The 55,788-nt window shown below is 66.6% G+C and carries 53 protein-coding genes and 1 pseudogene (2 of these 54 cut by a window edge); 28 read left to right on the top strand and 26 right to left on the bottom strand.

Annotated features, from left to right (window positions below; translation table 11 throughout):
• Both mdoH and AC1DYS_RS19410 read right to left on the bottom strand, forming a co-directional pair.
• Positions 1 to 804, bottom strand: the start of a protein-coding gene (gene mdoH, locus AC1DYS_RS19415; protein ID WP_477902130.1) for a glucans biosynthesis glucosyltransferase MdoH. The gene continues 1,380 nt to the left of window position 1, outside the view; 804 of the gene's 2,184 nt are visible here — the first part of the coding sequence; its start codon is at positions 802 to 804; its stop codon lies off the left edge, out of view.
• Between the two features lie 20 nt (positions 805 to 824).
• Positions 825 to 2,381, bottom strand: coding sequence for a glucan biosynthesis protein G (locus AC1DYS_RS19410; protein WP_477902129.1), 1,557 nt, complete (start codon positions 2,379 to 2,381; stop codon positions 825 to 827).
• 5 nt (positions 2,382 to 2,386) lie between these two features.
• Here AC1DYS_RS19410 and AC1DYS_RS19405 point away from each other — a divergent pair, with 5 nt between their 5' ends.
• The 5 genes from AC1DYS_RS19405 to AC1DYS_RS19385 all read left to right on the top strand — a co-directional run bounded on the left by AC1DYS_RS19405 (position 2,387) and on the right by AC1DYS_RS19385 (position 5,794).
• Complete coding sequence (locus AC1DYS_RS19405; RefSeq protein WP_477902127.1) at positions 2,387 to 2,707, top strand: hypothetical protein; 321 nt, start codon at positions 2,387 to 2,389, stop codon at positions 2,705 to 2,707.
• A 79-nt stretch (positions 2,708 to 2,786) separates the two neighbouring features.
• Positions 2,787 to 3,470, top strand: a complete 684-nt coding sequence (locus AC1DYS_RS19400; RefSeq protein ID WP_477902692.1) for a heavy metal response regulator transcription factor — start codon at positions 2,787 to 2,789, stop codon at positions 3,468 to 3,470.
• Positions 3,471 to 3,482: 12 nt separating this feature from the next.
• Positions 3,483 to 4,850, top strand: a complete 1,368-nt coding sequence (locus tag AC1DYS_RS19395; RefSeq protein WP_477902125.1) for a heavy metal sensor histidine kinase — start codon at positions 3,483 to 3,485, stop codon at positions 4,848 to 4,850.
• 151 nt (positions 4,851 to 5,001) lie between these two features.
• On the top strand, positions 5,002 to 5,337 hold the full coding sequence (locus AC1DYS_RS19390; RefSeq protein WP_477902123.1) for a DUF4148 domain-containing protein: 336 nt from the start codon (positions 5,002 to 5,004) through the stop codon (positions 5,335 to 5,337).
• Between the two features lie 25 nt (positions 5,338 to 5,362).
• Complete coding sequence (locus AC1DYS_RS19385) at positions 5,363 to 5,794, top strand: DoxX family protein (protein ID WP_477902121.1); 432 nt, start codon at positions 5,363 to 5,365, stop codon at positions 5,792 to 5,794.
• Positions 5,795 to 5,796: 2 nt separating this feature from the next.
• Here the strand turns inward: AC1DYS_RS19385 and AC1DYS_RS19380 are convergent, their stop codons facing one another.
• The 10 genes from AC1DYS_RS19380 to AC1DYS_RS19335 all read right to left on the bottom strand — a co-directional run bounded on the left by AC1DYS_RS19380 (position 5,797) and on the right by AC1DYS_RS19335 (position 17,546).
• Positions 5,797 to 7,152, bottom strand: coding sequence for a sigma 54-interacting transcriptional regulator (locus AC1DYS_RS19380; protein ID WP_477902119.1), 1,356 nt, complete (start codon positions 7,150 to 7,152; stop codon positions 5,797 to 5,799).
• An 18-nt stretch (positions 7,153 to 7,170) separates the two neighbouring features.
• Positions 7,171 to 7,851, bottom strand: coding sequence for a hypothetical protein (locus AC1DYS_RS19375; protein ID WP_477902117.1), 681 nt, complete (start codon positions 7,849 to 7,851; stop codon positions 7,171 to 7,173).
• Positions 7,841 to 9,253, bottom strand: a complete 1,413-nt coding sequence (locus AC1DYS_RS19370; protein ID WP_477902115.1) for a sensor histidine kinase — start codon at positions 9,251 to 9,253, stop codon at positions 7,841 to 7,843. Before AC1DYS_RS19370 ends, AC1DYS_RS19375 begins: the two co-directional genes overlap by 11 nt.
• Before the next feature lie 208 nt (positions 9,254 to 9,461).
• Positions 9,462 to 10,391, bottom strand: a complete 930-nt coding sequence (locus AC1DYS_RS19365; RefSeq protein ID WP_477902113.1) for a M48 family metallopeptidase — start codon at positions 10,389 to 10,391, stop codon at positions 9,462 to 9,464.
• An 11-nt stretch (positions 10,392 to 10,402) separates the two neighbouring features.
• Entirely contained in the window at positions 10,403 to 11,143 is a 741-nt protein-coding gene (locus AC1DYS_RS19360) for a lysophospholipid acyltransferase family protein (protein ID WP_477902111.1), read from the bottom strand.
• Positions 11,143 to 11,751 carry a D-glycero-beta-D-manno-heptose 1,7-bisphosphate 7-phosphatase gene (gene gmhB, locus AC1DYS_RS19355; protein WP_477902109.1) on the bottom strand — a complete coding sequence of 203 codons (609 nt, stop codon included), beginning with the start codon at positions 11,749 to 11,751 and terminating at the stop codon, positions 11,143 to 11,145. Before gmhB ends, AC1DYS_RS19360 begins: the two co-directional genes overlap by 1 nt.
• 85 nt (positions 11,752 to 11,836) lie before the next feature.
• Positions 11,837 to 13,975 (bottom strand): glycine--tRNA ligase subunit beta, encoded by a 2,139-nt coding sequence (gene glyS, locus AC1DYS_RS19350; protein ID WP_477902107.1) that lies wholly within the window; start codon positions 13,973 to 13,975, stop codon positions 11,837 to 11,839.
• Between the two features lie 3 nt (positions 13,976 to 13,978).
• Positions 13,979 to 14,908: a glycine--tRNA ligase subunit alpha gene (gene glyQ / locus AC1DYS_RS19345; RefSeq protein ID WP_477902105.1), complete on the bottom strand. Its 930-nt coding sequence runs from the start codon at positions 14,906 to 14,908 to the stop codon at positions 13,979 to 13,981.
• A 159-nt stretch (positions 14,909 to 15,067) separates the two neighbouring features.
• Complete coding sequence (gene lnt / locus AC1DYS_RS19340; protein WP_477902103.1) at positions 15,068 to 16,663, bottom strand: apolipoprotein N-acyltransferase; 1,596 nt, start codon at positions 16,661 to 16,663, stop codon at positions 15,068 to 15,070.
• Entirely contained in the window at positions 16,653 to 17,546 is an 894-nt protein-coding gene (locus tag AC1DYS_RS19335; protein ID WP_047488863.1) for a CorC family transporter, read from the bottom strand. The genes lnt and AC1DYS_RS19335 overlap by 11 nt, the downstream gene beginning before the upstream one ends.
• Before the next feature lie 129 nt (positions 17,547 to 17,675).
• On the opposite strand from AC1DYS_RS19335, the gene AC1DYS_RS19330 reads away from it, so the two are divergent.
• The 5 genes from AC1DYS_RS19330 (at position 17,676) to hslU (ending at position 23,502) form a co-directional block, all read left to right on the top strand.
• Positions 17,676 to 18,716 carry a CobW family GTP-binding protein gene (locus AC1DYS_RS19330; protein WP_477902101.1) on the top strand — a complete coding sequence of 347 codons (1,041 nt, stop codon included), beginning with the start codon at positions 17,676 to 17,678 and terminating at the stop codon, positions 18,714 to 18,716.
• A 597-nt stretch (positions 18,717 to 19,313) separates the two neighbouring features.
• A complete protein-coding gene (dksA, locus tag AC1DYS_RS19325; RefSeq protein ID WP_477902099.1) occupies positions 19,314 to 19,808 on the top strand; it encodes an RNA polymerase-binding protein DksA in 495 nt (164 codons plus the stop codon).
• Positions 19,809 to 19,830: 22 nt separating this feature from the next.
• Positions 19,831 to 21,543, top strand: a complete 1,713-nt coding sequence (locus AC1DYS_RS19320; protein WP_477902097.1) for a hypothetical protein — start codon at positions 19,831 to 19,833, stop codon at positions 21,541 to 21,543.
• 70 nt (positions 21,544 to 21,613) lie between these two features.
• The gene (gene hslV / locus AC1DYS_RS19315) at positions 21,614 to 22,162 is read left to right on the top strand and encodes an ATP-dependent protease subunit HslV (RefSeq protein ID WP_047488875.1); all 549 of its coding nucleotides are present in this window, start codon (positions 21,614 to 21,616) and stop codon (positions 22,160 to 22,162) included.
• Positions 22,159 to 23,502 carry an ATP-dependent protease ATPase subunit HslU gene (hslU, locus tag AC1DYS_RS19310; protein WP_477902095.1) on the top strand — a complete coding sequence of 448 codons (1,344 nt, stop codon included), beginning with the start codon at positions 22,159 to 22,161 and terminating at the stop codon, positions 23,500 to 23,502. The genes hslV and hslU overlap by 4 nt, the downstream gene beginning before the upstream one ends.
• Positions 23,503 to 23,621: 119 nt before the next feature.
• Here hslU and AC1DYS_RS19305 read toward each other — a convergent pair whose 3' ends face one another.
• Complete coding sequence (locus AC1DYS_RS19305) at positions 23,622 to 24,389, bottom strand: type III pantothenate kinase (RefSeq protein WP_477902093.1); 768 nt, start codon at positions 24,387 to 24,389, stop codon at positions 23,622 to 23,624.
• A complete protein-coding gene (locus AC1DYS_RS19300) occupies positions 24,389 to 25,078 on the bottom strand; it encodes a hypothetical protein (RefSeq protein ID WP_477902091.1) in 690 nt (229 codons plus the stop codon). Before AC1DYS_RS19300 ends, AC1DYS_RS19305 begins: the two co-directional genes overlap by 1 nt.
• Before the next feature lie 187 nt (positions 25,079 to 25,265).
• Between AC1DYS_RS19300 and AC1DYS_RS19295 the strand changes: the two genes are divergently transcribed.
• The 4 genes from AC1DYS_RS19295 to AC1DYS_RS19280 all read left to right on the top strand — a co-directional run bounded on the left by AC1DYS_RS19295 (position 25,266) and on the right by AC1DYS_RS19280 (position 30,068).
• Positions 25,266 to 26,102, top strand: coding sequence for a PPK2 family polyphosphate kinase (locus tag AC1DYS_RS19295; protein WP_477902089.1), 837 nt, complete (start codon positions 25,266 to 25,268; stop codon positions 26,100 to 26,102).
• Positions 26,103 to 26,153: 51 nt separating this feature from the next.
• Entirely contained in the window at positions 26,154 to 27,986 is a 1,833-nt protein-coding gene (locus AC1DYS_RS19290) for a diguanylate cyclase (protein WP_477902087.1), read from the top strand.
• Positions 27,987 to 28,101: 115 nt separating this feature from the next.
• A complete protein-coding gene (locus AC1DYS_RS19285; RefSeq protein ID WP_477902085.1) occupies positions 28,102 to 29,241 on the top strand; it encodes an epoxide hydrolase family protein in 1,140 nt (379 codons plus the stop codon).
• Positions 29,242 to 29,330: 89 nt separating this feature from the next.
• On the top strand, positions 29,331 to 30,068 hold the full coding sequence (locus AC1DYS_RS19280) for a helix-turn-helix domain-containing protein (RefSeq protein ID WP_477902083.1): 738 nt from the start codon (positions 29,331 to 29,333) through the stop codon (positions 30,066 to 30,068).
• Between the two features lie 38 nt (positions 30,069 to 30,106).
• Here the strand turns inward: AC1DYS_RS19280 and AC1DYS_RS19275 are convergent, their stop codons facing one another.
• A complete protein-coding gene (locus AC1DYS_RS19275) occupies positions 30,107 to 31,051 on the bottom strand; it encodes a LysR family transcriptional regulator (RefSeq protein ID WP_477902081.1) in 945 nt (314 codons plus the stop codon).
• 111 nt (positions 31,052 to 31,162) lie between these two features.
• Between AC1DYS_RS19275 and AC1DYS_RS19270 the strand changes: the two genes are divergently transcribed.
• From AC1DYS_RS19270 to AC1DYS_RS19255, 4 genes are all read left to right on the top strand, one after another.
• Complete coding sequence (locus AC1DYS_RS19270; protein ID WP_477902079.1) at positions 31,163 to 31,789, top strand: glutathione S-transferase family protein; 627 nt, start codon at positions 31,163 to 31,165, stop codon at positions 31,787 to 31,789.
• 2 nt (positions 31,790 to 31,791) lie between these two features.
• The gene (locus AC1DYS_RS19265) at positions 31,792 to 32,718 is read left to right on the top strand and encodes a flavin-nucleotide-binding protein (RefSeq protein ID WP_477902077.1); all 927 of its coding nucleotides are present in this window, start codon (positions 31,792 to 31,794) and stop codon (positions 32,716 to 32,718) included.
• A gap of 80 nt (positions 32,719 to 32,798) precedes the next feature.
• Positions 32,799 to 33,206 carry a hypothetical protein gene (locus tag AC1DYS_RS19260; protein ID WP_477902075.1) on the top strand — a complete coding sequence of 136 codons (408 nt, stop codon included), beginning with the start codon at positions 32,799 to 32,801 and terminating at the stop codon, positions 33,204 to 33,206.
• A gap of 83 nt (positions 33,207 to 33,289) precedes the next feature.
• Positions 33,290 to 33,541: a hypothetical protein gene (locus tag AC1DYS_RS19255; RefSeq protein WP_477902073.1), complete on the top strand. Its 252-nt coding sequence runs from the start codon at positions 33,290 to 33,292 to the stop codon at positions 33,539 to 33,541.
• Positions 33,542 to 33,556: 15 nt separating this feature from the next.
• Here AC1DYS_RS19255 and AC1DYS_RS19250 read toward each other — a convergent pair whose 3' ends face one another.
• The gene (locus AC1DYS_RS19250; protein WP_477902071.1) at positions 33,557 to 34,444 is read right to left on the bottom strand and encodes a LysR family transcriptional regulator; all 888 of its coding nucleotides are present in this window, start codon (positions 34,442 to 34,444) and stop codon (positions 33,557 to 33,559) included.
• A 74-nt stretch (positions 34,445 to 34,518) separates the two neighbouring features.
• Here AC1DYS_RS19250 and AC1DYS_RS19245 point away from each other — a divergent pair, with 74 nt between their 5' ends.
• Positions 34,519 to 35,190 (top strand): glutathione S-transferase family protein, encoded by a 672-nt coding sequence (locus AC1DYS_RS19245; RefSeq protein WP_477902069.1) that lies wholly within the window; start codon positions 34,519 to 34,521, stop codon positions 35,188 to 35,190.
• Here AC1DYS_RS19245 and AC1DYS_RS19240 read toward each other — a convergent pair.
• Positions 35,179 to 35,571: a MarR family winged helix-turn-helix transcriptional regulator gene (locus AC1DYS_RS19240; RefSeq protein ID WP_477902067.1), complete on the bottom strand. Its 393-nt coding sequence runs from the start codon at positions 35,569 to 35,571 to the stop codon at positions 35,179 to 35,181. The two genes, AC1DYS_RS19245 and AC1DYS_RS19240, sit on opposite strands and share 12 nt — an antisense overlap.
• A gap of 142 nt (positions 35,572 to 35,713) precedes the next feature.
• Here AC1DYS_RS19240 and AC1DYS_RS19235 point away from each other — a divergent pair, with 142 nt between their 5' ends.
• Positions 35,714 to 36,448 (top strand): siderophore-interacting protein, encoded by a 735-nt coding sequence (locus tag AC1DYS_RS19235; RefSeq protein ID WP_477902065.1) that lies wholly within the window; start codon positions 35,714 to 35,716, stop codon positions 36,446 to 36,448.
• Between the two features lie 10 nt (positions 36,449 to 36,458).
• Positions 36,459 to 37,115 (top strand): class I SAM-dependent methyltransferase, encoded by a 657-nt coding sequence (locus AC1DYS_RS19230; RefSeq protein WP_477902063.1) that lies wholly within the window; start codon positions 36,459 to 36,461, stop codon positions 37,113 to 37,115.
• An 80-nt stretch (positions 37,116 to 37,195) separates the two neighbouring features.
• Here AC1DYS_RS19230 and AC1DYS_RS19225 read toward each other — a convergent pair whose 3' ends face one another.
• Both AC1DYS_RS19225 and AC1DYS_RS19220 read right to left on the bottom strand, forming a co-directional pair.
• Complete coding sequence (locus tag AC1DYS_RS19225; protein WP_477902061.1) at positions 37,196 to 37,399, bottom strand: hypothetical protein; 204 nt, start codon at positions 37,397 to 37,399, stop codon at positions 37,196 to 37,198.
• Complete coding sequence (locus AC1DYS_RS19220) at positions 37,396 to 39,096, bottom strand: MBL fold metallo-hydrolase (RefSeq protein ID WP_477902059.1); 1,701 nt, start codon at positions 39,094 to 39,096, stop codon at positions 37,396 to 37,398. The genes AC1DYS_RS19225 and AC1DYS_RS19220 overlap by 4 nt, the downstream gene beginning before the upstream one ends.
• Positions 39,097 to 39,219: 123 nt before the next feature.
• Here AC1DYS_RS19220 and AC1DYS_RS19215 point away from each other — a divergent pair, with 123 nt between their 5' ends.
• Both AC1DYS_RS19215 and AC1DYS_RS19210 read left to right on the top strand, forming a co-directional pair.
• On the top strand, positions 39,220 to 39,828 hold the full coding sequence (locus AC1DYS_RS19215) for a histidine phosphatase family protein (RefSeq protein ID WP_477902057.1): 609 nt from the start codon (positions 39,220 to 39,222) through the stop codon (positions 39,826 to 39,828).
• Positions 39,829 to 39,902: 74 nt separating this feature from the next.
• Positions 39,903 to 41,132 carry a tetratricopeptide repeat protein gene (locus AC1DYS_RS19210; protein WP_477902055.1) on the top strand — a complete coding sequence of 410 codons (1,230 nt, stop codon included), beginning with the start codon at positions 39,903 to 39,905 and terminating at the stop codon, positions 41,130 to 41,132.
• Here the strand turns inward: AC1DYS_RS19210 and AC1DYS_RS19205 are convergent.
• Complete coding sequence (locus tag AC1DYS_RS19205) at positions 41,126 to 41,434, bottom strand: 2Fe-2S iron-sulfur cluster-binding protein (protein ID WP_477902053.1); 309 nt, start codon at positions 41,432 to 41,434, stop codon at positions 41,126 to 41,128. The genes AC1DYS_RS19210 and AC1DYS_RS19205 overlap by 7 nt on opposite strands.
• A 56-nt stretch (positions 41,435 to 41,490) precedes the next feature.
• On the opposite strand from AC1DYS_RS19205, the gene AC1DYS_RS19200 reads away from it, so the two are divergent.
• Together AC1DYS_RS19200 and AC1DYS_RS19195 are read left to right on the top strand one after the other, a co-directional pair.
• Positions 41,491 to 44,352, top strand: coding sequence for a DUF3857 domain-containing protein (locus tag AC1DYS_RS19200; protein ID WP_477902051.1), 2,862 nt, complete (start codon positions 41,491 to 41,493; stop codon positions 44,350 to 44,352).
• Between the two features lie 58 nt (positions 44,353 to 44,410).
• The gene (locus AC1DYS_RS19195; RefSeq protein WP_477902049.1) at positions 44,411 to 45,328 is read left to right on the top strand and encodes an EamA family transporter; all 918 of its coding nucleotides are present in this window, start codon (positions 44,411 to 44,413) and stop codon (positions 45,326 to 45,328) included.
• Here AC1DYS_RS19195 and AC1DYS_RS19190 read toward each other — a convergent pair.
• The 4 genes from AC1DYS_RS19190 to AC1DYS_RS19175 all read right to left on the bottom strand — a co-directional run bounded on the left by AC1DYS_RS19190 (position 45,325) and on the right by AC1DYS_RS19175 (position 49,448).
• Positions 45,325 to 47,244, bottom strand: a complete 1,920-nt coding sequence (locus tag AC1DYS_RS19190; protein WP_477902047.1) for a pectate lyase family protein — start codon at positions 47,242 to 47,244, stop codon at positions 45,325 to 45,327. The genes AC1DYS_RS19195 and AC1DYS_RS19190 overlap by 4 nt on opposite strands.
• A 395-nt stretch (positions 47,245 to 47,639) precedes the next feature.
• On the bottom strand, positions 47,640 to 48,434 hold the full coding sequence (locus AC1DYS_RS19185; protein WP_477902045.1) for a DUF72 domain-containing protein: 795 nt from the start codon (positions 48,432 to 48,434) through the stop codon (positions 47,640 to 47,642).
• A complete protein-coding gene (locus AC1DYS_RS19180; RefSeq protein ID WP_477902043.1) occupies positions 48,431 to 48,799 on the bottom strand; it encodes a hypothetical protein in 369 nt (122 codons plus the stop codon). Before AC1DYS_RS19180 ends, AC1DYS_RS19185 begins: the two co-directional genes overlap by 4 nt.
• Positions 48,800 to 48,911: 112 nt before the next feature.
• Positions 48,912 to 49,448 carry an outer membrane lipoprotein gene (locus AC1DYS_RS19175; RefSeq protein ID WP_477902041.1) on the bottom strand — a complete coding sequence of 179 codons (537 nt, stop codon included), beginning with the start codon at positions 49,446 to 49,448 and terminating at the stop codon, positions 48,912 to 48,914.
• A gap of 296 nt (positions 49,449 to 49,744) precedes the next feature.
• Between AC1DYS_RS19175 and AC1DYS_RS19170 the strand changes: the two genes are divergently transcribed.
• Positions 49,745 to 49,927, top strand: a complete 183-nt coding sequence (locus tag AC1DYS_RS19170; protein ID WP_477902039.1) for a hypothetical protein — start codon at positions 49,745 to 49,747, stop codon at positions 49,925 to 49,927.
• Positions 49,928 to 49,950: 23 nt separating this feature from the next.
• On the opposite strand, the pseudogene AC1DYS_RS19165 reads toward AC1DYS_RS19170, so the two are convergent.
• Positions 49,951 to 51,822 (bottom strand): annotated as a pseudogene (locus tag AC1DYS_RS19165) (carboxyl transferase domain-containing protein); the annotation flags it as partial.
• Positions 51,823 to 51,926: 104 nt separating this feature from the next.
• On the opposite strand from AC1DYS_RS19165, the gene AC1DYS_RS19160 reads away from it, so the two are divergent.
• A complete protein-coding gene (locus AC1DYS_RS19160) occupies positions 51,927 to 53,834 on the top strand; it encodes a M61 family metallopeptidase (RefSeq protein ID WP_477902037.1) in 1,908 nt (635 codons plus the stop codon).
• Positions 53,835 to 53,906: 72 nt separating this feature from the next.
• Entirely contained in the window at positions 53,907 to 55,421 is a 1,515-nt protein-coding gene (locus AC1DYS_RS19155; RefSeq protein ID WP_477902035.1) for an AMP nucleosidase, read from the top strand.
• Between the two features lie 9 nt (positions 55,422 to 55,430).
• Here AC1DYS_RS19155 and AC1DYS_RS19150 read toward each other — a convergent pair whose 3' ends face one another.
• A protein-coding gene (locus tag AC1DYS_RS19150) for a cytochrome-c peroxidase (protein WP_477902033.1) crosses the window boundary here: on the bottom strand, positions 55,431 to 55,788 show its end. The gene runs 929 nt beyond the window's last position; only the last 358 of its 1,287 coding nucleotides appear in the window; the start codon falls outside the window, past its right edge — the gene reads right to left on this strand; it ends in the stop codon at positions 55,431 to 55,433.

Here is a 55,788-nt window from a genome sequence, read left to right as displayed (position 1 = left end):
GGGGTTGGCTTCCATCAAGCGCACCAGCTTCACCAGGGCATCGCCGCTCATCACGCTGTCGGCATCGAGCACCACCATGTAGCGGTAGTTGCGGCCGAAGCGGCGGCAGAAGTCGGCCACGTTGCCGGCCTTGCGCTTGGTGCGGATCTGGCGCCAGCGGTAATAGATGCGGCCGCCCGTGCCGCACTCTTCGCGCAGCTTGGCCCACGCAGCCAGTTCGGCGGCGCGAATCTCGGGGTTGTTGGTGTCCGACAGCACGTAGACGTCGAACAGGCTCGACGCTCCGGTGGCCGCCAGCGACTCGCAGGTGGCGCGCAGGCCAGCGAACACGGTCGATACCTGCTCGTTGCAGATCGGCATGATGATCGCTGTGCGTGCCTCGCGGTGAATCGGCTCGTTGCCCACCGAGTTGGCCGACATCGCATGCTTGTCGCCGCGCCAAAGGACCCAAAAGCCCATCATCGCGGTGAAGAAACCGGCCGACACCCAGGCGAACAGCAAACCGTACAGGCCGATCTGCAGCGTGCGCAGCCACGCGGTTTGCTGCATCGGCAGCAGGTTGGCCAGCAGCGCGGTGGCGCCCGCGGCCGACAGCATCACCAGCGCCAGCAGCACGCGGCGGCGGTTCGTCGCGGCGCGCTCCCAGGGCAAGGGCTCATGCGCCTGCTCGGCAGACGGCTTTCGGCGGCCCATGGCCAGGTCACCCAGGCTGCGGAAGAAGCCGCGCCAAGGCTGGGCGACCATCGACCCACGGTTGATGGGTGGTGTGCTGGCCCCCGGCATGGCCTGCGTGGAAGACGACATCGCGGCCGTCCCTTGCGTTGTCACTCGGGTTGAATGATGTTGGTCCATGTTTCAGTCAGGGCGTTGTTGCCGTTTTGAAGAAAGGCTCGCAGCTCGGCGGGTTGGCCGGGCTGGAGGCGGGTGACGCGCACGGTCATGCGCCAGTTGCCGGTTGTGGCATTGAGATAAGCGTTGCTCTCGACGATGCGGGCGTTGCTGCCCGCCGTCACGACGGCCTTCACCGGCGCATCGGCCGGCAGTGCGCGCAGCGCGGGGCCGTCGAAGTCGACGACGTACTGCACTTCATTCGGGTCGCGCTTGGCCTTGGAATCGATGAACCCGGCGCCGCGGCGCGTCTGCACCGTCCAGCCCGAAGGCGGGCGCTGCTGGCGCTCGCCCTGCATGCGCACCTGATAAGCGAAGTCCAGCGGCTGGCCGACGGCAGGCGCGCGCTCGGGCACCCAGTAGGCGACGACGTTGTCGTTGGTCTCGTCGGGCGTGTGCAGCTGCATCAGCTCGACGCGGCCAGGGCCCCAGTTGCCTTGCGGCGTGATCCAGGCACTCGGGCGGTTCTGGTACTGGGCCTCGGTGTCTTCGTAGCTGTAGTACGAGCGGTCACGCTGCATCAGGCCAAAGCCCTTCAGGTCGCGCACGGCGAACGAGGTCACCAGCGTCTGCTTGGGGTTGACCAGCGGACGCCACAGCCACTCGCCTTCGCCGGTCGTGATCATCAGGCCATCGGAGTCGTGCACCTCGGGCCGGAAGTCGTCGACACGCGGCTGGTTCTCACCGTGCTGGAACATGCTGGTCAGCGGCGCCAGGCCCAGCGTCGCCACACCAGCCCGCAGGAACAGGCGGGCCTGCACATCGATCGCCGTCTCGTCACCAGGGCGCAGCGTGAAGCGGTAGGCGCCGGTGGCGCGCGGCGAATCGAGCAGCGCGTGGATCACGAGCGAGGTGGCGTTGGCCGCGGGGCGCTCGATCCAGAACTCGGTGAAGCGCGGGAACTCTTCGCCCGAGCCGCCTACGGTGTCGATGCCCAGGCCACGAGCCGACAGGCCGTAGTGCTGGCCCTTGCCCAGCGCGCGGAAGTAGCTCGCGCCGAGGAACACCACCAGCTCGTCCTTGTAGGCCGGGTTGTTGAGTGCGTAGTGGATGCGGAAGCCGGCGAAGCCCAGGTCACCCCAGCCCCGCTGCGACAGCGTGTTCTTGCCGTAGTTGAAGTCCTGGCGATCAAAGGGCACGTGGCGCACCGCGCCGTTGTCGATCTCGTTGATGGCGACCGACTGCGTCTGGAACTTGCCCAGGTGGAAGAACATCACCTCGAAGGGCAGCGCTTCCTTGCGCCACAGCGCCTTCTGCGGGTTGAAGCGGATGTCGCGGTACTGGTCGTAGGTCAGGTCCTTCAGCTCGTTCGGCAGCGCCACGGTGCTGGCCGCATACGGCTTGGTCGACAGCTGGCGAGCGCGCTCGGCGACGTCATCGAAACCGAAGGCGGCCGCGAAGCTGGTGTGGCACGACAGCAGCGTTGCCAGGGCGAAAGCAACCCGTGTCGCGGTTCGGCGAACGGGTGAAGAGAACGGTGATGAAAAGGTCAAGGCAAATGGCAAAACGTGAAGCTTTCAGAGAAAAGAAGGGGCTGAAAACAGCATCGATGTCTCGTATGGGCAACGGCCATGCCACTGCCGAAAAATCGTTTGGAATCAACGAGTTGAGAGATCCGCGCAGGGGCCGCCCGCCGAAGGTGGCTCAAAAGCGCCTAAAACGGGCTGTTTCTGTCGCCGAGCAGCGACAGGGCTCCGGCTCGATACGGCTAACTTGCTGTCAGAGAACAGGTTTTTCACTGTCACCGCGCAGCGACAGCAGGCTTGGCCGTGGCGACAAGCGGCGCATCGAGCCAAACTGCGCGTTTGTCCCAAGATGACAAATCTGTCATCTGAGCGTCAGTACGGCGACGTGCTGCGCTCACTAAACTCGAACGACTTTTGCCCAACGCCTCTGCCATGCGCGTGCTGATCATCGAAGACGAGCCCAAGACGGCCGAGTACCTGCGGCGTGGCCTGACTGAACAGGGCCATGTGGTGGACGTGGAGCACAACGGCATCGATGGCCGCCACGCCGCGCTGGAAGGCCGCCACGATGTGATCGTGCTCGACGCCATGCTGCCGGGCATCGATGGCTTCGAGATCCTGCGCGACGTGCGCCGCGTGAAGCAGGTGGCAATCATCATGCTGACCGCGCGCGACGGCATCGAAGACCGCGTGCGTGGCCTGCAGGACGGGGCCGACGACTACCTCGTCAAGCCCTTCTCGTTTCTCGAGCTGAGCGCACGGCTGCACGCACTCTCGCGCCGCAGCCGCCAGCAGGAGCCGACCTCCATCACCATCGGCGACATGGTGCTCGACCTGCTGGGCCGCAAGGTGCAGCGCGGCGGCGACCGCATCGACCTCACCGCCAAGGAGTTCACGCTGTTGACCACGCTCGCGCGCCGGCCAGGCCAGGTGCTGTCGCGTACCGAGATCGCCGAACTCGTGTGGGACATCCATTTCGACAGCGGCACCAATGTCGTCGAGGTGGCGATCAAGCGGCTGCGCGCCAAGCTCGACGGCCCCTACCCGCGCAAGCTGCTGCACACGATGCGTGGCATGGGCTACGTGCTCGAAGAGCGCGAAGCCGAGGCCAGCTGAGAAGGTGCGGGCATGACACGCCACCTGTCGATTCGCCTCGCCGCGATGTTTGTGTTCTGTGCCGCGGCGGTCTTTTTGATCGGCGGCATGTCGCTGTACGGCGTGTTGCGCGAAGGGCTGATGCAGCAGGTGCGCCAGGAACTGCAGCTGCGCGGCAGCTGGGCCGAATCGATCGTCGCGCGCGTGCAGGACGAATCGCAATGGCGGCTGTGGCTCACGCCCAAGTTCAATGCCAGCGAGATGGGCCGCAGCGATCTGCGCCTGTGGATCGTCAGCGACACGCCCGGCTACAGCTACGGCCCGCCGCGCGATGACATCGTGAAGCTGGCCGAGGCCGGCGGCTTCGGTCAGCTGTCCGAACCCAATCACCCCTGTCCCTTGATGACCTGGAGCAAGGTCGTGGCCGGCGACGGCAATCGCCCCGCGGTGACCTTCGTGCTGGTGAAAGACCCACTGCGCTTTCTGGAGACGCTCGACGCGTTCCGCTATGCCTTGATTGCCTTGGGCAGTGGCGGCGTGCTGGCCGTGGCCGTGCTGGGCTTCGGCATTGCACGCCTGGGCCTGCGCCCGCTGGAGCGACTCTCGCGCCAGGCCCACGCGCTCGACCCCAGTCACCAGGAGCAGCGGCTTGACCTCACGCCCATGCCGGCCGAGCTGAGCGAACTCACCGGCTCGTTCAACGGCGCGCTGGCGCGGCTCGAAACGGCCTACCAGCAGCTCGAAGCCTTCAATGCCGACGTGGCGCACGAGCTGCGAACGCCGCTCACGAACCTGATCGGCCAGACGCAAGTGACGCTGACCCGCAAACGAAGTGCGGCCGAACTGGAAGAAGTGCTGCGCTCCAACCTCGAGGAGATGGAGCGGCTGAAAGGCATCGTCAACGACATGCTTTTCCTGGCCCGCGCCGACCAGGGCGCGGCCGCCACGCGGCTCGTCACCACCTCGATCGCCGGCGAGGTCGGCAAGGTGCTCGACTTTCTCGAGCCGCTGATTGAAGACCGGGGCGTGCGCATTAACTTGCACGGCGACGAGTTGGGCAGCATCGAGACCGCGCTGCTGCGGCGCGCACTGGGCAACCTGCTGCAAAACGCGATCGAGCACTCGACGCCGGGCGACGAGATCGCCGTCGCGATCACACGCGAAGGCGAGCAGATTCAAGTGGCCGTCAGTAATCCCGGCGGCGAGATCGACGGGCGCCACCTGGCGCACCTGTTCGACCGCTTCTACCGCGTCGACAGCGCGCGCCGCAACCCCGGCGGCAACCACGGGCTGGGCCTCGCGATCGTCAAGGCAATCGCGCTGATGCACCGCGGCTCGGTGTTCGCGCGATCGGAACAGGGCCGCAACACCTTCGGCTTCACGCTCGCCGCCGACGCGTGATGTGTGTGACGCGTGATGCGTCGCGCAAGCCTGAAAACAGTGCATCGGCCACGCAGCGCAGATGACGAAACCGTCATCGGGCCGACAGCATCCTGTGCGGTGCCGCTTTCTACGATGCCTTCACTCCCAACCACTTTGAAAGGCATCCATCATGAACACCAAACTCGCCATCGGCATCGCTGCTCTCGGCTTCGCCGGCCTGGCGCAACTCGCGCACGCCGACGACTTCACCCAGCCCGCCAACACCGACGTGCCGTCGAAGCTGACACGTGCCGAAGTACGCGCCGACCTCGCCCTGTGGCGGCGCGCCGGCCTCGACACCGTGGCGCAGCTCGATGGCTACACGGTCAACAGTGACGAGACCGAGCAGCGCATGGCGCTGTATCGCCAATGGCGCAGCGGCCCGGAATTCCTGGCCGAGCTGTCGCGCCAGCAGGGCCAGTCGAACACGACGGCCAAGGCGCCGTCGGCACAGTCGGTCAACTGAACACCACACCTGACTGGAGCCCACCATGACGACCGCCATCGACACCCGCGTCTTCTTCAGCGCCCGCCTGCTGATGGCGGCCATCTTCGTTCTCTCCGGCCTGCGCAAGGCGCTGGCCTTCGCAGGCACGGCGGGCTACTTCGCCAAGCTGGGCCTGCCAGCGCCGGAGGTCATCACCGCGCTGGTGATCCTCATCGAGGTGGGCGGCGGCTTGCTTCTCATCGCCGGCTGGCAGCTCAAGCCAGTGGCGCTCGCGATGGCGGCGTTCACGCTCGCCACGGCCTTCATCGGGCATGCGTTCTGGGCCGCGCCGCCGGAGCAGTTCGGCGGGCAGCTGAACAACTTCATGAAGAACGTGGCGATGGTGGGCGGCTTCTTGCTGCTGGCGGGCACGGCCGGGTTGGGCCTCAAATCGTCCGAACCAGCGCTTCGCCTGAAAGCCGGCCCCGCGCGCTGACCTCAGTCGCCGTCGCCAGCGCCGGCCTTGAACTGCCCGGGTGTCAGGCCGTTGCGTTGCAGCAGCCGGTAGAACTCGGTGCGGTTGCGATCAGCCAGGCGCGCCGCATCGGCGGCGTTGCCGTCGGTGAGCTTGAGCAGGCCGACGAGGTAGTCGCGTTCGAAGCGCTCGCGCGCCTGGGCATAGGTCAGCACCTCGACAGTGGGCACACGCAGCGCGCGCTGCACCAGTGACAGCGGAATCAGCGGCGTGGTCGTCAGCGCGCACACCTGCTCGACCACGTTGTGCAGCTGACGCACATTGCCAGGCCAGCTGGCGGTGGTGAGCGCCTTCATCGCATCGGGCGCAAAGCCGTTGAAGCGCTTGCCGTACTTCTCGCTGAGCCGCGCGAGAAAGTGATTGGCCAGCAGCGGAATGTCTTCGCGTCGCTCGGACAGCGTGGGCAGGTGCAGCGTCACCACGTTGAGCCGGTAGTAAAGGTCTTCGCGGAACTGGCCCTCTCCCATTGCGACATCGAGATCACGGTGCGTGGCCGAGAGGATGCGCACATCCACTGGCACCGACTGGCTTGCGCCCACCGGCCGCACCGAACGCTCTTGCAGCACGCGCAGCAGCTTCACCTGCAACGCGGGTGGCATGTCGCCGATCTCGTCCAGGAACAAGGTGCCGCCATCGGCCGTGACGAAGAGCCCGCGGTGGTTGGCCACGGCACCAGTGAACGAACCCTTCACGTGGCCGAACAGTTCCGACTCGAGCAGCGACTCGGGGATCGCACTGCAGTTCACCGCAACGAAAGGCTTGGCTGACCGCGGGCTGGCGCGGTGTATGGCCTGCGCGAGCAGCTCCTTGCCGCTGCCGCTTTCGCCGCGGATCAGCACGCTTGCATCCGAGGCCGCGACCATCTTGGCTTCGGTCAGCAGATCGGCCATGCAGTTCGAGCGGCTGACGATGGAGGCGCGCCAAGCTTCGTCGCCGGTGCTGGCCTGCTGTGCCGGCGCGGTGAGGGCCAGCGCCTCGTTGACCTTGTCGAGCAGGGCCTTGCCGTCGAAGGGTTTGGTCAGGTAGCTGAACACGCCGCGCGCGGTGGCTTCGACCGCATCGGGGATGGTGCCGTGGGCGGTGAGCAGGATCACCGGCAAGGCGGGGTGGCGCTTGCGGATCTCGTCGAACAGAGCCAAGCCGTCGCGCCCCGGCAGCTGCACGTCGCTCACGACCAGGTGCGGCCGCGCCACGGCGAGCTGCGTCAGCGCGTCTTCGGCCGACTCGACCGCGGTGACGCGGTGGCCGGCCGCCGTGAGCCGCATCGACAGCAGCTTCAGCAGGTCCGGGTCATCGTCGACGAGCAGCAGGTTGGCCATGGTCGTCGCCTCGGCCGTTCAAGGCGCCTTGGGCAAGGCCGGCGGCGCCGAGGCCGCTGATGCGGCCGGCGGCGAGGACGCCGGCGCCACGCTGGCGCCTGCAGGGCGTGTGGTCATGCTGCGTTCGATCGCCTTCAGCGCCTCAAGTTTCTCGTTGAGCTGCTGCAGGTTGCGCTGTTGTTCGCGGCGCTGCTGGTTCTGCTTTTCGAGCAGGTCTTCCAGCCGGCGCTGCTCGAGCACGCGGCCCAGCAGCAGGCGGGCAAGCCCTTGCCAAGGCTGCAGCTCGGGTGCGCTGGACCGGGTGAGCGGCTCCAGCAGCGCGACCGCGCGGGGAACGTCACCGCCGTTGTGCTGCTGCGAAAGCGCCAGTGCCAGCTCGAGCACCACGTCGGCCGGCGCGGCGGTAGCGGTGGCCGACACCACGCCGTTCAGGCGGTTGATCTCGCTGGCCAAGTCGTTCGGCGACATCTGGCGAATCTGCTCGTGGTACGCCAGAAAGCGGCGCGCCGCAGCGTCGGCTGGGTCGGGCTGCTGGATCACGACGACCGGCGGCGGTGGCGGAGGCGCCGGTGCTGGCGCGGGAGCGGCGGCAGGCACTGCAGGCGGCGGCGGAGCCGGGTGCTGGAACGGGACGCAGGCAGCCAGCGTCAACGTGCAGCTCACGAGGGTCCCGAAACGAATCAATGTCCTAGCCTGCATGCGGTAGTTCGATGTGAAAGTGAGCGCCGGGGCCGTCGTCCAGGAGTTCGATCTGGCCGCCGTGTGCGGTGATGTACTCATGCACGATCGACAGGCCGATGCCGCTGCCGCGCGCGGCGTCGCTCGGCTGCCGCTCACCGCGGTAGAAAGGCTCGAACACACGGGCCCTGTCTGCCGCAGCAACACCGACCCCTTGGTCCACGATGTCGATGCAGGCGCGGCCGGGCACGCGTATCACGGAAAAACGGATGGTAGCGCCCGGCGGGCTGAAGCGTATGGCGTTGGACAAAAGGTTGCCAAGCGCCGTGCGAAGCTTGTCGGCATCGACCTCGGCCGTCAGCGGTTCGCCCTCGACGAACACCGCCAGTTGGCGGGCCTGCCACTGCAGGCGCTGCTGCGCCACCAATTCCCTGATGAGCGCTCTGAGTTCGGTGGTGCGGCGCACCAGACGCCGCGCCTCGAAGGCTGCGGCATTGAAACGCAGCAGGTCTTCGATCTGCGCCTGCAGCACGGCAGTGTTCTGCTGCAGGATGCGCACGACCTCGCGCTGGTTGTCGGTGAGCGTGCCGGTAACCCCCTCTTCGAGCAGCGAAACCCCTTCGCGCAGTGCCGACAGCGGCGTCTTCAACTCGTGCGACACATGGCGCAGAAAGCGCGACTTGTCGGAGTCGAGCTCGGCCAGGCGCAGGCGCAGCCATTCGAGGCGGCGGCCGACGAGGCGCACGTCGGCCGGCCCGCGGATCTCGATCGGCTGATCGAGCCGGTTCTCGCCCAGGCCCACCACGGCCTGCTCCAGCCGCTTGAGCGGCCGTGCCAGCCACACGCCAAAGCCCAGTGCCATCACGATGGCGACGGCGATCGCCGCAAGGATCTGCCGCCCCAGTTGCGCACGGCCCGCCTCGAGTTCGTCCAGCAGCACCTGATTGCGCGCCTCGGTCGCCAGGCGGACCTGCTCGGCAATGGAGGCGTTGATGCCTTCGAGCTCGCGGAAGGCGGTGGTCACCGCCGCCTCGCGCAAGCGCATGTCGATCGTCGGATCACGCAGCTGACCCTCGACGCCCACCTGCGTGTTGCGCCACTCGGTGGCCAGGCTCGACGGAATGCGGTTGTCGGCCAGCCGCGCCAGTGCCGCATTCGCGTCCCGCGTGGCCTCTTCGAACCGCTGCCTCAGCACCGGATCGTCGAGCACCAGATACTGCCGCGCTGCACGCTCCATCGCCACCGTACGCTCCGCCAGCACCTGCGCGTCGGCCGTGTGCGCCACCGCCCGGCTCGCGCCCTCGCTGCTTTGGCGCAGCAAAATCTCCAGCGAGTACAAACCGCGCAGCGATGCCGCACTGAGCAGTGCGGCGATCAGCATGAAGGCGACCAGCAACAGCTGGCGGAAGGAATAGCGATGCATGTCGGGCCGATTGTGTCCGGCGAACGCAAGAGCGAAGCGAATGCCCCTCAGGCAACGCCAGCGGAGCCGGCTTTGCCGGTCCGCCAGGCGGCGCCCCTTGGGGGCTGAGCCCGGACATAAACAGTCCAGTGGACTGTTTGTGCCTGGCGAAGAGTTGGGTCTCTGGCCCAACGCGGCCTGCAAGGCGGAAGCAGAGCGACTGGGGGGCTCAATCAAACACCGGCAGAGCGTCGTCCTTTAGGGTTTCGCGCAAGTGCTCGAAGTCCGGCATTACGGAACGCACCACGTCCCAGAAACGGGGACTGTGGTTCATCTCGCGCAGGTGCGCGAGTTCGTGTGCCACCACGTAGTCGATGCTGGGCATCGCGAAGTGGATCAGCCGCCAGTTGAGGCGGATCGCCCCATCGGCACCGGCGCTGCCCCAGCGCGTTTGCGCCGATGACAAACTGAGCTTGGTGTAGCGCACGCCGAGCTGCTGCGCAAAGTGCTTGAGACGCTCTTCGAACACACGCCGCGCCTGACGCTGCAGCCAGCTCTGCACCACGTCGCGAATTTGCTCGGGCGTGGCGGTCTGCGGCAGGCCGATGTGCAGCGTGAGCTTGGGCACCCCGGGCAGCGACTCGGCATCAGCATTCAGCACCGCACCAGCCTTGGTGATGCCGGCCCGCGCATCGAGCACGATGATGACCGTCTCGCCGAGGAAGGGAATGCTGGTGCCGTCGCGCCATTCGACCTTGGCGGCCTGCAGGCGCTGCTGGCGTTCTTGCTGCTCGGCCAGCTTTCGCAGGATCCAGTCGCCCTTTTCACGCAGTGCGGATTCGATCTCGCCGATGCCCACCCACTTGGGCGCCGCGACGCTGAGCCCTTCGAGCCCCACCACGAAGCCGATGCTCTTGCGCCGCGCACGGCGCAAGGCGTAGGCAACCAAGTGCTCCTTCAAGCGAATCTCGCGTTGAGCTTGCGGGTGGCGGAAGACGGCAGGAGCGAGCACGGAAGAAATCGGTACGGCGGGAGCACTGGTCGTTAACGAGATCGTCGGCTCAGGTGCAGCAACCACGATCTGCGGAGCCGGCACCGACACTGGTTCATCGAACAGCGAGAGCTGCGATGCATGGAGAGCCAGTGCGGCGCGAGTCATGGGCGCGAATTCTAAGGACGGTAGGCCTCGGGATCGAGGCGGTGCATCTCGGTCTCGATCCAGCTTTCAACTTCGGCCATCAACTCGTCGGGCTGGCGCCCCACCGAAGCGATCGGTTTGCCGATCGAGACGTCGACCACGCCGGGGCGGATCAGGAACGACTTGCGCGGCCAGCACACTGCCGAGTTGACGGCGATCGGCACCACAGGTCGGCCGGTGTCGACGGCGAGGCGCGTGCCGCCGGCTTTGTAGGTGCCCTTCTTGCCACGGGCCGCGCGTGTGCCTTCGGGAAACATGATGACCCAGTTGCCGTTGGCCATGTGCTTGCGGCCCTGGTCGGCCACCTTGGTCCAGGCCTGCGAGCGCTTGCTGCGGTCGATGTGGATCATGTCCATGCGCGACATCGCCCAGCCGAAGAACGGGATGAACAGCAGCTCGCGCTTGAACACATAGGCGAGTGGCTTGGGCATGAGTGTCGGGAAAGCAAAGGTCTCCCACGTCGACTGGTGCTTGGGCAACAAGATGACGGCTGTGTCGGGTAGGTTCTCCATGCCCGACACACGGGCGCGCACACCGCAGATCACGCGGCAACCCCAGATGGCCGCGCGCAACCAGCCAGCACACAGCCAGTAGATCTTGTCGCCGCGCACGAAGATCGAGTAGATGAGCACCGCGGTGCCCCAAGGCACCACCGTCACCGACATCCACAACAGGAACAGAGCCGAGCGCAAGGCATAGAACGCGGTGCGCATCAATCGAACCTCCCGAAGCTAGAATCGCCGTTGCCCGCTGCGTTGCGCGCCGAGCGTTCGCTCTGGATGATGCTTTCGGCGAAGGCCGCGAGGTCGGCATGCACCTGGGTGCCTGGGACCGTTTCCATCAACTGCGCAATCTGCGCTTCCGTCATTGCGGCTCCTTTGCCGGTACGAACCAAGTGAGCAGGGCAACCCGCCGCCAGCGCCGCTTCGAGATCACGCACCGAATCGCCCACCACGGGCACGGTGTCCAGTGCGACCCCGAAACGCTCGCCGATCTGCTGGTACAGGCCGGGCAGCGGCTTGCGGCAGCTGCACAGGTCTTCGGGCGCATGCGGGCAGAAGAACACCGCGCCGACGCGGCCGCCCACGCGCGCGAGCGCCGCATTCATCTTGGTGTGGATGGCGTTCAGCGCCGCCATGTCGAACAAGCCGCGGCCCAGACCCGACTGGTTGGTGGCGATCACCGTCTGCCAGCCAGCCTGGTTGAGCCGCGCGATCGCTTCCAGTGACCCCGGTATCGGCACCCACTCTTCCGCCGACTTGACGAAGTCGTCACGGTCTTCGTTGATGGTGCCGTCGCGGTCGAGAATGATGAGGTTCATGGCAAGACTCCACGGATGCCGGCGGGCCAGCCGGCACTGGCCGAGTGCTCGCTCGAGGGGCAGAAGCAACTTGACGCAGGGGCTGTCATGTCGCGAGCTTCGAGAGATCGGCGACGCGGTTCATGGCGGCGTGGAGCGTCTTCAACAAGCCCAAGCGATTCGCGCGGATCTTCGGGTCGTCGGCATTGACCATCACCGTGTCGAAGAACTCGTCGACCGGTTCCTTCAACGACGCCAGGGCCTGAAGCGATTCTGCGTAGTCGCCGCGGTCGAAGGCGGCATTCGCCTCCGGGGCGACCTTGGTCAGCGCGTCGTAGAGCGCCACTTCGCCGGCGTCCTTCAACAGGGGTTGATCGACTTTCGCCTCGATCTCTCCCTCGGCCTTCTTGAGGATGTTGCCCACACGCTTGTTGGCGGCCGCAAGCGACGGTGCCTCTTCCAGCGACGCGAAGGCGCGCACGGCTGCGAGCCGGCGCGGCACGTCGCCAAGAATGGGCCGCAGTTCCAGCACGGCTTCGACCTCTTGCGCGCTGTAGCCCTGCTCACGCAGCATGCTCGCCAGGCGGTCGTAGATGAATGCCAGCAATGGTTCGCTCGGGTCGGTGATCAGCTCGCCAAAGGCCGGCACGGCGGAACGCACCAGTTCGGCCAGGTCGAGCGCCATGTTCTTCTCGACGAGGATGCGCACCACGCCCAGCGCGTGGCGGCGCAGCGCGAACGGGTCTTTGTCGCCGGTAGGCAGCTGCCCGATGCCGAACAGCCCAACCAGGGTTTCGAGCTTGTCAGCCAGCGCCAGCACGGTGCCGGTGTGGTTGGCCGGCAGTGCGTCGCCGGCAAAGCGCGGCTTGTAGTGGTCTTCGATGGCGATCGCGACACCGTCGCGCAAACCTTCGTGGCGCGCGTAGTAGCGGCCCATGATGCCTTGCAGCTCGGGGAACTCGCCGACCATGTCGGTCAGCAGGTCGGTCTTGGCAAGCCGCGCAGCCTCTTGCACCTTGCTGTCGAGCACATCGAAGTGGTCCTTCTCGTCCACCGAGTACGGCACGGTCGCGAGGCGCAACTGGTTGACGATCGCGTGGCCAATCGCGCGCACCCGCTCGGCGCGCGCGCCTTGCGTGCCGAGCTTGCCGTGGTAGACGACCTTGTCAAGCCCGGCCACGCGCGACTCGAGCGTCTTCTTGCGGTCCTGGTCGAAAAAGAACTTGGCGTCTGCCAAGCGCGGGCGCACCACGCGCTCGTTGCCTTCGATCACGCGGCTCGCATCGGCGGGGCTGATGTTGCTGACGATCAAGAACTTGTTGGTGAGCTTCCCTGCCGCGTCGAGCAGCGGAAAGTACTTCTGGTTTGCCTTCATCGTGAGGATGAGGCATTCCTGCGGCACTTCGAGGAACTCGGACTCGAACTGGCACGGCAGCACGTTGGGCCGCTCGACCAGCGCGGTGACTTCGTCCAGCAGCGCCGCATCATCAATCGGCGTGAGGCCCTGCTGCGTGGCCGCATGCTGCAGTTGGCGCGAAATCTCGGCGTGCCGCGCGGCGAAGCTCGCGATCACGGCGCCCTGCGTTTCGAGCTGCTTGGCGTAGTGGTCGGCGTCTTGCAGCACGACCGGATCGATAGGGGCTTCGAAGCGATGGCCATGGGTCTCGCGGCCTGAGGTCAGGCCGAGGGCCGACAGCGGCACCACGTCGGCCCCATGCAAGGCCACGAGGCCATGAGCAGGGCGAACGAACTTGACGCTGCTCCAGCCGTCTTGCAGCTGGTACTGCATGACCTTGCGGATCGGCAGAGCGGCGAGCGTTTCGTCGAAGGCTTTCTGCAAGCCTTCGCTCAGGGTCGCGCCCTTCACGAGGCTGTCGTAGAACAGCGCTTCGGCCTTGCCATCCACCTTGCGCGTGAGCGAGGGCACCACCGATGCATCGGCACCGAGGCTGGCGAGCTTCTTCAGCAGCGCTGGCGTCGGCTGGCCCTCGGCGTTCAGGCCGACGCTCACGGGCACCAGCTTCTGCGACTGGGCTTTCTCGTCGGCCTGCGCACGCACCGCACTCACATGCACGGCCAGGCGTCGCGGCGACGCGAACGACGTGGTCGCCGAGTGATCAGTGCACAGGCCTTGCTTCTTCAAGCTCTCGACGAGCACACCGGCAAACGATTCGCCGAACTTCTTCAGGTCCTTGGGGGGCAACTCTTCAACGAACAACTCGACCAGCAGGTTCTTGACAGTCATCGCTCAGGCCGCCTTCTTGTCGGTGTCTTTGTCGAGACGGGCGACGACTTCATCGGCCCAGGCCCTGGGTGCCATCGGGAAGCCCAGGCGCGCGCGGCTCTCAAGATAACTTTGCGCCACGCTGCGCGAGATGTTGCGGATGCGGCCGATGTAGGCCGCGCGCTCGGTCACGCTGATGGCCCCCCGCGCGTCGAGCAGGTTGAAGGTGTGGCCAGCCTTGAGCACCTGCTCGTAGGCCGGCAGCGCGAGCTGCTGCTCCATCAAATACTTGGCCTGCTTCTCGTGGGCGGCGAAGGCCTGCAGCAGGAAATCGACATCGCTGTGCTCGAAGTTGTAGGTGCTCTGCTCGATCTCGTTCTGCAGGTACACGTCGCCGTAGCTCAGCGTGTCGGTCCATTTCAGGTTGTAGACGTTGTCCACGCCCTGCAGGTACATGGCCAGGCGCTCAAGCCCATAGGTGATCTCGCCGGTGATGGGCCTGCATTCGATGCCGCCCACTTGCTGGAAGTAAGTGAACTGTGTGACCTCCATGCCGTTCAGCCACACTTCCCAGCCCAGGCCCCAGCAGCCGAGCGTCGGGTTCTCCCAGTCGTCTTCAACGAAGCGCACGTCGTTGGCCGTGAGGTCGAAGCCGAGCGCTTCGAGCGATCCGAGGTAGAGCTCGAGGATGTTGTCGGGCGCCGGCTTCAGCACCACCTGGTACTGGTAGTAGTGCTGCAGTCGATTCGGGTTCTGGCCGTAGCGCCCGTCCTTCGGGCGGCGGCTCGGCTGCACATAAGCGGCCTTCCAGGGCTCAGGACCCAGTGCGCGCAGGAAGGTGGCGGTGTGGCTCGTACCGGCACCAACCTCCATGTCATAGGGCTGAAGCAAGGCACAACCTTGTCGGTCCCAGTAGTCTTGCAGGCGCAGGATGATTTGCTGGAAGGTCAGCATGTGATGAAGGCATTCGGGGAAAGTCAGGATTTTAGGGGCCGGCCTCTCCTGCTTGCGCGAAGAGCGACGCGATTCGCTCATCCAGCAACGCCCAAGGCACGGGTCCCCCGGGCCGATGGGTGGCGCCCCTCGGGGGCAGGAGCGTGAGCGACTGGGGGGCTACTCTCTCCGGCGCAGCGGCAGCGTGAGCAGCATCAGCACGACCGCCACGATCAAGAGCGGCCACAAGCCGAAACGCGATGCCCACCAGGTGTAAGGCGTGAGGCCTTGCCGCCCCTGCACTTCGGCGTCGAGCACGCCCTGGGTGAAGGGCTTGAGCGAGTGCGTCACCACGCCGTGGTGGTCGATCACCACCGTGGCACCGGTGTTGGTCGCGCGCAGCATCGGGCGCTGCAGCTCCAGCGAGCGCATGCGAGAAATGATCAGGTGCTGGTTGACGGCGATGGTGTCGCCGAACCAGCCGATGTTGCTCAGGTTGGCCAGGATGGTCGGTGCTTCGTTCATGTCGGCGAAGCGAGCCGCCAACTCTTCGCCGAACAGGTCTTCGTAGCAAATGTTGGGCGCTACTCGCTCACCCTTGACGCCGAACGAAGGCGCGACGCGCACGCCACGGCTGAAGTCACCCAGCGGGATGTTCATCAGGTCGGTGAACCAGCGGAACCCGGAAGGGATGAACTCGCCGAAAGGCACGAGGTGGTGCTTGTCGTAGCGGTAGAAGCCCTCGGGGCGCTTGATGGTGTCGCGCGAAATACCCACCACGGAATTGGTGTAGCCCGCCTCGAAGCTGCCGAGCGGCCGCCCGATCAGCGCCGCCTGGTTGCCCTGGAAGTGCAGCACCAGCGGCTTCCAGTAGTCGGCGGGTAACTGCTCGGGCAGGAGCGGCACGATGGTTTCGGGGCCGAGCACCAGTTCGCCTTTGGCCGCCAGCAACTGAGTCTGCGCCCACGCAAGCGTCTGCGGCAGGTACTGCTCGGCGAACTTCTGGTCTTGCGGAACGTTGGACTGCAGCAGCGTGAGCGTCAAGGTGCCGGTGGGCTGGGTGAACGGCATCGGCTTGATGAGCGCCAGTGCCACCATCACCGTGACGCTCGCGCCCAGGCCCAGCACCGCGCCGGCCGCACGCCGGCCCACATCGCGCATGCCCAGCACCAGGCCCGCACCCAGCGCGGCGCTGACGAAGCCGATGCCGTAGACGCCGATCCACGGCGCCAGGTTGGCCAGCGGACCATCGACGTGCGCATAGCCTGCAGCGGCCCAGGGAAAACCGGTGAAGATCACGCCGCGCGCCAACTCGGCCAGCATCCAGCAGGCGCCGAACAACAAGGCGTCGATCAAGGGGCTGTTGCGCCGCAGGCGCGCGAACAAGGCCATCGCTACAGCGAGATAAAGCGCAAGGAAGAGGCTCAACCCCAGCACCGCCGCCACCGCGAGCGTCGATGACAGCCCGCCGTAGCGGTGCATGCTGATGTAGAGCCACCAGACCCCGGCGGCCAGCCAGGCGGTGCCAAAGCTCCAACCGATCCCTGCCGCGCGCCACGGCGTCGCCCGGCTGACCTGCCAGGCCAACCCCGCCACACAGATGATCTGCAGCCACCAGATGGCCGGGTACGAGGTCGGCAAGCTGTGGAGGGCGCCGAACACCAGCGCCAACAGCACGTCAAGCCCGATCAGGATGCCGTCGGTCGACGTGTTGCGGCGCACAGGGCGCCGCGAGGAGGCGGGAGCCGGCTTGGCCGCGCTGCGTTCACGCGCCATCGGTGCCCACCGCGACTTCTGGCGCACGCGTTACCTTGAACCAGCGCACGGCACCGCCCCGGGTGAGCATCACGGTGAAGACGAGGCTGCCCAGCGGCACCGCCTCGCCGCGGCGAGGCACACGACCCAGGGCCTGGGCCACGAGGCCACCGATGGTGTCGAACTCGTCCACCGGCAGGTCGACGACGAAGGCCTCGTTCACGGCGGCAATCTCGACGTCGCCCGCCACACGATGGCTGCCATCGGCCAGGGTGTAGATGCCGGTCTCGCCGACCTTGTCGTCGAACTCGTCTTCGATCTCGCCGACGATCTCTTCGAGCACGTCTTCGATGGTGATGAGCCCGGCGGTGTTGCCGAACTCGTCGACCACCATCGCCAGATGGTTGCGGTTGGCGCGAAAGTCGCGCAACAGGTCGTTCAGCCCCTTGGATTCGGGCACGAAGACGGCCGGGCGCAGCAAGGTGCGCAAATTGAGCTCGGGCGCGCGCTGCAGCTTGAGCAGGTCTTTCGCCATCAGCGTGCCGATGATGTTCTCGCGCTTGCCTTCAAAGACCGGGAAGCGCGAGTGGGCGGTATCGATCACCACCCACAGAAGCTCGTCGTAGGGAGAGTCGATGTCGAGCACGTCCATGCGGGGGGCGGCCACCATGGCGTCGCCCGCCGTCAGGTCGGCCATGCGGATCACGCCTTCGAGCATCATGCGCGACTCGGGTGCGATCAGTTCGCGCTGCTCGGCGTCGGCCAGCGTCTCGATCAATTCGTCTGTCGAATCGGGGCCGGGCGAGATGAATTCGACAAGGCGGTCGAACAAGCTGCGCTTGTCGACATGATGCCCGTGCTTGTCGGCGCCTTTGGGGTATCGGCTCGGGTGAGGGTCAGCCATCAGGCCGGAGAGGGAAGTTCGGACCCCAAAAGCTTACTCGAAGCACGCGGCTTGACACATCTGATACCTTGAATCAAATTCTTTCGGCTCCATTTGGGCCGTTCTTCTTGCACAGACAGGTCGTTCACCATGAGTCTCATCCCCGCCACCATCCTCACCGGCTTCCTGGGTTCGGGCAAAACCACCTTGCTCAAGCGGGTGCTCACCGAAGCGCACGGGCAGAAGATTGCCGTCGTCGAGAACGAATTCGGGTCGGAAAACATCGACAACGAGATCTTGGTGCAAGACAGCACCGAGCAGATCATCCAGCTCAACAACGGCTGCGTGTGCTGCTCGATCCGCGAAGACTTGCGCACCACCCTGAGCGACTTGGCCGAAAAGCGCCGCAAGGGCGAGCTGAAGTTTGACCGCGTGGTGATCGAAACCACCGGTCTGGCAGATCCCGGCCCCGTGGCGCAGACCTTTTTCATGGACGATGAGATCGCCGAGAGCTACCTGCTCGACTCCATCCTGACCCTGGTGGACGCCAAGCACGGCAACGATCAGCTCGATACCCGCCAGGAGGCCCGCCGCCAGATCGGCTTTGCCGACCAGATTTTCATCAGCAAGACCGACCTGGTTGACGACGCCACGGTGGCCGACCTGACCCACCGCATCAAGCACATGAACCCGCGTGCGCCGCAGCGCAAGGTGCATTTCGGCGAGGTGCCGATCGCCGAGGTGTTCGATCTGCGCGGCTTCAACCTGAATGCCAAGCTCGACATCGACCCTGATTTCCTGAAAGCCGATGATCACGACCACCACGGCCATGATCACGATCACGACCATGAGCACGGCGAGCATTGCGACCATCCGCACCACCACGCGCACGACGACGACGTGAAGTCCTTCGTCTTCAAGTCCGACAAGGCCTTCAACCCGGCCAAGCTGGAGGACTTCCTCGGGGCCATCGTGCAGGTCTATGGCCCGAAGATGCTCCGCTACAAGGGCGTACTTAATATGAAGGGGTCGGACAAGAAGGTCATCTTCCAGGGCGTGCACCAGTTGATGGGGAGCGACCTTGGACCGGCCTGGGCCAAAGGCGAGAAAAAAACCAGCAAGATGGTGTTCATCGGGCTCGATTTGCCCCGCGAAATCCTCGAACAAGGCCTGGAGGGTTGCCTCGTCTGAATATGGTGCGGCGCCGGCGAGCAACGTGGCTACAATCCGCGGCGCCCAACAGGGGCTGCTCTGCAACTCACTGCCTTGCAGAGCGGGTATAACCGCCATTGCGAGGAGACTTCAGTGAGCAAGACCCCGGTTAAGCGACCCACTCCCACGAAGCCAGCGGCCAAGAAGCCGGCACCGGCCGCCAAGAAGCCAGACCCCAAACCTGCGGCCAAGCCAAGCAAGCCCGCCCTCGCCAAACCCACTGCCAAAGTCGCTAAAACCCCTGTAAAGCCCGCCGCCAAGACTGCAAAACCCGACGCCAAGGCCGTGCCCCCCGTGGCCAAGCCCGCAGCGAAACCTGCAGTCCCAGTGAAATCAGCTCCCGCCAAGCCCGTGGCCAAAGCGGTGCCAGCGCCCGTACCCGTACAACCATCTGCCGTGACCAAAACTCCCGTACCCGCACCCGCACCGGTGGCTACCAAGCCTGTCAAAGTGCCCCAACCGAAGCTTTCGGCAGCCGCCCGCGCCTCGGCAGCGGCATCTTCGCCGGCCCCCATCCCTCCCGCCACATCCCGTTTTGCTGACCGGTTTGCCCCCCCGAGGCCGCCGACACGTCAGATGAACTCGATGCTGGTCGACATCACCAAGACAGCACACAAGGCCGACCCCAAGCTGGCCAATGCCTGGAAGACCAAGGCGGGCCGCGACCTGAGCGAAGCCGAAGTGCTGGCGATGCCCGACAGCGAGTACATGAACGAGAAGCAGCTCGACTTCTTCCGTGCCAAGCTGCAAACGCTCAAGGACGACCTGCTGAGCAACGCCGGCGAAACCACCGAGCACCTGCGCGAAGACACGTCCATCGTGCCGGACCCGGCCGACCGCGCGACCATCGAGGAAGAGCACGCCCTCGAACTGCGGACGCGCGACCGTGAGCGCAAACTGCTGAAAAAGATCTCGCAATCGCTCGCTCGCATCGATGCCGGTGACTACGGTTTTTGCGACGAAACTGGCGAACCCATCGGCCTGGGTCGCCTGATCGCCCGCCCGACCGCTACACTGTCCCTCGAAGCGCAGCAACGGCGAGAGCTGAAGCAAAAGATGTTCGGCGACTGATTGCCTGCGCACACTCTTCAGCATGGCGGATCCGAAAGACAGCAGCAGCTTCTTCCGTAAGGTTGTCAAGTTCGTGGCCAACCCGGCCACCGACTGGGCACAGCTCGGCGTGCCCGCGGAAGACGCACGCGAAAGCGAATACGCGAAGTCCGAGCTGAAGGCCATGATCGAGCGCAAGCGGCGCAACGACTTCGTGCGCAAGCGCGAGTTCGACATGCTGCGCAAGGTTCGCCGCGAGGGGCTCACCGGTGAACAGTTGGCGGCTCTAGGCGGCTCGTCCCGGCTCGACGACTCCGAAGCCCGCATGCAGGAAAGCGGCGCCAAGCCCGACAGCGGCGTCAAGGCCAAGATCGACGAGATCGAGCAGCAGATGGTGGGTGATGGCCTGGCCTCCCCTTCTCCGCGCCGCACTCCTGCGTTTTACGAAGCACCGACTCAGCCCGCCGCCATGGGCTACGCGCGCACTCGGCCGGACGAAAGCATCAAGGGACCGCCATCGGCTGCTGTCCCGGTTCTCAAAGCCGGGGTCAACACACCTGCTGCAGCGCCTGCGAGCATGTCGCAGGGTGCAGGCCTCTCCCCCTTGGCACCACTCGACCTGGACGCAGGCAATGCGGCGCTGGGCAGCCAGTTCGCCGAACTGAGTGAAGTGGCCCACGACCCGGACCTCGATGAAGCCGTCATCGCTTTCGCCAATGCCGATTTCGAGCTGTGCGAGCAATCCCTCGCGGGACTGACCGGCGCTGGCGGTGGCCGCTCCCAGCATGCCGAAACCTGGCTGGCGCTGTTCGACCTGTACCGCGCCATCGGTCAGCAGCACAAGTTCGAAAGCCTGGCGATCGACTACGCCCAGCAGTTCGGCTGGTCTGCGCCGCAATGGTTCTCCATGCCCAAGATGGTGGCCGAGGCCGCGAGCGAGGAGCGCCAGCCGCGCGCCCGCGTCGACGGCCAGGTCGGTTGGGTCTGCCCATCCAGCATCGACGCTGAAGCCGTTGCCAAGCTGCGCTCGCAGACGCTCCAGATGCCGTTGCCGTGGGTCTTCGACTGGAGCGCGCTGAAAAACATCGACGCCGAGGGCAGCGCCCGCCTGAGCGAATTGTTCCGTGGTTGGATCCCGCAGACGCTGGACATGCGCTGGCTGAGCGGGGAACGCCTGATCGAAATCCTGCAGGACGCCGCCCCCACCGGCGTGCGCGATGCGGACCCGGTGTTCTGGCAGCTGCGTCTCGACGTGCTGCGCATGGCCAACCGCCCGGACCAGTTCGACGAAGCCGCCATCGACTACTGCGTCACCTACGAAGTCTCGCCGCCGTCATGGGAACCGGCCAAGTGCCAGGCCCGCATCAGCGGCGCCAGTGTCAGCACACAATCCCCGCCCATGTCGCTGATCAGCGATGTGTCGACCAGCTTCCAGGAATCGCAGATCACCGACGAGCCCGGCTCGACGCAGGTGCAGGTGGCCCGCGTAGAACTGTCTGGCCAGTTGGTGGGTGACATCAGCGCTACGCTGACCAAGATGAACGACGAGCTCGGCACGGCGAACATCGTCAACGTGTCGTGCGCTCGCCTGATTCGTGTCGACTTCATTGCCGCCGGCGATCTCCTGAACTGGGTGCTTGCCCGCCGCAGCGAGAACCGCTCGGTGACCTTCTCCGACTCGCACCGCCTGGTGGCGCTGTTCTTCGGCGCGATGGGCATCAACGAGCACGCCAAGGTGAAGGTGCGCGTGGTCTGATCTGACCGATCCCGCAGCTTTCTCTTTCTCGTCGACTTGAACCCGCGGGCTTCGCCCGAATCTGACTCCCATGGATCAATATCACGGCACGACCATTCTGAGCGTGCGCCGCGGCAATGTGGTCGCCATCGGTGGCGATGGGCAGGTGACGCTCGGCAACGTCGTCGTCAAGGCGACGGCCCGCAAGGTGCGCAAGCTCTATCGCGATCAGGTGCTCGCTGGCTTCGCCGGCGCCACCGCTGATGCGTTCACCTTGTTCGAGCGCTTCGAAGCCAAGCTGGAGAAGCATCAAGGGCATCTGGTGCGGGCGGCCATCGAGCTGACGAAAGATTGGCGCACCGACCGCGTGCTGCGGCGGCTCGAGGCCATGCTGGCTGTCGCCGACAAGGAAGCCTCCTTGATCATCACCGGGAACGGCGATGTGCTCGAGCCTGAGCTCGGCATCGTTGCCATCGGCTCGGGCGGCGCTTTTGCGCAGGCATCCGCCCGCGCGCTGCTGCAGCACACCGACATGGCGCCGCAAGACATCGTCAAGCGATCGCTCGAGATTGCAGGCGACCTGTGCATCTACACCAACCAGAACCACATCATCGAAACCCTGAACGGAACGGCGACATGAGTTCGATGACCCCCCAGGAGATCGTCTCCGAACTCGACCGCCACATCGTCGGCCAGAAGGCCGCCAAGCGCGCAGTCGCCATCGCACTGCGCAACCGCTGGCGCCGGCAGCAGGTCGACGAAGCCCTGCGCGGCGAGATTACCCCCAAGAACATCCTGATGATCGGCCCGACCGGCGTCGGCAAGACGGAGATCGCGCGCCGCCTGGCCAAGCTGGCCGATGCGCCTTTCATCAAGGTCGAGGCCACCAAGTTCACCGAGGTCGGCTACGTTGGCAAGGACGTCGACACCATCATTCGCGATCTGGTCGACATGGCGGTGAAGCAGGAGCGTGAGCTCGCCATGCGGCGCCAGCGCAGCCGCGCCGAAGACGCCGCAGAAGACCGCGTGCTCGACATCCTGGTGCCGCCTCCGCGGCACACCGGCAGTGATTTCGGCCTGTCGCCTCCAGCGCCTCCCGCTGACAACACCGCGCGCCAGGTGATGCGCAAGCGGCTGCGAGAAGGTGCCTTAGCTGACAAAGAGATCGAGATCGAGGTTGCCGACCCGAAGCCCACGCTGGAAATCATGGGCCCACCCGGCATGGATGACATGGCCGAGCAGCTCAAGGGCATGTTCGCCAACCTCGGCGGTGGCAAGCGCAAGCAACGCAAGGTCAAGATTACCGAAGCCCTGACGCTGCTGACCGACGAAGAAGCCGCCAAGCTCGTCAACGAAGACGAGATCAAGACCCGCGCGCTCACCAACACCGAGCAGAACGGCATCGTCTTCCTCGACGAGATCGACAAGGTGACCTCGCGCTCCGAAGGCAGTGGTGCCGACGTGTCGCGCCAAGGCGTGCAGCGCGACCTGTTGCCGCTGGTCGAAGGCACCACGGTGAACACCAAATACGGCATGGTGAAGACCGATCACATTCTCTTCATCGCGTCGGGCGCCTTCCACCTCAGCAAGCCTAGCGACCTGATCCCAGAGCTGCAAGGGCGTTTCCCGATTCGCGTCGAGCTGAGTTCGCTCAGCGTCGACGATTTCGAGGCCATCCTCACGCAGACGCACGCCAGCCTGGTCAAGCAGTACCAGGCCTTGCTGGCCACCGAAGGCGTGACGCTGGAGCTGGCGCCCGACGGCATTCGCCGGCTGGCGCAGATCGCGTTCGATGTGAACGAGCGCACCGAGAACATCGGCGCACGGCGTTTGTCGACGGTGATGGAGCGTCTGCTCGATGAAGTGAGTTTCGACGCGCCGAACCTGTCGGGCCAAACCGTGGCACTCGGCGCCGCAGAGGTCGACAAGAAGCTCGGCGAACTCGCCAAGAACGAAGACCTGTCGCGCTACATCCTATAGCCGACGAGCCCGCACCAGCGCAGCGAAGTGCCACCTCAAGCCACGCCAGCGGAACCGGCTTTGCCGGGCCGCCAGGCGGCGCCCCTTGGGGGCAGGAGCGATAGCGACTGGGGGGCTGATCAAAGTGCGAGGCGGTGCGATTGAAGCGCCAGCAGCCCGTCGAAGATCAGCCGCTCGACCATCTCGAATTTCAGGTCGGTGATGGCCGACAGCTTGGACGATGCGCCGCCCGACATCAACAGCACCGGCTCCTCGCCAGTGCGTGCCTGCAGCTTGCGGTGCATGCGTTCCACCGCACCCGCCATGGCATTGGTGCCACCACTCATCAGCGCATCGCTGGTGTTGGTGGGAAAGTCGACGAACTCGCCGGTCGGCACCTTGAGGCCGGCCGTGCCCATCTCGAGCGCGCGTTGCATCACGCCGAAGCCGGGCAGGATCAGTCCGCCGAGAAATTGGCCGGTCGAGTCCAGTGCATCCACCGTCACCGCGGTCCCCACCATCACCACCAGCGCCGGTCGCGGCTTCCCGCGTGAGCACACCAGATGCCAGGCGCCGATCAGCGCGACCCACCGGTCGGCACCAAGGCGGTTGGGGTGGTCATAGCCGTTCGTCACTCCCGCGGCGTGGGCCGAAGAAACCACCCAGCGCGGGTCGATGTCCCAGAGCTCGAGCTGTTCTTCGACACGGCGCTTGATCCCCTCGCCGGCGACCACGCAGCCCAGCATGCTGGAGGGCGCGGGAATGCTCTTCCAGTCGGTTTCGGCAAGCTGGTCGATGGTTTCCAAAAAGGCCGCCCCATGGGCCATCACGGTGGCACCCGGTTGCGGCGAAGCGTACAAGGCCCACTTGAGGCGGGTGTTGCCGACGTCGACGGCCAGGAAGCTCATCAGGACGAGGGTATCGAGAGCGGAGGGGGCGTGGACAGCAGCTCGCGCACGCGGGCCATGGTCTGCGACGCCCACAGGCCCTTGAAGGGCTTGAAGATGCGCGATTCGACCTCTTCCAGCAGGCTCTCAATGTCTTCTCGCGTGCGGGCGCGGCGCAGGCGCATCATCGTCAGCGAACCCGCCACCGGGGCTTCGGCACGAACCGCACGCAACAAGATGGCACGCGCTTCTTCCAGCGCTGCGTCCTGGTCGTCGAACGGCTCGGACTCGAGCGCGTCCATCGCCGCGCCCGCCAGCTCATTCACCGACGAGTCGAGATGCGACTCAGGTTGCAGGCTCAGCGAAGGCGGCAACGCGCTCACCACCGAATCTGGGGCGAGCGTCTCTTGCGGAATTTCTTGCGGTGCCATTTGCAACGGCGCCGGGCGGCTGGCCGCAGCCCTCTTCGGCGGGGGCGGCGGCTCGGGTTCCAGCGGCGCGGGGCGCGAGATCATGCCCAGGTCGAGCAACTCGTCGAAGCATGTTTCCGGCGAGCCGGCGGCGACGGCCAATTGCCGCACCTCGTCTTCGGGTCGGCGGCCATCGACCAGCAACAGCACGGTGCGGTGACGCTGACTCAGCTTGCGTTGGCGACTGCTCAGCTCAGCCACCGCCTCGGGTGTCTTGATGGGAACGTTGATCGTAGCCACGCGGGTTGCTCCTGATACTTTCTGTGCGGTCTCGGCGAGCGAGCCCATATACGTGGCGATTGTGCCGCCAAACAGGGTTTTCGAGGGCTCGTAACACCTGCGCCCGTCCCCTGCACAGAGGGGGCGCCAACCGCCGTCCTACACTCGCCGTTGACGAATACGTCAATCAACATTTCGGGAGTCTGCCGTGGCCGTACCCACCCCTGAGCTGAAGGCCTACCAGCACGCCAAAGCCGGCGACAAGCCCGCTGACTTCGATCTGGCGGGCATCGCCCCGGAAGCCAAGCCTTACTCCAGCGGCGACAAGCAGGCCGACAAAGCCGCTGTCGAAGCGCTGGCCCGAGAGCTCGACGAGCTGCAGAACCTCTTCTACGCCGACCGCCGCTTCAAGATGCTGGTGGTGTTGCAGGGCACCGACACCAGCGGCAAGGACGGTACCCTGCGCGGCGTTTTCGGCCAGATGAGCGCTCTCGGCGTGCACACGGTCAGCTGGAAGGCGCCCACCGAGCCCGAGCGGGCCCACGACTACCTCTGGCGCATCCACCAGCAGGTGCCCGGCAGCGGTGAGGTGACGATCTTCAACCGCAGCCACTACGAAGACGTGCTGGTGCCGGTCGTAAAAGGCTGGATCACGCCCGAACAGACGAAACAGCGCTACGCCCACATCAACGACTTCGAGCGCATGCTCACCGAGACCGGCACCGTGGTCTGCAAGTTCATGCTGCACATCTCGAAGAAAGAGCAAGGCGAACGGCTGCAAGACCGGCTGGACGACCCGACCAAGCGCTGGAAGTTTGCCGTCGGCGACATCGAGGCGCGCAAGCAGTGGGACGACTACCAGAAAGCCTACGCCGCTGCCATCTCGGCCACCGGCACGCCCTGGGCGCCGTGGACCATCGTGCCCGCCGACTCCAAGACCCACCGCAACCTGATGATCGCCACGGTGATGAAGCAGATGTTCACCTCGCTGAAACTCAAGTACCCGCCGGACGACCCGGCGCTGAAGAAGATCAAGATCACCTGATCGGCAAACCGGTCATCGACCCGCCTCCGAAAGCGGTGAGAATCCGGCCCCATGAAGCTGCCATCCGCATCGCCACAAGCCTCCCCGGCTTTGGGGTCGGCACGCCGTGCATGGAAGCTGCTATACCGCGACTCCCAGCGCTGCATCGCGCTGGCGGACGAGGCACTGGCGAAGGCGCTCGTCACCAAGGACCGCGCCGCCGAAGGCTGGGCGCGTCTGGTGCGCGGGCTGCACCTCATCTGGTACTCGACGCCGCACGAAGCGTCGAAGGAGCTGTCGGCTGCACAGCGCTGTTTCGCGGTGACGAAGGATCGGGCCGGTCATCTGCTGGCCGAGGTGGGCATCGCACGCTGCCTGTGGCGCGAAGCCAAGTACCGTGACTCGCTGGAACGCGTGATGCCGCTGCGGGCAGAAGGCTTGAGCGTGCTCAAGCGCGACGAGCTCGGCATGCTGCTGAACGTGATCGCCGGCTGCTATTCGTCGCTGGGCCAGTCGGAGCAGGCCTTTGCCTACATGTACCAGGCGCTGCACGAGGCGCGGCCGACACGCGGCTATGGCTTCGAAGTGGTGCTGTACTGCAACCTCGCGCACGAGCTGATCCAGCTCGGCGACCACCACCAGGCGCTGAGCTACATCGAAGAAGGCATCCGCCGCGCCACGACCCTCAGCAACGCACGCCTGCTGAGCGTGCTGCTGATCAACCGCGTGATCTGCCTGACCGGCCTCGACCGCTCGCAGGAGGCCGTGCCCGACATCCAGCGCCTGCTGCAACTGCCGCACGACGAAAGCGGCCGCGGCCGCACCAATGCCGAATTCGAGACCCTGGCACTCGCGACCTTGCGCGCCGGCGAAACGGCACTCGGCCGCGAGCTGGTCGAGAAGGCCCGCCTGGACAACACCGGGCTCAAGGTGCCCGACGAGCGCATCACGTTGGTGGTGGCCATGGCCGAGATGCTCTCCATCGACGACCGCTGCGCCGAGGCACTCGCCCTGCTGGTGGAAGCCGAGCCCTCGGTGGTCAACGACGAGAGCGAAGGCTTGAGCCTGCGCGTGCGCTGCCTGTTCTATCAGGCATTGGCCGATGCGCACCAGCACCTCGGCAATTCAGCGCCAGCGCTGGAGGCGCTGCGCACCTGGCAGCGCTTGCACGTCGAGCGCGGCAACCAGGCGTCGCGCGCTCGCTACCAGGCCGCGTCCTTGCAGGTCGAACTGCGCCGCCTGCAGCAGAACCTCGACGAGATCGAGGCGCGCCGCCGCGCCACCGAGCGCGCCCGCGCAGAGCTCGAGGCCATCAACCAGCGGCTGTCGCAAAAGATCGATGAGGTGCAGTCGCTGCAGGCCGAGCTGGAGCAGCAGGCCACGCGCGACTTTCTCACCGGCCTGTTCAACCGACGCCACCTCAACGACGTGCTGCCGCAGATGCTGGCATTGGCTCAGCGCGATGGCCAGGCGCTGGCGGTCGCCATCATCGACCTCGACCACTTCAAGATGGTCAACGACCGCCACGGCCACGTGGCCGGCGACACCCTGCTCGCCACCTTCGGCTCGCTGCTGAACGAGAACTCGCGGCAAAGCGACATCGCCTTCCGCTTCGGTGGCGAAGAGTTCTGCCTGCTGATGCCGCGCAGCGACGCACAGTCCGCGCAACGCAAGGTGACGAACCTGTTGAACGCCTGGCGCACGAAGTCGTTCCACTTCGAAAGCGGCTCGCTGACGAACAACACCTTCTCGGCCGGCGTGGCCGACTCCATCGCCGAGGTCGACTCGATGGAGAGCCTGCTCAAGGCCGCCGATGACCGCCTGCTGCACGCCAAACGCAGCGGGCGCAACCAGGTGCTGTGGGCCGACGCGCCCCGGGCGGCGGCCGAGTTCGAACAGAGCTGAGCACAACAAGCCGGTCGCGCAGCGGGGTGGCGCGCTGGCGGTTTTTTACAAGACCCGCAGGCGCTCGCGCGGGATAGTCATCTCCGTCCCAACCCCACACGACGGAGATGACCCCATGAACACCATTCGCCCTTTCCGCATCGACATTCCCCAATCGCAGATCGACGACCTGCGCACACGCCTGAACAGCACACGCTGGCCTCTGGCATTGACCCAAGACTGGAGCCGCGGTCAGGCGATGCCCCTGGTGCGCGAACTGGCCGAGCAGTGGGCCCATCAGTACGACTGGCGGGCTCACGAAGCCGAACTCAACCGCCACCCGCAGTTCCTGACCGAGATCGATGGCCAGACCATCCACTTCCTGCACATCAAGTCGCCCGAGTCGAACGCTTTCCCGTTGATCCTGAGCCACGGCTGGCCTAGCACGGTGGCCGAGTTCCTGGACCTGATCGGCCCGCTGAGTAATCCGCGCGCCCATGGGCTGAATCCGGACATCGCCTTCGACCTGGTGATTCCTTCGCTGCCCGGCTTCGGCTTCTCGACGCCGCTGGCCGGCCCGGGCTGGGACGCCGCGCGCACGGCCGCCGCCTGGCACACGCTGATGACGCGCCTCGGCTACACCCGCTACGGCGCGCAGGGCAACGACGCAGGCGCACTGGTCGGGCGCGAGTTGGGCATTTTGAAGCCGACCGGTCTGGCCGGCGTTCACCTGCAGCAGATCTTCGCCTTCCCCAGCGGAGCGGAAGGCGAAATGAATGCGCTGTCACCCTTCGAGCAGGCCGGCCTCGCCAACCTCGGGCGCTTCATGAAGTACAACGGCTATGCCGACATCCAGTCCAAACGCCCCGGCACGCTCGCCTTCGGCCTGCACGATTCACCGGTCGCGCAACTGGCGTGGAACGCGGAGCTGTTCGTTGGTTTCGAAGGCGAGTCGGCCACGGCGATCGACCGCGACCGCTTCCTGACCCATGTGTCGATCTACTGGTTCACCGGCACTGGCGGGCAGGCCGCCGAATTCTTCTTCGAGAACGCGCGCACCGGCGCAGGCTACCGCGAGCTGCCCAATCACGTGCCGACGGCAGTGGCCTCGTTCCCATCGGACTTCCGCTCGGTGCGCAGCTTTGCGGCGCGTTCGCACACCCAGCTGACGCAGTGGACTGAAATGCCGCGCGGCGGCCATTTCGCCACCGAAGAGGTTCCCGAACTGCTCGTCGACGACATGCGGCGCTTCTTCGGCCAACTCGCCAGAGCCTGAGTCGAACCCCTTCGGTGCCGTGCCTACTGGGTGCGGCACCCGTTCTCTGATAGCGTGGGGCCGCCGGAACAACAGGACTGCCCACCGCCATGAGTTCGATGAGCGAGGAAGAGCGCCCCGCCGACAGCACCTTTGCGACCAGGATCCGCCGCGTTCGCTACGAAACTGCGACGCAGGAGCTTGCCGCACCCGACGGCTCGTGGGACATGATCTTCATCTGGCGCCACGACGAACTGCTGGTGCTGCAAACCGGCCAGATCGCCACCCCGGTGGTGGCCGACTGGGGGCCGGGCGACAGCGTGCTGAGCATTGCGTTCCGGCCCGAGGTCTACATGCCGCAACTGCCGGGCCGCATGACGGCCCACCAGGGTGTGGTGCGGCCACTGGCCGGGCGCCAGAGTTTCTGGGTCGGCAATGACCGGCTGGAAGTCCCGAGTTTCGACAACGCCGAGCAGTTCATTCGCCAGCTGGCATCACGCGGACTCATCGAACGTGATCGTGTGGTGCGCCGTGCCCTCGACGGCGAGCTACAACAACTCGATGACCGCACGATGCAGCGCCATTTCGCCGACGTAACCGGCCTGAGTGCCAAGACCTTCCAGCAGGTGATGCGTGCAAGCGATGCGGTCAGGCGGCTGGAGGCCGGCGAGACGCCTGCCTCCGTGGCAGCCGACCTCGGCTTCGCCGACCAAGCCCACCTGACAAATTCGCTGAAACGCATCGTCGGGCGCACACCGGGACAGATCGTTCGGAACTCACGATCCGCAGCCGACATCCGCGACCCGAACGCGCCAGCCATGCCGGGGAATACCACCGGCGACTCATAGCCATCGGCCGGCATTGCCCAGCCAATACGCCGCCGACATCAAGGCGAGTCAGGCCATACCAGGCTGCCATTCAGCACCGGCTCGGCGCGCAGACGCTCGGCCGCAAAGTCGACAAACGCACGCACCTTGGCAGCCGCCTTGCGGCCATCGGCCGACACCAGTTGCACCGGGATGGGCGGTGGCTCGTGGTCGACCATCACCAGCTGCAAACGCCCGGCGAGCACATCGTCCACCACCTGGTACGACAGCGCCCGCGCCAGGCCATGGCCCGCCAGCGCTGCCGTGATCGACGTCTCGCCGCCATTGCTGACCAGCCGCACCTGCGGGTGCCCCACCTCGCCGTCGACGCTCGCCTTGCCGCCCGGCGGGTAGAAGACCCAGCGCGCCTCGGTGGCGCCGTGCTGCGAAAAGCCCACTGCCTGGTGTTGCGCCAGATCGGCCGGCCGACGCGGCACGCCGTACTCGGCCAGGTACTGCGGCGACGCGATCACCACGCGGCGCACGTGGCCCACGCGCACCGCAGTGAGCCCCGAGTCGGGCAGGTGGGCAATGCGCAGTGCGAGGTCGAAGCCTTCGTCGAGCAGGTGCACGATCTGGTCGCTGAAGTGGCTGCGCGCCGTGACCTGCGGGTGCTGCGCCAGAAAGCCTAGCAGCAGCGGTGCCACGTGCATGCGGCCGAACATCGTCGGCGCGGTGATCGACAGCAGCCCCTGTGGCAACGCGTGCGCACCGCTGGCCGAGGCTTCGGCCTCTCCGATATCGACCAGGATGCGCTTGCAGTCGGCGTGGAAGCGCGCTCCCGCCTCCGTCAGCGCGACCGTGCGCGTGCTGCGCCGCAGGAGCTGCACGCCGACCTGCGCTTCGAGCGCGACGATCGCGCGCGTCACCGCCGGCGGCGACATGCCGAGCTGCCGCGCGGCCGGCGCGAAGCCGCGGGCGTCGGCCACCGCCACGAAGATTCGCATGCCTTCCAGCTTGTCCATGAGCGTGTATTCCTCTGCGCGGAATTATCAAGTGCGCGGCGCGGGCGTTCTGTTTTCGCGGCGCGGTGGCTAAGGTCGAGTCTTCTCATCGCCACCTCGAAAGACCCCGCCATGCCAACGCCCACCGCTCCCATTCGTGTGTACCACCACCCGCTCTCCGGCCACGCGCACCGCGTGCGGCTTTTCCTGTCGCTGCTCGAACTGCCGTTCGAAGCCATCGAGATCGACATCACGAAAGGTGAGCAGAAGCGCCCTGAGTTTCTGTCGCTCAACGCTTTCGGCCAGGTGCCGGTGATCCAGGACGGCGACACCACCATCGCCGACAGCAACGCCATCCTCACCTACCTCGCGATCCGCTACGACGAGGCCGGCTGGTGGCTGCCGCGCGATGCCATTGGCGCGGCGCAAGTGCAGCGCTGGTTGTCGGTGGCTGCCGGCCAGTTGCTCAACGGCCCCGGCAACGCGCGCGTGAACGTGCTGTTCGGGCGGCCGCAAGACCCGCGTTGCGGCGACATCGCCAGCGCGTTGTTCACGCGCATGGATGCGCACCTCGCCACGCAACCTTTCCTCGCCGCTGCACACGCCACCATCGCTGACATCGCGCTCTACACCTACACCGCCCACGCCCCCGAAGGCGGTGTCTCGCTGCAGCCTTATCCGCACGTGCGGGCCTGGCTCGACCGCATCGAAGCGCTGCCGCATTTCATCGGCATGGTGCGCAACAAGGCGCTCGCCTGACCATGGACACGAACAACACCGTCCACTCCGGCGAACGCGATGTACAGCTGCGCGCGGGCGTGCACGAGCGCTCGGCCTACGTGATGCAGCACGTGATCCGCGACGCCATGCCCGAGCAGCACGCCGAGCTGTTCGAGAAGCTGCCGACGCTACTGGTGGGCAGCCTGGACGCACAGCGCCGCCCCTGGGCCTCGGTGCTCGCCGGCCGACCTCGTTTCGTGCGCGCCCCGGACGCACGGCACCTCGTCATCCGCGCGCTGCCCGGTGCGGGCGACCCGCTGTCGCTGCACGTCGACCAACCGCTCGGCCTGCTCGGCCTGGAGCCGCACACGCGCCGTCGCAACCGCATGAACGGTACGGTGGTGGCCATCGAATCGCGAGGCTTCGCGGTCGAGGTGGACCAAAGCTTCGGCAACTGCCCGAAGTACATCCAGGCACGTGAGCCGCGGTGGGTTGACCGCGGCGTACCGACCCCGGCCCGCATCGAGCGCGCCCAACTCAGCGCCGAGGCACGCCGCTTGGTCAGCCAGGCCGACACGCTCTTCATCGCCTCGGCCACGCCCCAGGCGCGTGGCCATGCCGGGGCCGAGGGCGTCGATGTGTCGCACCGCGGCGGCCTGCCGGGCTTCGTTCGCGCAAGCGACAGCGCCGAGGGCGCCACCGTGCTCACGATCCCCGACTACCGCGGCAACAACTTCTTCAACACGCTGGGCAACCTGGCCGCGCACCCGTACGCCGGACTGCTGTTCATCGACCCTGAGACCGGCGACCTGCTGCACCTGACCGGCACCACGGAAATCGTGTGGGGCGAGCAGGATGGCCAGCGCGAGATCCGCTTCACGGTGGACGAAGGTCGGTTGCGCGAACGCGCGCTGCCGCTGCGATGGACGCCGCCCGAGTACGCGCCGCAGTTCAGCCAGGCGACCTGATCGACGCGATCACCACACGGCGGCCCGGCGCACCGCCTGCGGCTATGCTTGCGGCCCGATCCCTGCGCCGCGGCGAGCCCATGAAGAGAATCGATCCCAAGGCGGTCTTCATCGCCATGCTGCTGTCGTTGCTGCTCGGCCTCGTCGGCTCCAGCCTGGTGACCGCCGCCTTCAGCAGCGAGTTGGACAGCAACATGGGCCCCGAGCAGGTCTCGGCGGCCTTGCTGCAGCACACCGATTTCCTGCTGGTGCTGTTGTTCCTGGACGCGATCACGACCGTGATCGGTGGCTACGTCGCGGCCCGCCTCGCGCGCGGCTACCCCTACTTCAATGCACTGGCCATCGGGCTGCTCGGCATCGCGCTGAGCATCGTGCTCGAGCTGCTGCTCGGCAGCGATGTGCCGGGCTGGGTCGACGCCATCTCGTACATCGTCGCCGTGCCCGCGGCGCTGTTCGGCGGCAACCTCGCCAAGCCGCGAAACGAATGAAACAAAGCGCGGGCGACGGTGAAACGTGGGGCCAACGGCGGGGGAACACAGTCGCTCTCAGTCAACTGCCCTCCGGAGATGCCATGAGCGACGCCCTCTTCCTGCCCCGCGAACTCTTTGCCTCCGCATCTGCCCCCGTATCCGCACAGCCAGCCGCCGTACAGCGGACGGCAAGTGCTTCGCGTCGCGCCGTGAACTTCGAGAGCGGCGAGGCCGTGGCTGCCGACCTGCTGAAGGCGCTGACGCCGGCTGACGCTGTGCCACAGGCACCCACCGAGCGCCGCCGCAAGCCCCGACCGGCCAGCGCCCGCGGCGTCGACCTGTTCATCGCTTGAGTCGCCGCCGCTGGTTCACTCCAGCACCAAGGCACGAGACAAATGCCCATATACCGTCGACACCCGTCGCAGATGGCGTGATTCCGGGTGGGTCAGCAGCCAGAGTTCGGTCTGGCACTCATCGATCACCTCGGTGAGCTGAAGCAAATCCGCGCGGCCCCGTGCGACGAACATCGGCAGCAGCCCCACGCCGAGCCCCTGCGCCACCAAGTCCATCACCGTCAGGATGCTGTTGACGCGGTAGCGTGGCACCACCTTAGGAAAGTACTTGCGCCGCCACACCACCGATGGGTGCTCGGGCAACGCGTCGTCCGGCGCGATCCACGCGGCCTTGCCGGCTTCGATGTCTTCGTAGCGCTTGATCGGCCCCTTCTTCGACGCGAACATCGCCACCCGGATCGGCCCCACTTGCTTGCCGACCAGGTGCTGCGGCGGGCGCTTGGTCGCGCGCACCGCGATGTCGGCATCACGCCGCGTGAGGCTCGCCAGTTCGTTGCCGGTGTGCAGCTCGTAGGCCAGCAGCGGGTGTGAGGCCTGCAAGCCCTTCAGCGCCGGCGCCACGAGGCCATGCAGCACCGTGTCGGTGGTGGTGATGCGCACCGTGCCCGACACCTGCTCGGGCCGCAGTTGCGCCGCCGAGCGGGCCAACTCCAGCGCCACCTCGAGCTGCTCCGCATGCTCGGCGAGTGACTGCGCCAGCTCGCTCGCCAGGTAGCCGGCCCGCGAGCGCTCGAACAGAGGCTGGGCCAAACCGCGCTCGATGCGCTGCAGCGAACGGAACACCGTCGACGCATCCACGCCCAGCCGTTCGCTGGCACCGGCCAGCGTGCCGGCGCGAACCATCGCGAGCACCGTCTGCAGATCGGCAGCGTCGATCTTGTATTGCGCCTTTGCATTCGACATTTGCAGCCACGCCTATTTTCAATGCATTGGCGCAATCATAAATTCAGCCATCACCACTGTCTTTGGAAAGCACCATGCTCACCCTCATCAGCCACCCGCTGTGCCCGTATGTGCAACGCGCCGCCATCGTTCTGCAGGAGAAAGGCGTCGCGTACGAACGGCGCGACATTGATCTCGCGAACAAGCCCGACTGGTTCCTCAAGATCTCGCCGCTTGGCAAGACGCCCGTGCTGCTTGTGGACGACGAAGCGATCTTCGAATCGGCCGTCATCTGCGAATACCTCGACGACACACTGGTGCCGCGCCTTCACCCGCAAGACCCGCTGCAGCGGGCAAGGCACCGCGCGTGGATGGAGTTCGGCTCCTCGGTGCTGAACACGATCGGGGCCTTCTACGCCGCGCCTGACGAGACTGCACTGCAAGCGCGTGCCACCGAGATTCGCGCACGATTCGAGCAGCTTGAAGCCGCGCTAGGTGACGGGCCGTATTTCGACGGCGGGCACTTCAGCATCGTCGACGCGGTGTTCGGCCCGGTCTTCAGGTACTTCGATGCGTTCGACGCCATCGACGACTTCGGCTTCTTCACCGGGCTGCCGCGGCTCGCCGCATGGCGCACTCAACTGTCAGAGCGCCCGTCGGTGCGCCAAGCGGTGAAGCGCGATTACCTCGAGCGCCTGAACGGCTTTCTGCGTGCTCGCAAGTCCGCACTGTCTCGGCGCATGAGCGCTGCGGAGTCAGTCGGCTGAATCGAGGTTCGCCCTCACGCGCTGCAAGAGCGCAATCAGCTGCGCCTCCTCGGCGCTGCTCATGCCCGACACCGCCTTGGCGTTCAAGCGCCGCGCCTGCTGCTTCAGCGTGCGAAGCACCGTCTCGCCTTCCGGCGTGAGCGTCAGCTTCACGCTGCGCCGGTCTTCTTCTCCCACTTCGCCCGCCAGCAGCTCGCGGTCGCGCAGGCCCTTGATCAGCCGCGCGAGCTGCGCCTTGTCGCGTCCGCTGTGCTGCGAGAGCTCGCTCTGTGTAGCGCCGGGGTGGTGCCCGATGTAGCCGAGCACCTTGCTTTCCATGTGAGTGATGTCGTGCGGACTGTCGCGCAGCACCTGGTATTGCTGCGAGCGGTACTGATGCATGACCGTGTGGACGAGGTCCAGCACCTCGTCTTTGCGGTCTTCTTTGTGGTCACCCTTCCGGCCTTTGCCAGATTGGTTGACATTGTCATTCGATTTCACCATGATGGGAGATATTGTCAACCATTTGAAAGAGCACACCGCCATGAGCACCGAAACGTCCACACGCCGCGTTCAACGCGTGCAGCACGAAATCAAGCGCCGCGAGCTCAAGGTCGTGCGCGTCAACGAGATCAGCCCCAACGTGCGCAGCGTCACCTTTGCCGGCGAGTCGCTGGCCGATTTCATCAGCGCCTCGTTCGACGACCACATCAAGCTGATCCTTCCCACGGCCACCGAGCCGGTGATGCGCGACTACACGCCGCGGCTGCACGACGCTGCCGCTCGCGAACTCACCCTGGAGTTCGACCTGCACTCCACCGGCCCCGCCGCGCGCTGGGCCGCGCAGGCGGTGCCCGGGTCGCAAGCCACCATCGCAGGCCCGCGCGGCTCCTTCATCATCCCGACCGACTACGAATGGCACCTGCTGGTCGGCGACGAAACCGCCCTGCCCGCCATCGCCCGCCGGCTCGAAGAACTGCCGGCCGATACCAAGGCCATTGCCGTGCTGCAGGTGCGCGACCCGGCCGATCGCCGCACGCTTCAAAGCGCAGCCGACCTGCAGGTGAACTGGGTGGACCACACCGATGCGCTCATCGCCGCCATCCGCGCGTTGCCGCTGCCCGCCGGCGAAGGCTACGCCTGGTGCGCCGGCGAGGCCGCAGCCATGGCCACGCTGCGCCGCGTGCTGGTCGACGAGAAAGGCCACGATCGTCATGCCATCCGCGCCGCGGCGTACTGGAAACGCGGCGCCACCGCACACCACGAAAACCTGAACTGAGAGGCACCCCATGAACCGCACCCTGAAGCTCACCGACACCCTGTACCAGTACGTGCTCGACCACTCGCTGCGCGAACACCCCGCACAGACGGCCCTGCGCGAAGCCACGGCCCGGCACCCTCATGCCGGCATGCAGATCGCACCCGAGCAAGGCCAGTTCATGGCGATGCTGGTCAAGCTGCTGGGCGCCAAACGCACGATCGAGATCGGCGTCTTCACCGGCTACAGCGCGCTCAGTGTGGCGCTCGCCTTGCCCGACGACGGCAAGCTGCTGGCCTGCGACATCAGCGACGACTTCACGCGCATCGGCAAACCTTTCTGGCAGCAAGCCGGCGTGGCGCACAAGATCGACCTGCAACTTGCACCCGCACTGAAGACGCTCGACGCCCGCCTGGCCACCGGCGAGGCCGGCCAGTACGACTTCGCGTTCATCGACGCCGACAAGTCGAGCTACGACGCGTACTACGAGCGCTGCCTGCAGCTCCTGCGCACTGGAGGGCTCATCGCCATCGACAACACGCTGTGGGGTGGTGACGTCGCCAAGCCACTGAAAGACCCGGACACCACTGCATTGCAGGCGCTCAACGCCAAGCTGCACCGCGATGAACGCATCGACCTCTCGCTGCTGCCCTTCAGCGACGGCGTCACGCTCGCCCGCAAGCGCTGAGCTGTGGACAAGTGTGTGGGTAAGGTTGTGAGCAAGCGGTGCGTCGGGTGTTGACAGGGCTCACCGGGGTACCGAGCGAATTACAGCCGGATGAGGTACGGGATCGCCGAGATCACCACACCCACGACGACGAGAACGATGGTGTTGGAGATGAAGTACGGCACCACCATTAGCACGAGGCCGCTGACCAGCGGCACCACCGCTCGCTGCTTCTTGCCGTACAGAAAGTAGCCCAGGCCGACTGAGCCGAAGATCACACCGAGAACGAGCAGCGAGGTGCTCACAGGCCTTGGGCCGCGACGCGCCACTGCCCGGCCGTCTCGGTCGCCACGCCATCCACCACCAGCTTGCCCAGGTGCGCCAGCAGCGACCTTGCTGCCACCGGCAGCATGCGCGGGTCGACGTCGTCGTAGACGATGGGCAGCAACTGCTCCAGCGTGGCCGGGCCGTGTTCGCGCACGCTTTGCAGCACCTTGCCTTCGCGCTTCAGGCGGTGGTCGATCACGGCTTGCATGGCCTTGTGCGGCTGCGCCATCAGGAAGCCGTGGCCGGGGGCCAGCCATTCGATGTCTTCGTGCAGCAGGCCGCGCAGCGACGCGATGTAGGCGGCCATGTCGCCGTCGGGTGGGTTGATCACGACGGTGGATGCCTGCATCACGTGGTCGCCGGTGAAGAGCGTCTTCTCTTCTTCCAGCAGATAACACAGGTGATTGGACGCATGGCCCGGCGTGTGGATCACGCGCAGCGTGGCCTGCGGGCACACCTCGAGCCGCTCGCCGTCGTTCAGCACTCGGTCGGGCGCGAAGCTGCCGTCTTGTTTGTGCGGATGGTCGGGCAGGCGGCCCAGCACCTCGGCGTGGGTGTGCTGCTTGAGCAGCACGGCTGCGGGCGAATGGTCCAGGTGCGTGTGGGTCGCAAGAATCCAGCGGATGCGGCCGGGCGCGGCCTTCAGCACCGCCTCGATGTGCTCGGGCAACGCGGGGCCCGGGTCGATCACGGCCCATTCATTGAGTGCGCCACCGCCGACGAGGTAGGTGTTGGTGCCGGGGCCGGTCATCACGCTGGCGTTGGCTGCAGTGACGCGGATCACGTGCGCCGACAATTTCACCGCACGGCCGGGCACGATCTCGTACGACGCCGTGCCATGGCCCAGCGGGTCGATGCGGCCCATCTCGGCCCAAGCGAACTCGCTCGGCAGCACCGGCCGCAGGCCCTGGCTGCCGTTCCCGATGCGCGGGTTGATGAGGCTCACTTCGCGCGGCTGGCGCGCCCACGCCATCAACGCCTGGGCACTCTCGAAACGCGCAATCGCACTCAGCGTGGCGCGCGTCGGGCCCATCAGCTTGAGCGAATCGCTGCGCGCCAGCGCCTCGCTCGGCCGCAACCACTCCATTGCCACCATCTCCGCGCCATCGTGCTCGGCCATCTGCGCAGGCGGCACAGCGGCCACGAAGAAGCGGGTGTTGTAGCGCTTGGCGCGGCCAAGCGGCGTCACCCAGTGGCTGAAGTATTCGAGTTCGTTCACGGCCAGCCGCAGGCCTTGCGACTCGCACAGCTCGGCCAGCGTGCGCTCGCCGTGGTGCAGCGGGCCGCGCCAGGCATTGAGCCGTTCGCCGGCTTCACCTTGCAGATTCAGCAGCCGGCCACCGGCATCGGTGGCGAACAGCAGGCCGCACTCTTCGAAGCACTCGCGGATGCCGGCGATGTATGCGTCGAGCCCGCCTTCGGGCAGGGCCAGCTTCGCACTCGCCGCCGCATCGTCGATGCCGTCGCAGTACCGATGGCATTGCCGGTCGGCCGGATCGACGGTGCCGCCGGGGAAGACCCAGGCCCCGCTGTTGTGGTCACCACGCTCGGCGCGGCACAGCAGCAGCACCTGCATGCCACCAGGCGCGTCGCGCACCACCACCAGCGTGGCGGCAGGCCGGGGTGGGCGATCGGCCGTGCTGTGGTCCAGGGGCGTGGCTTCGTGCAGGTTCATGGCATCACTGTGGCGATTCGGCGAAAGGCCGCAAGTCTGGCATTCCCGCGTCGCCAAGGTGGCGGCGGGGTTGCTGGCAAGGTTCGAGAATGGTGCTGCGTCGCCCCAACGAAAGCGAAAGCCATGTCGATCATTCTCGTGCGCCACGGAGAGACACCGCTCAACGTGGCCCGCACACTGCAGCCTGCCGACACGCCGCTCAGCGCGACGGGCCTGGCCCAGGCCGAGGCCGTCGCCAAGCGCTTGGCGGGCCTGCAAGTGGCCGGCATCGTCAGCAGCGACCTGCCGCGCGCGCTGAGCACCGCACAGGCCATCTCTGCGGCCACCGGCCTCCCCATCTCGACCACTGCGCTGCTGCACGAGCGCAATTTCGGTGACCTGCGCGGCCAGCCCTACGACACGCTGGGCTTCAACCCGCTAACCATGAGCGATGCTCCGCCGGGCGGTGAATCAGCAGCCGAGTTCGACGCGCGTGTGGCACAGGCCTTCGCGCACGTCGTCGCGCTGCGCGCTGCGTTGCCAGGCAGCCTCGCCGTGGTGACACATGGCCTCGTGATCCGCGCTTTGCTCGCAAACCACCTGTCGTCGGCTGAGAGCCTTCCGCTGAAGATCGGCAACACCTCGGTCACCATCGTCGCGGCCCATGCGCCGCACGGCGTGGAGCTGCTCGATTGCACGCGCCACCTCGTCGACAGCATGCAGCACAAGCACGGCAGTCTCTCTGGCGGCTGAAGGGTGTGGGGGATTGACATGCAGCTCTTTCGCGATGTATCAGGGCCACTCACCTTGACGACGGAGCAGCCCTCATGAGTGCCAATCAACCCGCCTACGACCGCGCGCTGCACGAGTTCCAGTGCTTCACCGGCGACCCCGTGTCGAGCGTCAACGAGGCACTCGCAGCGCAGCCCGGCTTCGTGATGGGCCACATGCTGCTGGCCTACATGTACCTGCTGAGCACCGAACGCGCCGCGGTGGCCGTCGGCCGGCAGGCACTGGAGCAGGCCTCGCGCGAATCCGCAACGGCCAACGAGCAAGGCCATCTGGCCGCCGTCGAGCACCTGGTGCATGGTCGCTGGCACGCCGCGGCACGCGTGCTCGAAGATTTGTCGCTCGACCATCCGCACGACGCGCTGGCCCTGCAGGCAGGCCACCTGATCGACTTCTACACCGGCAATGCACGCATGCTGCGCGACCGCATCGCGCGAGCGCTGCCGCAGTGGTCGCCCGGCATGCCCGGCCACCACGCGCTGCTCGGCATGCACGCCTTCGGGCTGGAAGAAACCGCCGACTACGCAACCGCCGAGCGCGCGGGTCGCCTGGCACTTGAGTTGGAACCGCTGAACGCATGGGCCCACCACGCGGTGGCCCATGTGATGGAGATGCAGAACCGCCGGGAAGACGGCATCGCATGGATGCGCAGCCGCGAGCCGCACTGGTCGCAGCAAAATGCGATGGCGGTGCACAACTGGTGGCACCTCGCGCTCTACCACCTGGGCCTGAATCAAACCGACGAGGTGCTCGCGCTGTTCGACAGACCCATCCACGGCGCGCGCTCGCCGCTGGCGCTGGACCTCGTCGATGCGTCAGCGCTGCTGTGGCGCCTGCAATTGCGTGGTGTCGACGTGGGCGAGCGTTGGCAGACCGTGGCCGACGGCTGGCTGCCGCTGGCGCATGACGGCGGCCACTACGCCTTCAACGACGCGCACGCGATGATGGCCTTCGTCGGCGCACAGCGGCATGCCGATGCCGAGGCACTGCTCGCGGCGCAACAGGCCGCTCTGGTTGCACCCGGCGACAACGCCATGTTCACGCGCGAGGTCGGCCAGCCGCTGTGCGAAGCGCTGTGGGCCTTCGGCCGCGCCGACCACGCACGCTGCGTCGAACTGCTGCGGCCGCTGCTTGGCCAGGCCCACCGCTTCGGCGGCAGCCACGCGCAGCGCGATGTGATCGACCTGACGCTGATCGAAGCCGCGCGCCGCGACGGGCAGCTGGCCCTTTACCGCGGCCTGCTTGCCCAGCGAGCGCGGCCTCATTGAGCCGGGCGTGCGCGTGGTGCCTCGATCACCAGGTCACTCTCGGGCCGCGCCACGCAGGGGAGGATGAAGCCCTGGCGCTTCTCGTCGGCGCTCAGGCCGGGCCACTCGATCGCGTAGCTCACGCGGCCCTCGACCGCACGACACAGGCACTCGCGGCAGGTGCCGTTGCGGCACGAACTGGGCAACACCACGCCGGCTTCGCGCGCCGAGCGCAGCAGAGGCTGGCCCGCGGGCGCCTCGAAGCCGCGCCCGAGTTCGACCAGCCTCACGAAGTAGTGCATTGCGTCACCGGTTTCGCTCATCGGCCAAGTACAACACGAAGCCGCTGCTGATAATGCCTGCAGACCGGAAGCCCACCATGCACACCCTCTGCCGCCCACGCTCTTTTCTTGCTGCACCTTTCGCTGCGCTTCTCGTTGCACTGGCCTGGGCCGCCGCGCTGGCCTTGCCACTGACAGCGCCTGCGCACGCCGCGACCAAGGCACCCGCCGCCACGAAGGCCAAGGCAGCCGCACCCAGCGGCTACCGCATCGGCAAGGCACCCGACTGGGTCAAGCCAGTCAAGGCATCTCCGCCCAGCACTGCACCGGCCAGCGGCGGCCTGGGCTACCGCCTGCTGCTGGTGGACACGCAAACGCAGATCGGCGCCGACTCGTCGGAGCAGGTCTACACGCGGAGCGTCTCCACAGCCACCGAAAGCGCGGGCCTGCAGATCGTGTCCAAGGCGGAGCTGTACTTCAACCCCGCCTACCAGACGCTCACGGTGCACGAGGCCACGGTGATCCGCGACGGCAAGCGCCTGGACCGGCTGAAGGACGCACGCATCGAGATGCTGCGCCGTGAAGAAGGCCTGGAGAACCAGACGCTGACCGGCCTGCAGACCCTGCTGGTGGTGATGAACGACGTGCGCGTGGGCGATGCGGTCGAGGTGGCCTACACCCTGCAAGGCAGCAACCCGATCTTCAAGGGCCACTTCGCCGAGGTCTATCAACTGGGCTTCATGGCCACCGTCGATGAGCTGCACCTGCGCATCGAGTACCCACAGGGCCGCACGCTGCACACACGCGGCATCCGCTCCGACGTCCAGCCGGAGCTGAGCACCGCAGGCAATCGGCAGGTGCTGCAACTCACGCGGCGCAACGTGCCTGCCGTGGTGCCCGAAGAAAACGTGCCGCCGTGGTTCAAGGTGTTCCCCGCCCTGCACGTGAGCGACTACGCCGACTGGCAAGGTGTGGCCGCCTGGGCCGACGACTTGTTTGCGAACCCCGGCGAGCTGGGGCCCGAACTCACGGCGCGCATCGAGGCCTGGCGCGCCAAGGGACTGCCACGCGAACAGCTTGCCTCCGAGGTGCTGGAGTTCGTGCAGGACGAAGTGCGCTACTTCAGCGTGAGCCTCGGCGAAAGCTCGCACCGCCCCAAGGCGCCGGTACGCACCTATGCCGAGCGCCTGGGCGACTGCAAGGACAAGGTGGCCTTGCTCGACGCGATCTTGCAGCGCCTGGGCTACGACGCACGGCCTGCGCTGATCTCGATGCACCGCAACCGCGGCGTCACCGACTACCTGCCGTCGCACGACCAGTTCGACCACGTCATCACCCGGCTCCAGCTCGACGACGCCGTCTACTGGCTCGACCCCACCATCCAGAAGCAGGGCCGCCAGCTCGCCACGCGCGGCCAGGTGAATTACGGCATGACGCTGGTGGTCGACCCGCGCAGCACCGCGTTGACGCGCATCGAGCCGGCAGCGGCCAAGCTGCAGGGCATGGAGTTCGATTCGGTGTGGGACGCCTCGGACCTGCGCCGCGCCGTTCAGTTCACCACCACGCTGCGCGCACGTGGCATCTCGGCCGAGAGCTGGCGCAACAGCCTGAGCGCAGGCGGCATCGACCGTCTGGCCAGTGCGCTCGCCGGCGCTTATGCACGCGTGCTGCCGGGGCTCAAGTCGACCGGCGCGCCGGCGGTGCGCGACGACCGTGACACCAATGTCTTCGAGCTGGAGCTGAAGTACGAGGCACCCGGCTTCGGCCAGTACGACCGCGGTGCACTCGCCGTCGACGTGCCGGCGCTCGAGGTGCTGGAGTCGCTCATCGGCCCGCGCGAAGCCAAGCGCGACATGCCCTACATCATCGACCAGCCGCGCCAGGTGAAGCAGCGCCTGCGCTTGATCGCCCCACGCAAGTTCACGACGCAGCCGCCCGCGCCCACCGAAATCGGCGACAAGCATTTCAACCTCGCCGCGCGGTACGAAGTGACCGGCAACACGCTCGACTACCTGCTCACCTACGACCGCCGCGCCGAAGAAGTTCTGCCGAACGATCTGCCCAGCTACCGCGAGCGCGTGCAGACCGCGCGCAGGCTGGGTGCGGTGACGGTGCGCCTGCCGCTGCTCGACTTCGACAGCCTCAACAGCGCCTACTCCGACATCGAGAAACGCGTGCGGCGCAGCCTCGGCCAGCAAAGCGACACGCTGCGCGAGATCGTGATGCGGCAGGAGCTCGAGCGCCTGCTCGCCACCGAGACGCTCAACAGGGCCGGCACCGCCAGCCCGCTCGCCGGTGCGGTGCTCGAGCGCCGCGCCATCGCCAACAGCATGCTCGCCGACTTCAACGCCACGCTGTTGGACGCAGACCAGGCCCTCGCCGCCGCGCCGGAGGTGGGCTACTCGCACTACACGCGCGGGCTGGCGCTGATGTCGCTGGGCCGCAGCGACGAAGCGGTGACCGAGATGCAGCAGTTCAAGAACCCGAGCAGCCGCGCGATGCTCGACCGCGGCATCGGCAGTGCGCTGTACTACCAGGGGCAGTTCGCGCAGGCCGAGCAATCGTTCCGCCAGGCCGCACAAGACAGCTCGGGCGACGACCGCGTGTTCGCGCTGACCTGGCTCTATCTTGCGGCCGAGCGCACCGGCGGCAAGGGCAAGTCTGCCGTCGGCCCTTACCTCGACAGCGTGGACAAGGCGGCCTGGCCCGGCGTGCTGGTGCACTACCTGGCCGGCAATGCGAGCCAGGACGACCTGTTGAAGGCCGCGCGGCAAGACAAGCGCATGGAGCGGCTCAACCTCACCGAGGCCTACTTCTACGTCGGTCAGCAGATGCTGCTCGCCGGCAAGCCCGACGACGCGAAACGCATGTTCCAGCGCACCGTGGAGCTGAATGCCACGCCGTACCGCGAGCACGCGCTGGCGCAGATCGAACTGAAGCGGGCTTCCGGTACGCCGTAGCGCATTGAAGCCGCCACAAGCTCCTACGAAAGCCGTTCTGAACGCCATCACCCCCGCTGTGCCTGCTCCCAAACCCCTGCTGGGCCGCGACCTGCTCGCCGCATTGGCCGTGGTGCTGATCTGGGGCTCCAACTTCGTCGCGATGAAGCACTCGCTGCGCGACTTCACGCCCTTCCAGCTGGGTGCCGTGCGCTACGTGTTCGCGGCCCTGCCCTTGATGCTGTTCGTGAAGCGGCCGCAGCTGCCGGTGCGTTGGCTGGTCTGGTACGGGCTCGCGCAGGGCGTGGGCCAGTTCGGGTTCGTGTTCATCGCATTGCGGGTCGGCATGACGGCGGCGCTCGCCTCGGTGCTGATGCAGACGCAGGTGTTCTTCACCACGCTGCTCGGCATGCTGCTGCTGAAAGAGCACATCGGCGGCCCCTTGCGCGCAGGGCTGGTGCTCGCTGCCGCGGGGCTGGGCTGCTTCGCGCTCAACTACGTGGGCGGCAACAACGCGGCGCATGAGACCACGTGGCTCGGGCTGGTGCTGATGCTGTGTGCTGCGTCGATGTGGGGCGTGGCGAACATCATCACGCGCAAAGTGCAGCAAGCGCACCCGAGCTACGACGCCTTCCAGTTCGTGGTGTGGAGCAGCGTGGTGCCCATCGTCCCGTTCATTGCACTGAGCCTGCTGTTCGATGCGCCCGAAGCGCGCTGGCAATGGCTGCACGCCAGCGCCGATGCCTGGGCCGGCGCGGCCTACCTGGGCTGGGTCGCAACCATCCTGGCCTACGGCCTGTGGACCGTGCTGCTCAAGCGCCACCCGGCCAACCGTGTGGCGCCGTTCAGCCTGGGCGTTCCCGTCGTCGGGCTGGCTGCCGGCATCTGGCTGCTGGGCGAAAGCGTCACGCCGTGGCAGTGGGCCGGCATCGGCTTCGTGGTGGCGGCGCTCGCCGTGGTGATGTTCGGCGGCGCGCTGTGGCGCCGTCGGTTCTAGCGCCCTCGCCCCATCTTTTGCGAGCAGCGCGGGCCGACGGCTTCCAGCGTTGCCCTCCCCTTACTGGTCTGGGTCGGCCTGTGGGCCGGCCTTGGCCTTGACGTGTCCGGCCACCTTTGCGTAAGGCATGGGCCGCACCGTACCCACACCGCGGGCGAGCGTCGGGGGGCCTTCATCATCCTGATCGGCTCCGGGTGAAGCAGGAAGCCCTTGAGCGTGTCCACCCCGAAGGTCGTCAGCGTCGCGTAGTTGCTGGCGCAGTTGCGCCCCAGCACGGCCAGGCAAGTGGGATTGGCCATGTCGATGGTTTGATCCAGCGGTGCATAGACAGGGAAGGGACTCAAGTCCTTCTCCGGATTTCTCGGATCGGCGAACGGAATGGCGACCGGCATCATGCGCTCACTGGTCGGTGAGAAGTAGTTGCCCTCGAGGACGGCTGATGTGGCCCTCTGCGGATTGACCATGATCACTCCGTCATCGTCGTCCCACAGGTTGTTGACGATGTGGAGGATGCCGCCGTTGCCGTATTCCGGTGCGCGGCCGGCAGTGCTGGAGAACCGGTTCGCGATGAGCGTCACGTTCTCGTCCTTGCCAGCCAGCAGCAAGGTCCAGTAGTGCTTGCCATCGCAACTCATCGCGTACTCGTTGGCGCCATCGAAGAGGTTGTTCGAGATGGTGAGGTTTCCCACCTCGGCCAGCCCGGTGGCGATGAACTGGCGGCCGATGCGCGCGAAGTTGTTGTGATCGATCCAGACCTGGCCGGCGTCGACCACGGTGATGGCATCGCCGCCCCAGATCAGCCATTGGTTCATGTCGGTCAACGAGATGTTGCGGATCACGACGTTCGAGACGTGCTGGATCATCAGGCCCTTGCCCTTGATGCCAGCCTTCGTACCAATGCCGATCAGGGTCTTGTTGGAGCCCACCCGCAGCGGCTTGATGCCAGCGGCGTCGTAATCCATTTTCTTGCGTGCGATCGGGTCAAGGGAGCCATCGTTGAGCCGGTGACCTTCGACTGCACAGGTGCCCACCGGATAGTCGGTTGTCATCTCCTGGGTCCTGCAGACCATGTTCGCGTTTTTCCGGCAGATCCAGGCACTGGTCTTCCCCTCGGTGCCGGTGAAGTCGATGACCGATGCCAGCTGGATGATCCGGGGCGTGTCGTCCGTGCAAATGCCGGCCGAGTCGAACTTGTCGCACAGCGCATCCTTCAGGGCGCTGGCCGTCGACACCGTCACTACTTTGCCGCCGGCTCCGCCTGTCGTGCCCGCAGCGAAGCCCACAGGCATGGTCTTGAAGGTGACCCCGACGTTTTTGTTGCCCGCCATGTTGATCTGGCACGCGTTGTTTGCGCCGCATGACGCGGCGTCACCAGTCCAGGCCTTCACGCCGTAAGCACCTTCGGCAACGGCCTTGAGCGTGACGATGGCGCCGCGCGAGAAGGTGGCGCCCGACACAGCACCCTCGATATGGCCTTCGGCCGGATACGCGATCGTCAGCTTGTACGAAGCGGCGGGTGGCTGGACTACCGGCGTGCTTGGCTTGGGGACCACGGGGCTGGTCACCGGCTTGCTTGGAGCGGCGGGCGGGGCCGCTGGAGTGCCTGACTTACCGATCTGGCATTCCTTGAGCACACCGCGCAGCGGGTCGCGACCGAAGAACGCATTCGTGCACATGCCCTTGGCACCGACCTTCTTGGTGATCCAGGTGCTGCCACTTCCGTATCGCACGGTCTTGTTCTTGACGACGAAAGGCTCCCCTTCCTGCGCGATCGGCGTCCAGATGGTCGCATGCGCAGAGGTGTGGACACCAGCGCCCAGTGCGCCAGCCGCGAGCACGGCGCAGAGCATGCGCAGCGAGGTCGTTGTGAATCGAGGAGCGGGTGGGGCGGTGAGAGGGTGCAATGCGTCGATCACGATAGGTCCGGTTGATGGAGGGGCGCCGCCATGGTGAACCCACGTACCGTGGAAGTAATGATCAAACCCTGATGGACTCGTTAGCGCATGGCGGCACAGCACCGAGCGGATGCAACACGGCGATGCGAAGTGCGAGGCTCATGGCCACTGGCAGCGGACGAAAGAGCATCGTGGATTGAAGATGTTTTGGTCCGGGATCGGTCATGCGAAAACCGACTGATCTCCCTAGAGCACGTGCAGCCTCCGACGCGATGCCGAGCTGCCTGCCGCGGCGCGTAAGTCGATCGGGCGCACGCCCATGGAAAGCAACCCCGCCATGAAGTACGAAGAGACCAGCAATCCTCCGGGCGGCGACAACACGGGACTTCGCCCCGCATGCTGCTGCAGGCAAGCTTCTAGAGTCGTTCGAGCAGCGCCATCGCCGCGGCCGGGTTGCGCTCCTTGGCGGCGCTGATGAAGAAGAAGAACACATCGCGCGGCTGAACCGGCTGCGGTTTCGGCTCGACGCGCGGCAGGCCAACGGGCTCGTCGCCGGCGGCCCAGGCCCGCACGCACGCGGCGAACTGGTCGAGTGCGGCCGGCTCGTAGCCTTGCGGGAGGCTGGATTGCGAGCGCATCGTGCGCGCGTAGACGAAGTCACCGGTGACGTCGGCAAACGATGGGTAGTCGTCTGAGTCGGTGAACACCGTGCCCATTTTGTAGCGGCGCGCAAGCGCCAGGTACTCAGGCGTCATGAAGCTCTCGTGCCGCACGTCGAGCACATGGCGCAGCGGCAAGCCCTGCACCGCCGAGGGCAGCAGCTTCAAGAAGGCTTCGAAGTCGACCGGGTCGAAGCGCTTGGTCGGCGCGAACTGCCACAGCACGGGGCCGAGCTTGTCGCCCAGCTCGGCGAGGCCGCTGCCGATGAACCGCTCGACCGATTCGCCGGCCTCGGCGAGCACGCGCCGGTTGGTCGCGAAGCGGTTGGCCTTGAGCGAGAACACGAAGCCGTCGGGCGTCTCGTCGCGCCACTTGGCGAAGGTGGCGGGCTTCATCGCGCTGTAGTAGGTGCCGTTGACCTCGATCGCGGTCATCTTGCGGCTGGCGTATTCGAGCTCGCGGCTCTGCGACCAACCCTTGGGGTAGAAGTTGTCGCGCCAGGGTTCGAAGGTCCAGCCCCCGATGCCCACGCGGATGTGCGCGCCGCTCATCGCAGGCCCCACGCCACGGTGGCGATCAAGGCGATCGCGAGCACCGTGCAGATGCCGATCAGCAAGCGCGTGCGTGCGCGAAGGATGTCGATCGCCTCGACGATGCGGGCGTTCTGCTCGGCCAGCGACTCGACCAGCCGCGCCGCGGCACCTTGCTGTTCGGCGACCTGCGCCAGGCTGGCTTCGAGCTGCGAGACGCGACCGTCGAGGTCGCCACTGTTGCCGCGCTCGGCAGGTGTGGCAGGTACATCGGTCTGCTGGCTGCGCGTGAAGATCTTGCGGGCACCTTTGACCAGCCCCGGCGCCGCGTCGATCACGTCGTTCCAGGGGATGACCTTGAGTGCGCTCATCCAAGAAAGGGCCATGGTGATGGCCTGCCGGCATGAGGCCGGTCAGGCAGATCTGAGTGTCGCACCACCTGGAGGCCGAGCTTTCAAAAGCCCAGCGGGTCAGCGGCCTTGCTGCCGTGTCAAAGCGTCAGGCAGCACGTACCTGGCCACCTTCGACACGCACGCGGTCGCCGACGTGCAAGCCGTCGAGCTGGCTGCGCTCGAAGGTGCGCACGTCGCCGTTGTCGAGCTTGACCTGGACGCGGTACCCCACGACCTTCACGGCGCGGTCACGCTCGATCTTGTTGCCGAGCAAGGCGCCGCCCACAGCGCCGACCACGGTGGCGGCGTCCTGCCCGCGCCCGTCACCAACCTGGTGGCCTGCCACGCCGCCAAGCACGCCACCGGCCACGGCGCCCACGCCGCTGCCCTTGGGTCGCTCGGTCAGGGTTTCGATGTGGCTCACTTCGCCGAGGTTCGCGCTGACCACCGGCTTGGCCGGCACGGGAGCCGCCGCCGTCGCCGTGGGCGCCTGGGTTGCGGTCTTCGCAGGGACTGCAGCAGAGGGAACGGCACCAGAGACAACCGGTTCTCCGTTCTGCGGCCCGCAACCGCCGAGCACCACAAGGCAAGCGAGGGACATGGAGGCCAGCGACGCAGTGGTGTAGTCGAACGATTTTTTCATGAGGTGCTCCTGTTGTTGCTCTGGCTGCGGCGGCTCACATGCAGCGCCATCGCAGCTCGTGCCGAATCGTCGGCGGGCCAACGATTCGGGTCTGCCCGCCAAGCGCGCATCCGTACCTCGGCTTGTGCGCTACCCCGCTGTAGGACATCGGCGCATGTGCGAAAGCGCCATGTAGGCGTCGGCCTACATGAGCTTGATCGTTCGCCTGATGGCGACGGCGGTGCGGTGGATAGACGATGCCTATCAATCACCGACGGAATCACCCACGGCCCACGGGCCACCCCAGGAGCAAGACCATGGCGAACAACGACGACTGGCTCGAGGACGTGCGGCGCTGGTACTACGGTGGCAGCCCGCCAGCAGCGGAGGTCGACTCCGCCTCAGGCCACGACGCCGTGGGGTACGAGGCGGCGCAGCCGGCTGTGCAGGCCCGCCACTGGCCGGACGCACCGCAGCCGAAGATCGACAAGCCCGCCTGAGCCGGCGGCAAGCCGGCGACGGCCTACCAGGTGTCGATGGGTGAGGTGCGCCTGTCGCGCAACTTCGAAGACGCCAGCCCACGTGCCAGCCAGTGGCGCGTGTCCGCCGGGTCAATCACCGCGTCGATCTCCAGCATCGCCGCCATGTTGATGGCCTTGCCGCGCTCGTATTGCGCGGCTACCAGCTTGTCGTAGAGCGCGTCGCGCTCCGGCCCTTCGGCTGCAGCTTCCAATTCCTTCCGATAGCCTAGGCGTATCGCGCCTTCGAGCCCCATGCCGCCGAACTCGCCGCTCGGCCATGCGGCGGCGAGCGTCGGTTCGCGGAACCCGCCGCCGGCCATCGCCATCGCACCCAAGCCATAACCCTTGCGCAGCACGAGGGCGAGAAACGGCACGCGCAGGTGTGCAGCGGTAACGAACATGCGGCTCACGTGTCGCACTTGCGCCTTCTCTTCGATCTCGGGCCCGACCATGAAGCCAGGCGTGTCGATCAGCGAGACGAGCGGCAGGCCATGTGCATTGCACAGCTGCATGAAGCGTGCGGCCTTGTCGGCAGCATCGGCATCGATGGCGCCACCGAGATGCACCGGGTTGTTGGCCATCAGCCCGACCGGCCGCCCTTCGATGCGCGCCAGGGCGGTCAGGATGCCGACGCCGAAGCCGGCGCGCAGTTCGAGCAGCGAGCCGACGTCGGCCACGCCCTGCATCACCTGGCGCACGTCGTAGGTGCGCACGCGGTTCTCGGGCAAGGCATCGCGCAGGCGCAGTGCGTCGGGCGCCGACCACCCGGTGCTGCGCCCCTGGAAGAAGCCGAGGTACTGCCGCGCCAAGGCTACGGCCTGCGCCTCGTCATCGACCAGCACGTCGATCACGCCGTTGCCGTGCTGCAGCTCGCTCGGGCCGATCTGCTCCGGCGTGAAGACACCCAGCCCGCCGCCTTCGACCATCGCCGGGCCGCCCATGCCGATGTTGCTGCCGCGGGTGGCGATGATCACGTCGCTGCAGCCCAGCAGCGCCGCGTTGCCGGCAAAGCAGCGGCCGGCCACGATGCCGACCACCGGCACCTGGCCGCTCAGCCGCGCGTAGTTCGCGAAGGTGTGCAGGTCCAGCCCGGCCACGTGGGGCGAGTCGGTGTCGCCGGGCCGCCCGCCGCCGCCTTCGGCAAACAGCACCACCGGCAGCTTCTGTTCAAGCGCAATGCCGAGCATGCGGTCGGTCTTCTGGTGATTGCGCATGCCCTGCGTGCCGGCCAGCACGGTCGCGTCGTACGACATCACCACGCAGCGCGCCGCCTCTTCGCCGAACTGCGCGCCGTTGATGGTGCCGATGCCGGTGACCATGCCGTCGGCCGGCGTGTTCCTGATCAGGTCGTCAAGCGGGCGGCGGCGCGTCTGCGCGGCAAAGGCAAGCGCGCCGTACTCGGCGAAGCTGCCTTCGTCGCAGAGGTCGGCGATGTTCTCGCGTGCGCTGCGCATGCCGAGCGCGTGGCGTTTGGCCATGGCTTCGGGGCGCTGCGCGTCGAGCGTGAATGCGTGGCGGTCGATCACCTCTTGCAGGTCGGCCCGCACGGTTGCAGATGCGGTAATTGCCGCCGCTGCCGCGGCCTGCGGCAGCGCAGCCCGCGCCGCTGCGGCTCCGAGCGTCAGCAGCGTGTCGTCTTCAGCCACCAATTCGCCTGCACGGGCCGTGACAGTCAGCACCGTGCCACCGCTCTCGGCGCGCACCTCGTGCTCCATCTTCATCGCCTCGAGCACCAGCAGCAGCTGGCCGGCTTGTACCGCCTCGCCAGCAGCCACCGCCACCTGAACCACCGTGCCCGCCATCGGGGCCTTTACCGTGTTCTGCGTCATGTCTCGGTCTCCTCGGCGCACTGTAGCGAGAGGTGCCGCGGCGGCCTGACACCGCGGTGACAAGCGCTTCAGCTGGCGTTCAGCGCACGCGGCCGATTGCTACAAGCTGTAGCTCGGGTATCGTCCCGGCTCCACACAACGGAGCCCCCATGCCTTCTCTGCGCGTCCTGGCTGCTGCCATCAGCATCGCTGCCACTCACCACCTCGCAGCCCAGACGCTGCCGCCGCTCGGCACCGCGCCCTACTTCGGCGTGATCAACCTCGACGTCGACGCCACCGACACCGACCACAAGGTCTTCCGCGTGCGCCAGTCCCTGCCCGTCAAACCCGGGCCCCTGGCGCTCTACTACCCGCAGTGGGTGCCGGGCACGCATTCGCCGACCGGCACGGTCGGCCAGGTCGCCGGCTTGCGCTTCTCGGCACAGGGCAAGCCGCTGGAATGGAAGCGCAACATGGTTGACATGCACGCCTTCCACGTCGAGGTGCCTGCCGGCGTGAGCACGCTCGACATCGAATTCCAGTTCCTCGGCCTGGTCAACAGCAACGCCGGCCGCGTGGAAATGACGCCGCACATCCTCGGCGTGGAGTGGAACGAGGTGCTGCTCTACCCCGCCGGCCACACGGCCTCGCAGATCGGCGTGCACGCCAGCCTCACGCTGCCGAAGGGCTGGAACTACGGCACCGCCCTGCGCCCCGAAGGCGAACGCCGCGGCGACAAGGTCGAGTTCCAGACAGTGGACCTCGAAACGCTGGTCGACTCGCCGGTGTTCGCCGGCCGCAATTTCCATCGCTACGACCTCGACCCCGATGCCGTCAAGGCGGGCCGCTCGCCGGTGTTCCTGAACGTGGTTTCGGACGAAGCGCGCCAGGCCAAGGCCAGCGAAGAGCAACTGACCGCGCACCGCGCGCTGGTCACCCAGGCCGACCGCGTGTTCGCCTCGCGCCACTTCGCGCACTACGACTTCCTGCTCGCCACCAGCGATGAGTTCGGCGAGATCGGGCTGGAGCACCACCAGTCGAGCGAGAACGGCGTCAAGCCCTACTACTTCACTGATTGGGCCAAGAGTTCACCCGGGCGCGGCCTGCTGCCGCACGAGTACGCGCACTCCTGGAACGGCAAGTTCCGCCGCCCGGCCGACCTGTCGACGCCGCACTTCAACGTGCCCATGCAGGACAGCCTGCTGTGGGTCTACGAAGGCCAGACGCAGTACTGGGGCGTGGTGCTGGCAGCCCGCTCGGGCCTGATCAGCCCGGCGGACACGCGCGAAGACCTGGCCAACGCGGCCGCAGCGCTGGAGGCACGCGTTGGCCGCAGCTGGCGCAACCTGCAGGACACCACCAACGAGCCGATCGTGGCGCAACACCGCTGGACGCGTGACTGGCGCAACTGGCAGCGCAGCGCCGACTACTACGACGAGTCGATGCTGGTCTGGCTGGAGGCCGACATGCTGATCCGCGATCGCTCGCAGTACACGCGCTCGCTCGACGACTTTGCCCGTGCCTTCTTCGGCGCCGAGCCCAAGCGCGTGAAGCCGCTGGTCTACACCTTCGACGACCTGGTGACCGAGCTGAACCGCGTGCAGCCCAACGACTGGGCCGGCTTCCTGCGTCAACGGCTGGATCGCCACGACGGCGAAGGCCTGCTCGCGGGCCTCACCGCCGCCGGCTGGAAGCTCGCCTGGAGCGAGAAGCCGACCGACCGCTACAAGCTGCGCCAGGAGGCGTACGACTTCACCGACTTCGTCTACTCCATCGGCATCACGCTCGACAAGGACGCCAAGCTGACGACGGTGAACTGGGACAGCCCGGCCTTCAATGCCGGCCTGTCGACAGCTGCCACGCTGCTGGCGGTGAACGGCGTCGCCTACAAGGCCGAGAAGCTGGAAGAGGCCATCACCGCCGCCAAGGACGGCGCGCCGATCGAACTGCTCGTGAAGGAGGCCGACCGTTACCGCACGGTGAAGGTGGAATGGCGCGGCGGCCTGCGCTACCCGAAGCTCGAGCGCATCGAGGGCAAGCCCGACCGGCTGAGCGTGTTGCTGACGCCGCTGAAGTAACCGCCTCGTAACCCACGGGCGACCCGGCCCGTGGGATGGCGGCCGTCATGTCATGGACGCACAATGGCGTTCATGACACTGACAACAAAACCCACGACCCTCATCCACGCCCAATCGTTCAACGACGCTGCCGCTGCGCTGGCCCACGCCACCACCATCTACAACAGCGGCATCGCCCACCTGCGCGACAGCCTGCAGCGCTTCGTGGCCGGCGAAGCCCTCACCGGCCACGTCCGCGCGTGCTACCCCTACCTGCGGGTGCACACCGACACCGTGGCGCGCGCCGACTCGCGGCTGGCCTACGGCTTCGTTGCCGGCCCCGGCACCTACGAAACCACGCTGACGCGGCCTGACCTCTTTGCCGAGTACTACTTCGAGCAGTTCACGCTGCTGCTGAAGAACCACGGCGTCACGCTCGAAGTGGGCTTGAGCGCCCAACCGATCCCGGTGCACTTCTCGCTGGCAGAGAACGACCACCTCGAAGGCAGCATGACGCCGGCGCGCCGCCTGCTGCTGCGCGACCAGTTCGACCTGCCCGACCTCTCGGCCATGGACGACGGCATCGCCAACGGAACGTACGAGCCGTCCATCGGCCCCGACGGCCTGGCGCGCCACCCGCTGTCGCTGTTCACCGCGCCGCGCGTCGATTACTCGCTGCACCGCCTGCGCCACTACACCGGCACCGCGCCCGAGCACTTCCAGAACTTCGTGCTGTTCACGAACTACCAGTTCTACATCGACGAGTTCATCCAGCTCGGCCACGAGCTGATGGCCGACCCGAACAGCGGCTACGCCGCCTTCGTGCAGCCCGGCAACGTGATGATGCGGCGCACCGACCTGCAGCCGCAGCCCGGTGACGACCAGGGCGTGACGCCGCCTCGCCTGCCGCAGATGCCGGCCTACCACCTGGTGCGCGAAGACCGCACCGGCATCACCATGGTCAACATCGGCGTCGGCCCGGCCAACGCCAAGACCATCACCGACCACATCGCCGTGCTGCGCCCGCACGCGTGGATCATGCTTGGCCACTGCGCCGGCCTGCGCAACACCCAGGCCCTCGGCGACTACGTGCTGGCCCATGGCTACGTGCGCGAAGACCACGTGCTCGACGAAGACCTGCCACTGTGGGTGCCGATCCCGCCGCTGGCGGAGATCCAGGTCGCGCTCGAATCGGCGGTGGCCGAAGTGACCCAGCTGCAAGGCTACGAGCTGAAGCGCGTGATGCGCACCGGCACCGTCGCAAGCACCGACAACCGCAACTGGGAGCTGCTGCCCTTCCACCACCAGCACAGCACGCCGGAGCGCCGCTTCAGCCAGAGCCGCGCGATCGCGCTCGACATGGAAAGCGCGACCATCGCAGCCAACGGCTTCCGCTTCCGCGTGCCTTACGGCACGCTGCTGTGCGTGAGCGACAAGCCGCTGCACGGCGAGATCAAGCTGCCCGGCATGGCCAACCACTTCTACCGCGAGCGCGTCGACCAGCACCTGCGCATCGGCATCCGTGCGATGGAGCTGCTGCGCGAGCAGGGTGTCGATCAACTGCACAGCCGCAAGCTGCGCAGCTTCGCCGAGGTGGCGTTCCAGTAGGCGCGAGCGCTAGTGTTTTACTGGCGGCAGGTAGCCGTCGGTCAGCGTGCGAAGGAACGCCACCACGTCGGCAATCTCGCGTTCCGACAAGGCTGGTTTGCCTTCGACCGGTGGCGTGAACGGCACCTCGTCGTTGACGTTCTCGCGGTAGCGTTGCGGCAGGTCGTCGAACTTCAGAACGTGGCCAGCCGCATCGCGCGAGTAGTACCTCTCGGGATGCAGATCGCGCTGGACGTAGAAGCGCACGGCTTCGTCAAGCCGATGCAATGCGCCGTTGTGAAAGATCGTGCGGCGCGTCGCCACGTTGCGCAAGGACGGTGTCTTGAACAGGCCGCAGTACTCGGGCCGGTCGGCCAGATCGGTACGC

The sequence above is a fragment of the Rhizobacter sp. P2_G4 genome (genome assembly GCF_056403575.1).
This window is presented reverse-complemented; position numbering and strand designations above follow the sequence as displayed.

Coding starts and splice junctions, on each gene's coding strand:
- hslV (WP_047488875.1), top strand. CDS start 21,614: ATGGATCAATATCACGGCACGACCATTCTGAGCGTGCGCCGCGGCAAT.
- AC1DYS_RS19360 (WP_477902111.1), bottom strand. CDS start 11,143: ATGCGCACCGCGTTCTATGCCTTGCGCTCGGCTCTGTTCCTGTTGTGG.
- AC1DYS_RS19390 (WP_477902123.1), top strand. CDS start 5,002: ATGAACACCAAACTCGCCATCGGCATCGCTGCTCTCGGCTTCGCCGGC.
- AC1DYS_RS19285 (WP_477902085.1), top strand. CDS start 28,102: ATGAACACCATTCGCCCTTTCCGCATCGACATTCCCCAATCGCAGATC.
- AC1DYS_RS19395 (WP_477902125.1), top strand. CDS start 3,483: ATGACACGCCACCTGTCGATTCGCCTCGCCGCGATGTTTGTGTTCTGT.
- AC1DYS_RS19370 (WP_477902115.1), bottom strand. CDS start 9,253: ATGCATCGCTATTCCTTCCGCCAGCTGTTGCTGGTCGCCTTCATGCTG.
- dksA (WP_477902099.1), top strand. CDS start 19,314: ATGAACTCGATGCTGGTCGACATCACCAAGACAGCACACAAGGCCGAC.
- AC1DYS_RS19375 (WP_477902117.1), bottom strand. CDS start 7,851: ATGCAGGCTAGGACATTGATTCGTTTCGGGACCCTCGTGAGCTGCACG.
- AC1DYS_RS19290 (WP_477902087.1), top strand. CDS start 26,154: ATGAAGCTGCCATCCGCATCGCCACAAGCCTCCCCGGCTTTGGGGTCG.
- AC1DYS_RS19250 (WP_477902071.1), bottom strand. CDS start 34,444: ATGTCGAATGCAAAGGCGCAATACAAGATCGACGCTGCCGATCTGCAG.
- AC1DYS_RS19235 (WP_477902065.1), top strand. CDS start 35,714: ATGAGCACCGAAACGTCCACACGCCGCGTTCAACGCGTGCAGCACGAA.
- AC1DYS_RS19200 (WP_477902051.1), top strand. CDS start 41,491: ATGCACACCCTCTGCCGCCCACGCTCTTTTCTTGCTGCACCTTTCGCT.
- AC1DYS_RS19210 (WP_477902055.1), top strand. CDS start 39,903: ATGAGTGCCAATCAACCCGCCTACGACCGCGCGCTGCACGAGTTCCAG.
- AC1DYS_RS19380 (WP_477902119.1), bottom strand. CDS start 7,152: ATGGCCAACCTGCTGCTCGTCGACGATGACCCGGACCTGCTGAAGCTG.
- AC1DYS_RS19385 (WP_477902121.1), top strand. CDS start 5,363: ATGACGACCGCCATCGACACCCGCGTCTTCTTCAGCGCCCGCCTGCTG.
- AC1DYS_RS19265 (WP_477902077.1), top strand. CDS start 31,792: ATGGACACGAACAACACCGTCCACTCCGGCGAACGCGATGTACAGCTG.
- AC1DYS_RS19320 (WP_477902097.1), top strand. CDS start 19,831: ATGGCGGATCCGAAAGACAGCAGCAGCTTCTTCCGTAAGGTTGTCAAG.
- AC1DYS_RS19170 (WP_477902039.1), top strand. CDS start 49,745: ATGGCGAACAACGACGACTGGCTCGAGGACGTGCGGCGCTGGTACTAC.
- AC1DYS_RS19245 (WP_477902069.1), top strand. CDS start 34,519: ATGCTCACCCTCATCAGCCACCCGCTGTGCCCGTATGTGCAACGCGCC.
- hslU (WP_477902095.1), top strand. CDS start 22,159: ATGAGTTCGATGACCCCCCAGGAGATCGTCTCCGAACTCGACCGCCAC.
- AC1DYS_RS19275 (WP_477902081.1), bottom strand. CDS start 31,051: ATGGACAAGCTGGAAGGCATGCGAATCTTCGTGGCGGTGGCCGACGCC.
- AC1DYS_RS19255 (WP_477902073.1), top strand. CDS start 33,290: ATGAGCGACGCCCTCTTCCTGCCCCGCGAACTCTTTGCCTCCGCATCT.
- AC1DYS_RS19220 (WP_477902059.1), bottom strand. CDS start 39,096: ATGAACCTGCACGAAGCCACGCCCCTGGACCACAGCACGGCCGATCGC.
- AC1DYS_RS19230 (WP_477902063.1), top strand. CDS start 36,459: ATGAACCGCACCCTGAAGCTCACCGACACCCTGTACCAGTACGTGCTC.
- lnt (WP_477902103.1), bottom strand. CDS start 16,663: ATGGCGCGTGAACGCAGCGCGGCCAAGCCGGCTCCCGCCTCCTCGCGG.
- AC1DYS_RS19205 (WP_477902053.1), bottom strand. CDS start 41,434: ATGAGCGAAACCGGTGACGCAATGCACTACTTCGTGAGGCTGGTCGAA.
- AC1DYS_RS19335 (WP_047488863.1), bottom strand. CDS start 17,546: ATGGCTGACCCTCACCCGAGCCGATACCCCAAAGGCGCCGACAAGCAC.
- gmhB (WP_477902109.1), bottom strand. CDS start 11,751: ATGAACCTCATCATTCTCGACCGCGACGGCACCATCAACGAAGACCGT.
- AC1DYS_RS19215 (WP_477902057.1), top strand. CDS start 39,220: ATGTCGATCATTCTCGTGCGCCACGGAGAGACACCGCTCAACGTGGCC.
- AC1DYS_RS19305 (WP_477902093.1), bottom strand. CDS start 24,389: ATGAGCTTCCTGGCCGTCGACGTCGGCAACACCCGCCTCAAGTGGGCC.
- AC1DYS_RS19400 (WP_477902692.1), top strand. CDS start 2,787: ATGCGCGTGCTGATCATCGAAGACGAGCCCAAGACGGCCGAGTACCTG.
- glyQ (WP_477902105.1), bottom strand. CDS start 14,908: ATGCTGACCTTCCAGCAAATCATCCTGCGCCTGCAAGACTACTGGGAC.
- glyS (WP_477902107.1), bottom strand. CDS start 13,975: ATGACTGTCAAGAACCTGCTGGTCGAGTTGTTCGTTGAAGAGTTGCCC.
- AC1DYS_RS19180 (WP_477902043.1), bottom strand. CDS start 48,799: ATGGCCCTTTCTTGGATGAGCGCACTCAAGGTCATCCCCTGGAACGAC.
- AC1DYS_RS19330 (WP_477902101.1), top strand. CDS start 17,676: ATGAGTCTCATCCCCGCCACCATCCTCACCGGCTTCCTGGGTTCGGGC.
- AC1DYS_RS19175 (WP_477902041.1), bottom strand. CDS start 49,448: ATGAAAAAATCGTTCGACTACACCACTGCGTCGCTGGCCTCCATGTCC.
- AC1DYS_RS19365 (WP_477902113.1), bottom strand. CDS start 10,391: ATGACTCGCGCCGCACTGGCTCTCCATGCATCGCAGCTCTCGCTGTTC.
- AC1DYS_RS19185 (WP_477902045.1), bottom strand. CDS start 48,434: ATGAGCGGCGCGCACATCCGCGTGGGCATCGGGGGCTGGACCTTCGAA.
- AC1DYS_RS19270 (WP_477902079.1), top strand. CDS start 31,163: ATGCCAACGCCCACCGCTCCCATTCGTGTGTACCACCACCCGCTCTCC.
- AC1DYS_RS19240 (WP_477902067.1), bottom strand. CDS start 35,571: ATGCATCAGTACCGCTCGCAGCAATACCAGGTGCTGCGCGACAGTCCG.
- AC1DYS_RS19155 (WP_477902035.1), top strand. CDS start 53,907: ATGACACTGACAACAAAACCCACGACCCTCATCCACGCCCAATCGTTC.
- AC1DYS_RS19280 (WP_477902083.1), top strand. CDS start 29,331: ATGAGTTCGATGAGCGAGGAAGAGCGCCCCGCCGACAGCACCTTTGCG.
- AC1DYS_RS19405 (WP_477902127.1), top strand. CDS start 2,387: ATGGCAAAACGTGAAGCTTTCAGAGAAAAGAAGGGGCTGAAAACAGCA.
- AC1DYS_RS19160 (WP_477902037.1), top strand. CDS start 51,927: ATGCCTTCTCTGCGCGTCCTGGCTGCTGCCATCAGCATCGCTGCCACT.
- AC1DYS_RS19260 (WP_477902075.1), top strand. CDS start 32,799: ATGAAGAGAATCGATCCCAAGGCGGTCTTCATCGCCATGCTGCTGTCG.